Below are 57,671 nucleotides of genomic sequence, written 5' to 3'. Positions count from 1 at the left end.
CGGTACGCCGCACCACTTCGTTATAGCGGTGAATGTTCGGCAGGTAATCCTGATACCTGTAACCGCGAACCCAGGCCAGTCGATAGTTGCCCAGGGTGTCGAGAGTCGGCGCCGGATTGCTCGCCAGGCCCAAGGCATAGATGTGATCGGTGTCGAAGTTCCAGTGCGGATAGAGCAGTTCGCTGGTTTCATCCCGATAGGAGCCGACACAGGCATCCACTTCGCCCCGCTGGGCCAGGCCCACGGCGCGCGTGTAAGGTTCGGTGCGGATGTCCAGCTTGACGCCGGCCGGCTCGAAGATCGCCCGCAGCAGATCCCAGCCCAGGCCGTGACCGTCAGCGGCGGTGTAGTCTTCCCAGTCTTCGCTGGCCAGATGAATCACCGACGGCGCCGGCGCGGCATCCCCCGCCTGGGCGATAGAGCAAAACATCGCGAAAAACACCATCAACCAGCGTCGAGCCATCCCTAGTTCCCCGCTTCGCCATTCAGGCAAATAACCACACCAGGCCTTGCATCCCCAACCATGCAAAGACCCCGGCCAACACGTCATCGAGCATGATCCCGACGCCGCCATGCACGTTGCGGTCGATCCAGCGAATCGGCCACGGCTTGAGGATGTCGAAGAAGCGGAACATCAGGAACCCCGCCAGCAACCAGTACCAACCTTCCGGCACCAGCCACAGGGTGATCCACATCCCGACCATCTCGTCCCAGACGATGCCTTCGTGATCGTGTACCCGCAAATCGTCGGCCACCTTGCCGCACAGCCAGAAGCCGAACAGCATGGTGATGCCGAGCATCAGCCAGTAACCCCAGTCGGGCAACATCTGCCACAACGGGATAAAGGGTAGCGCAACTAACGACCCCCAGGTGCCCGGTGCCTTTGGCAAGGTGCCCGAGCCGAAGCCGAACGCCAGGAAATGCCACGGATTACGCCAGACCGAAGGCGGTACGAATTCCGCCGGGGTCTGCTTGGGATGATCTGTCACGGTGTCTCCCGAAAATGTTGGTAGCCCCGGGTTTGCGGGGTGATGTCTTGTCCATCGGCGTCCAGCAGCACAACGCCCTGCCCCGTCACGACCCGGCCAAGCACATGGATCGGCCAACCGTCGGCCAGCAGTCGGGGCAATTCGACGGGCGGCAAGGTGAAGGCCAGCACGTAATCATCGCCACCGCTCAGGGCCGCGTCTTCAGCGCCTGACTGACCGAGGAAGGCCACCAACGCCGTCGATACTGCCAGCTTACTCCGCTCAACCTGAATGCCGACCTTCGACGCGAGCGCAATATGCCCGCAGTCGGCGAGCAGGCCGTCGGAGATGTCCAGTGCGGAGGTGGCCTTGCCGCGCAACGCCTGACCGAGTGCCAGTTGTGGTTGCGGCGACCAGTAATGAGCCAGCAGCGGGGTGGCAATGGCCGCTTCTGCAGTTCGTTGACCCAGCACCAGCGGCAAGGCCCCGGCGGCATTGCCCAACTCACCGCCCACGCACAGCAAGTCGCCCGGCTGCGCGCCACTGCGGGTCAACGCCTGGCCGACCGGCACACGGCCAAACACGGTCATCGTCAGGCTCAACGGTCCACGAGTGGTGTCGCCACCCACCAGCGCCACGCCACAGCTCTGCGCCATAACGTTCAAACCACGGGCGTAGGTATCCAGCCAATCGGCGGTCACCGTCGGCAAGGTCAAGGCAAGGGTAAAGGCAATGGGGGTGGCGCCCATGGCGGCCAGGTCACTGACCGCTACAGCCAGCGAGCGCTGACCGAGCAAAAACGGGTCGCAAGGATCTGCGAAATGCACACCGGCAACGAGGGTGTCGGTGGAAATAGCCAACTGCTCCCCGCAAGGAACAGCCAGCAAGGCGCAGTCGTCGCCGATCCCAAGGGCAACGCCCTCGCCGCCCTGCGCGCAAGGCGCGGCGGCGAAGAAATTGCGGATCAGCTCAAACTCGCCCATTGGGTGTCCCGTCTCACCAATACTGTTCATTTTTTAGCGGCGTCTGGTGTCGCCATACTGCGTTGCCGCTCCTCGCCATAGCACGCTATGACTCGTCGCGGCGCCTTGTCTGGCAACACCATCCACTCGCTAAAAACGAACGTATCGGCGAGACAGGACACTTGCCTTTCAAGCGCCGATCAGCGCTTGAACGCCTTCACTTCAGCTTCACGCAGTCGCGGGGCCAGCTTGTCGAGTACGCCGTTGACAAACTTGTGGCCATCGGTGGAACCGAAGACTTTCGCCAGCTCGATACCTTCGTTGATCACGACGCGGTAAGGCACGTCGACACGCTTGATCAGCTCCCAGGTGGACAGACGCAGAACGGCCAGTTCAACCGGGTCCAGCTCTTCGATCGTGATGTCCAGGCACGGGGCCAGGGCTGTATCGATCTCGGTGCGGTGCGCCGGAACGCCGTGCAGGATGTCGTGGAAGTAAGCGGCATCGACATCGCTGAAGTCGTTATCGACCCGGAACTGCGCTTCGATCTCGTTCAGCGATTGCTTGGCCATGTGCCATTGGTACAGCGCTTGAGTCGCGAGCTGACGGGCTTCGCGACGCTTGACGCTTTTCGATGGCTTGCCGGCATCCGCAGGCTTTGGATCGCGCGGGTTGAAACGATCACTTTCGTCGCTAATCACTTGGCCTCCAACTGCGCCAGCAGGCTGACCATTTCCAGGGCGGACAGGGCAGCTTCAGCACCTTTGTTACCGGCCTTGGTGCCGGAACGTTCAATGGCTTGCTCGATGGAATCAACGGTCAGGACGCCGAAAGCGACCGGTACGCCGAACTCCATGGACACCTGGGCCAGGCCCTTGGTGCATTCGCCCGCCACGTATTCGAAGTGCGGAGTACCGCCACGAATGACCGCGCCCAGGGCGATGATTGCCGCGTATTCGCCCTTCTGAGCGACTTTCTGCGCAACCAGCGGGATTTCGAAGGCGCCAGGCGCACGGATGATGGTGATGTCGCTTTCGCTCACGCCATGGCGAACCAGGGCATCAACTGCACCGCTAACCAGGCTTTCAACGACGAAGCTGTTGAAGCGGCCCACTACCAAAGCGTAGCGGCCTTTAGGGGCGATGAAGGTACCTTCGATGGTCTTCAGGGTCATTCGTTAGATCTCTTAAAGAGCCGGGACGCGTTTTCTACGCGTCCCTCAGTGATGTGTTAACCGCGAATCAAGGACTGGAAACAACCGGTCATTATTCGGAGGGCACGTATTCTACAACTTCCAGATCGAAACCGGATATCGCATTAAATTTCATTGGCGCACTCATCAGGCGCATTTTGCGCACGCCCAGGTCCCGAAGGATCTGCGAACCGGCACCGACGATGCTGTAGGTGGTCGGTTTTTTCGCCGGGACGTGTTCCGCGGTTTCGCGGATGTGTGCCAGCAACACGTCGCCATCGAGCGGGTGACCGAGCAACAGCACCACGCCGCTGCCAGCCTCGGCGACCGCAGCCATGGCGGCGCGCAGGCTCCAGCGGCCCGGTTGCTTGACCATCAGCAGGTCGCGCAACGGGTCCATGTTGTGCACCCGAACCAGGGTCGGTTCTTCCGCACACACGGTGCCCAGGGTCAGGGCCATGTGCACATCGCCTTCCACGGAATCACGATAGGTCACCAGGTTGAATTGGCCCAACTCGCTGTCCAGGGGCTGCTCGGCAATCCGCTGAACGGTACGTTCGTGGATCATCCGGTAGTGAATCAGGTCGGCGATGGTGCCGATCTTGATGTTGTGTTCGGCGGCGAAGGTTTCCAGCTCGGCGCGACGGGACATGGTGCCGTCGTCGTTCATCACTTCGCAGATCACGCCGCTCGGCTCGAAACCGGCCATGCGCGCCAGGTCGCAGGCGGCTTCGGTATGGCCGGCGCGAGCGAGGGTGCCGCCCGGCTGAGCCATCAACGGGAAGATGTGGCCCGGGCTGACGATATCTTCAGCCTTGGCATCCTTGGCGGCAGCGGCCTGCACCGTGCGGGCGCGGTCGGCGGCGGAGATGCCGGTGGTCACGCCCGTCGTGGCTTCGATCGACACGGTGAACTTGGTGCCAAAACCGGAACCGTTGCGCGGGGCCATCAACGGCAGCTTCAGCAGTTCGCAGCGCTCGCGGCTCATCGGCATGCAGATCAGGCCACGGGCGTGCTTGGCCATGAAGTTGATGTGTTCAGGCTTGCAGCACTCGGCGGCCATGATCAGGTCGCCTTCGTTCTCGCGGTCTTCGTCATCCATGAGGATGACCATCTTGCCTTGGCGGATGTCTTCAACCAGTTCTTCGATGCTATTGAGCGCCACAAGGCACCCCCCTTCTTTCGAAATTTGAGCTTCAGGATTTGAGGTAGCCGTTTTGGGCCAGAAAGCTTTCGGTGATGTTACTGGAGCTTGGCTCTGCGGCCTTATCGCCCAACAACAGGCGCTCCAGATAACGTGCCAGCAAGTCCACTTCCAGATTCACCCGGCGACCTGGCTGGTAAGACGCCATGATGGTTTCGCTCAGGGTGTGGGGAATGATCGTCAGCAAGAACTCGGCGCCATCGACTGCGTTCACGGTCAGGCTGGTGCCGTCGACGGTGATCGAGCCTTTATGGGCGATGTACTTGGCGAGGTCTTTCGGCGCGCGGATACGGAATTCCACTGCGCGAGCATTTTCTGTACGGGCAACCACTTCGCCCACGCCATCGACGTGACCGCTGACCAGGTGCCCGCCCAGACGCGTGGTCGGGGTCAGGGCTTTTTCCAGGTTGACCGGGCTGCCGCTTTTCAAGTCATTCATGGCGGTGCAGTCGAGGGTTTCGCGGCTGACGTCTGCCGCAAAGCCGTTGCCTGGCAGTTCAACCGCGGTCAGGCATACGCCGTTGACCGCGATGCTATCGCCCAGTTTGACGTCGCTCAGGTCGAGCTTGCCGGTTTCTACGTAAACCCGCACATCTCCGCCTTTTGGGGTCAATGCACGAATACTGCCGATGGATTCGATGATGCCGGTAAACATGGAGTCCTCCTCGAGAACAAGGCTGTCGCGTGGCGCAAGCCGGGAATTATACGCTCGCTGCTGGCACAGGTATGGCGATGACTCGCCAGTCATCGCCAACCGCGCGAATTTCGATGATTTTGAGCTCGGGCGCATCCTTCATTTGCGCGAGCGGCCAGTCCAGCAACGGGCGCGCGGACGAGCCTAAAAACTTGCCGGCGATAAAGATCTGGAATTCATCCACCAGACCTTGCTGGGCAAACGCCCCGGCCAGACGCGGGCCGGCTTCTACCAGCACCTCGTTAACCCCACGATGGGCGAGCTCGACCAGCAGTTTGCGCAGGTCGACCAAGCCATCGTCGCCCGCCACGATCAGGCATTCCGGGCCGTTGGCGTATTGCTCTTCGATCGCCATGCAGGTCGCGACCAACGCCGGGCCAGCCTTGAAGAACGGCGCATCCAGCGGCACGCGCAAGCGGCCGTCGATCAACACGCGCAGCGGCGGACGGCTCATGGCCAATGCGGTTTGCTCGGCGTCCAGACCCAGTTCAGCGGCACGAACGGTCAAACGGGCGTTGTCTGCCAACACCGTGTCGGCGCCAGTCAGCACCACACTGGCCTGGGCACGCAGGCGTTGCACCGCCGAACGGGCCGCCGGGCCGGTGATCCATTGGCTTTCGCCGTTTTCCATCGCCGTGCGACCGTCCAGGCTCATGGCCAACTTGACCCGCACGAACGGCAAGCCGTGTTCCATGCGTTTGAGGAAGCCTTCGTTGAGCTTGCGCGCTTCGCCTTCCAGCACACCGCTTTCGCTAGCAATACCGGCCTGGGCCAGACGCGCCATGCCGCGACCGGCGACCGACGGGTTCGGGTCCTGCATCGCTGCGACCACACGGGCGACACCGGCATTCACCAATGCATCGGCGCAGGGCGGCGTGTGGCCATGGTGACTGCACGGTTCGAGGGTTACGTAAACGGTGGCGCCGCGAGCCAATTCACCAGCAGCGCGCAAGGCGTGAACTTCGGCGTGAGGTTCGCCGGTGCGCACATGCCAGCCTTCGCCGACAATCTGCCCGTCCCGCACGATTACGCAGCCCACCCGAGGGTTGGGGTGGGTCGTGAAGTGACCTTTGCGCGCCAGCTCCAGCGCGCGGGCCATGTAATGGGCGTCGAGGATCGCTTGTTCTGGGGAGGTGGTCATTCTTTCACCGGCTCACGGGCCAGGCGATCGATCTCTTCGCGGAACTCATTGAGGTCCTGGAAGCGCCGATACACGGAGGCGAAACGAATATAGGCGACTTCGTCGAGCTTTTGCAGCTCGGCCATCACCAGTTCACCGACCACGAGGGATTTGACCTCACGTTCGCCGGTGGCACGCAGCTTGTGTTTGATGTGCACCAGCGACGATTCAAGGCGTTCGACACTCACCGGACGCTTCTCCAGCGCCCGCTGCATGCCGGCGCGGAGTTTTTCTTCGTCGAACGGCTGACGGCTGCCGTCGGTTTTGATCAGGCGCGGCAACACCAGTTCGGCGGTCTCGAACGTCGTGAAACGTTCGCCGCAGGCCAGGCATTCACGCCGGCGGCGCACCTGTTCGCCCTCGGCGACCAGACGCGAGTCGATGACCTTGGTGTCGTTGGCACCGCAGAAGGGACAGTGCATGGTGGCAGGCAACAAAAAAGGGAGGGCCATGGTAGCGCATCCCGGTGGCAAGACAAGCCATAGGGTTTGCGGTATACAGACGAGCTAGTGTCCTGTTTCGCAAATAATGTTCCTTTTTGACGAGTGGCTGTTGTCGTCAGGCAAGGCGCCGTGACGAGTCATAGCCCGCTATGGCGAGGAGCGGCAACGCAGCATGACGGCAACAGACGCCGTCAAAAAGGAACAGTATTTGTGAAACAGGACACCTTTATGGATTTCATGTTGCTGGAGCCAAAAATGTCGCTACGACCGCTCGTCCTGCTCAGTGTTTTAAGCCTGCTGGTGGCCTGCGGCAGCGATGCGCCCAAGCCCCAGCCGCCGACGCCAGGCCCCGCACCGCAACAGGCGCAGAAAAAAGCCAAGGAGTCGGCTGACCTCGGCCCACTGCCCGCTTTTCAGCGAGAACTGAGCGGCACCCTGCAAGGCGTACCGGCCGGTGCCGAAGTTGAGCTGGCGCTGCTGGTGATCGACGACAAATCCCGTCCGCAACAGTTGCTGGCCAGCTCCAGCCTGATCGGCACCAACCAAGTGCTGCCGTTTCGCCTGCGCTTCAACCCTGAATCCTTCCCGGTAGGCGCTCGTGTTGAACTGCGTGGCCGTGCCACCCAGTCCGGTCAATTGATATTGCACCTGCCGTCACAAACCATTACCCAGCCGACGACCCAGGCCTTGGGTCAGCTGCAATTTGTCAAAGCACCATGATTGCACCGCTCGACCTGCAACAGGCATTGGGTGAATTGCTCGGTGACGCACAGCTGGTTGCTTGTGAATTGCCGGACACTGACTTGAAGCTTTGGCTGATCGACGGCGACAACATGGATCGCGCCTTCAGCCCGGAAGAAACCCGGCGGATTTTGCACGAACCGCCGTACTGGAGTTTCTGCTGGGCCAGCGGCTTGGCGGTGGCGCGTTACCTCGCTGAGTTTCCTCTGTGGGTCAAAGGCAAACGAGTCCTGGATTTCGGCGCCGGTTCCGGCGTGGCGGGGATTGCCGCCGTGAAGGCCGGGGCGCTGGAAGTGGTGGCCTGTGACCTGGACCCGCTGGCGATTGCCGCGTGTCGGGCGAATGCTGAACTCAATGATGTGGAGCTCAACTACTCGGCGGACTTCTTTGCCGAAGCGGACCGGTTTGATCTGATTCTCGTCGCCGACGTGCTGTATGACCGGGCGAATCTGCCGCTACTCGATGAGTTTTTGAGTCGTGGCCAAGAAGCGTTGGTCGCGGATTCGCGGGTGAGGGATTTTCGTCATCCGTTGTATCGGCGCATTGAGGTGCTGGAAGCGATGACCTTGCCGGATCTGGCCGAGCCCGAAGAGTTTCGGCAGGTGAGCCTTTACCATGCGCGGCGTGATTGAAGCCGCTAAAAGATCGCAGCCTTCGGCTGCTCCTACATCGACCGCGTTCTAACCTCATTGGAGGCGGTGCGTTTCGCATCCTCGCGCCGTCGGCGTGCGAACCCGGTCGTGTAGGAGCTGCCGAAGGCTGCGATCTTTTGCGCCAGCCCTTATAGTGAGCCTATTCACGCTTCCAAGAGGTCCCCCATGAGTCAGGAAACGCCGTACATCTTCGACGCCACGACTGCTGATTTCGACCAGTCGGTGATCGAAAACTCTTTTCACAAACCGGTGCTGGTGGATTTCTGGGCCGAATGGTGTGCGCCGTGCAAGGCGTTGATGCCGATGCTGCAAACCATCGCCGAGAGTTATCAGGGCGAGTTGCTGCTGGCCAAGGTCAATTGCGATGTCGAGCCGGACATCGTCTCGCGCTTCGGCATTCGCAGCCTGCCGACCGTGGTGCTGTTCAAGGACGGTCAACCGGTGGACGGTTTTGCCGGTGCACAACCGGAGTCCGCCGTCCGTGCGATGCTTGAACCGCACGTGCAGATGCCACCGCCAGCCGCTGCCGATCCGTTCGAGCAGGCTCAGGCGTTGTTCGACGAAGGTCGTTTCGCCGACGCCGAAGCCATCCTCAAGGCGCTGCTGGGCGAAGACAACACCAACGCGAAAGCGCTGATCCTTTATGCGCGTTGCCTCACCGAGCGCGGTGAGTTGGGTGAAGCGCAAACCGTGCTCGACGCGGTCAAGACCGATGAGCACAAAGCTGCCCTGGCCGGCGCCAAGGCGCAGATCCAGTTTCTGGGTCAGGCCAAGGATTTGCCGGATACCGCCGATTTGAAAGCGCGCCTGGCGAAAAACCCGCAGGACGATGAAGCCGTTTATCAACTGGCGATTCAGCAACTGGCGCGTCAGCAATACGAACCGGCGCTGGATTCGTTGTTGAAGCTGTTCATCCGCAACCGCAGCTATAGCGAAGGTTTGCCGCACAAGACCTTGCTGCAGGTGTTCGAATTGCTGGGTAATGATCACCCGCTGGTGACCACGTACCGTCGCAAGTTGTTTGCGGCGCTTTATTGAAGATCAAAAGATCGCAGCGTGCCGCAGCTCCTACAGGGGGCTGCGTTGTATTGACCGGATCGCGCCTTGTAAACCCGATTCCGTAGGAGCTGCGGCACGCTGCGATCTTTTGATCTTGTTTTTGCGGTACTGAAACACCGGAAGATCAAAAGATCGTCCGAACGCGGCCCGAGCCTTCGGCAGCGCCTACGCTGGCTCGCGCCAGCTGTAAAGCGGCGTATCCCCGCCGCTCAGCACTTTCACATCCGCACAGTGGCGCAAGCGCACCAGCAAGCGCTTGCCCGAGGCTGCGCTGCCGGTCAGTCCTTCCAGTTGCTCCAGCAAGTCCGGCCCGCTCAATTGCCCGGCCTTGCGCAGCAGGTCCTTGGCAATCTGCCACAGCGCCTCATCCTGGTTCAGCGGTTTGGCCGCCGCAGCGCTGACCTCATCGGTTTTGCTGACCTGCAACTGCGCGCCGAACCGTGCCCAGTCACTGTCGTCCATCTCCAGGGTCAAATCCACCGGCCAGTCGCCGATACTTCCGCGTATTCGCAACATAGGTCTGCTCCTGCACATTTCTGACCTGCATGCTCCCATGGGTCTTGTGCAACGCCAAGCGGACGGTCAAACTCTCCGCAGTTTCGTTATAAGATTACATAACAAACTCTTCACTTTACTTTCCGGAGACCCGCCATGCGTCGTCTGCTGCTCGCTCTGCCGTTTGCCCTGTTGCCGCTGGCCGTTGCCCATGCTGCCAATGAACCTGAACACGGCAGCCTCGGCGCCCATGAACATGGCGTCGGTCGCTTGAACGCGGCGCTGGACGGCCAGACCCTGGAGCTGGAACTGGAAAGCCCGGCGATGAACCTGGTGGGCTTCGAACACGCCGCCACCACTGACGCCGACAAAGCCAAAGTCGCTGCCGCCCGTGCACGCCTGGAAAACCCGCTGGTGCTGTTCAACCTGCCAAAAGCCGCAGGCTGCAAGGTCGCGACCCAGGAACTGGAAAGCCCGCTGTTCGGTGACAAGCCGGACGCCGACGATCATGACGACGATGACCATGCCGAAGCGGACAAGGACGGTCACGAGCATCACCACGACCACAGCGAAATCCACGCCCACTACCAATTCAGTTGCTCGGCACCTGGCGCGCTGAAGACCCTGGACCTGGCGACGATCTTCAATACCTTCCCGGCGACCCAGAAAATTCAGGTACAACTGATCGGCCCGAGCGGCCAGCAAGGTGTTGAAGTGACGGCGAAGGCTGCCGCCCTCAACTTCTGACCCCCCCGATCCCGTAGGAGCTGACGAGTGCAACGAGGCTGCGATCTTTTGACGTTAATGATCAAGCTCAAAAGATCGCAGCCTCGTTGCACTCGGCAGCTCCTACAGGTCATCGACACTCATGAAATCGGTTAAATGACCCAAGCACTCATCGAACTGTCCGACCTGGGCTTCAGCTGGCCCGGTCACCCGCCACTGCTGGATATCCCGGCCTTTCGCCTGGAAGCAGGGGAAACCCTGTTCCTCAAGGGCCCCAGCGGCAGTGGCAAGACCACCCTGCTCGGCCTGCTCGGCGGTGTACAGAAGCCCGATCGTGGCAGCATCCGTTTGCTCGGCCAGGAACTGACCGCGCTCGGTGCCGGCGCCCGTGACCGTTTCCGCGTCGATCACACCGGCTACATCTTCCAGCAGTTCAACTTGCTGCCGTTCCTCTCGGTGCGCGAGAACGTCGAGTTGCCCTGCCACTTCTCCAAGCTGCGCGCCGAACGGGCGAAACAGCGCCACGGCAGCGTCGATCAAGCGGCGGCCACCCTCCTCGCTCACTTGGGCTTGAAGGATGAAAGCATCCTCAGCCGCCGCGCCGACTCGCTGTCCATCGGCCAGCAACAACGGGTCGCCGCCGCACGCGCGCTGATCGGCCAGCCGGAACTGGTGATCGCCGACGAACCGACCTCGGCCCTGGATTACGACGCTCGCGAGAACTTCATTCGCCTGTTGTTCGCCGAATGCCGCGAAGCGGGGTCGAGCCTGTTGTTCGTCAGCCATGACCAGAGCCTCGCGCCACTGTTCGATCGCAACCTGTCGCTGGCCGAGCTCAATCGCGCCGCCACCCCGTTCGAGGTCTGAGATGTATTTGTTTCGTCTAGCCCTGGCCAGCCTGGCTAACCGCCGCTTCACCGCGATTCTCACCGCGTTCGCCATTGCCCTGTCGGTCTGCCTGCTGCTGGCCGTGGAACGTGTACGCACCGAAGCCAAGGCCAGTTTCGCCAGCACCATCAGCGGCACCGACCTGATCGTCGGCGCCCGCTCCGGCTCGGTCAACCTGCTGCTGTACTCGGTGTTTCGCATCGGCAACGCCACCAACAACATTCGTTGGGACAGTTTCGAACACTTCGCCAACAACCCGAAAGTGAAGTGGGCGATCCCGATGTCCCTCGGTGATTCCCATCGCGGTTATCGGGTGATGGGCACCACCGAGGCGTACTTCGAGCATTACCAGTATGGCCATCAACAACACCTGGAACTGGCCGACGGCCGCGCCTTCGCCACCGACCCGTTTGAAGTGGTGCTCGGCGCCGAAGTGGCGGATGCGTTGCACTACAAACTCGGCGACAAACTGGTGCTGGCCCACGGCGTGGCGGTGATCAGCCTGGTCAAGCACGACGACAAACCGTTTACCGTGGTCGGCATTCTCAAACGCACCGGCACCCCGGTGGACCGCACGTTGCACATCAGCCTCGGCGGGATGGAAGCCATCCACATCGATTGGCACAACGGCGTGCCCGCCCAAGGCAAAGGCCGGATCAGTGCCGACCAGGCGCGTAACATGGACCTGACGCCGCAAGCGATCACCGCGTTCATGCTCGGTCTCAACAGCAAGATTTCGACCTTCGCGGTCCAGCGTGAAATCAACGAATTCCTTGGCGAACCGATGCTGGCGATCCTGCCGGGCGTGGCGTTGCAGGAGCTGTGGAGTTTGATGAGCACCGCGGAAAAAGCCCTGTTCGTGGTCTCGTTGTTTGTGGTGCTGACCGGGTTGATCGGCATGCTCACGGCGATTCTCACCAGCCTCAATGAACGGCGGCGCGAGATGGCGATCCTGCGTTCGGTGGGTGCACGGCCATGGCACATCGCAACGCTGTTGGTACTGGAAGCGTTTGCCCTGGCGTTGTCGGGCGTGATTGCCGGCGTGGCGTTGCTGTATGTATGCATCGCCGCGGCGCAAGGTTATGTGCAGGCCAATTACGGCTTGTACTTGCCTCTGTCGTGGCCGAGTGAATATGAATGGACGCTGCTCGGTGGCATCCTGATCGCCGCGTTGCTGATGGGCAGCGTGCCGGCCTGGCGTGCGTATCGCCAATCGTTGGCCGATGGCCTGTCGATCCGTTTATGAGGACGTTAAAGATGCCCCGCGCTCTGCTCGCGCTGTTGATGCTGGTCGCCCTGCCCCTGTGGGCGGCCGAGCCCAAGGATTTGACCTGGCAGGAAATGATCCCGCCGGACGCCCCGGCCGAAGTGCCGAACATGACGCCGTTGCATGACTTGTCGCAGATGGGCAGCACGTTGGCTGCCGAGTCGGCCCCGGCGGCCAAGCAGGACCTGCCCAATGCGCCGGTGGTGAAAAGCCTCGACGGCAAGAACATTCGCCTGCCAGGTTACATCGTGCCGCTGGAAGTAAGTGAGGAAGGTCGTACCACGGAGTTCTTGCTGGTGCCGTATTTCGGCGCCTGCATCCACGTGCCGCCACCGCCGTCGAACCAGATTGTGCATGTGAAAAGCGAAGTGGGTGTGAAGCTTGATGAGCTGTATCAGCCGTACTGGATCGAGGGATCCTTGCAGGTTAAGGCGTCCAGCAGCGAATTGGCGGATGCCGGGTATCAGATGAATGCCGAGAAGATTTATGTGTATGAGCTGCCGGAGTGAATCCGGTAGTTCTATGTTGTTTGATCGATAGTTATCGCGAGCAGGCTCGCTCCCACAGGGATCACCCGAATCCTGTGGGAGCGAGCCTGCTCGCGATGAGGCCCTCAAAGGTTCCACAAAAAAACCGACCATCACTGTTTCATTGAGCTGAATCAAAAGACCGTATCAGATGGCTCTTTACCATTGGACATCGAATATTTTCAACGTCCTTTGGAGCCCCCATGAACAAGTCCTTGCTCAGCGCCTCGCTGTTTGCCCTCGCGCTAACAGCCCCGCTCGCCCACGCCTTCGACGCTGGCGACATCATCGTTCGCGCCGGTGCAATCACCGTCAACCCGAAAGCCAGCAGCTCCAGCGTCAAGGTCGATCAAGGCCCATTGGCCGGCACCAACCTGGGTGGCAAGGCCACCATGGACAGCGACACGCAGTTGGGCCTGAACTTCGCGTACATGGTCACCAACAACATCGGTATCGAGCTGCTCGCCGCCTCGCCGTTCGAGCATGACGTGAACCTCAAAGGCACTGGCCTCGGCGCGGCCAACGGCAAACTCGGCACCCTCAAGCACCTGCCGCCGACCCTGAGCGTGGTTTATTACCCGCTCGACAACAAGTCTGCCTTCCAGCCGTATGTGGGCGCGGGTATCAACTACACCTGGATCTACGACGAGAAGCTCAGCAACGAAGCGCAAGCCAACGGTTTCAGCAACTTCAAGGCAAAAAACTCCTGGGGCATGGCGTTCCAGGTCGGTGCTGACTACATGATCACCGACAACATCATGCTCAACGCCCAGATGCGTTACATCGACATCAACACCCGTGCGACCGTGGAAAACGACGCCGTGGCGCCGGGCACTCGAGCCAAGGTCAATGTGGATGTGGACCCGTTCGTGTACATGGTCGGGCTCGGCTACAAATTCTAAGCCCCCTTCGCGAGCAGGCTCGCTCCCACATTTGATCTGTGCATCAACACACATCCCCTGTGGGAGCGAGCCTGCTCGCGAAGACGTCCGACCGGACAACAAAAATCCAGAATAAAAAAAGGCGCCTCGACAGGCGCCTTTTTCATGACTGCGAAAAACTCAGCGACCCAGCAACCGCGCGAGGCCAACAGTCATCGGGGTTTGCTCTGGATAGGTAAACCGCTCCAGCAAACGCCGATTGTTCGCTCGCGAGTGACGGATGTCACCGGACCGCGCCGGGCCGTAACTCACTGGCGGCAACTCGCCCACCACTTGGCCCAAGGCTTCAAGCATCTGCTTGAGGGTCGTGGCCTGATTCCAGCCGACATTCACCGCGCCGACTTCGACCTGTGGTTTCTCGATCGCCTGCACCAGCAAATCGACCAGGTCTTCAACGTAGACAAAATCCCGCGTTTGCTCGCCATCACCGAACACGGTGATCGGCAGGCCTTTCTGCGCGCGCTCGCTGAAAATGCTGATCACCCCGGAATACGGCGAGGACGGGTCCTGGCGCGGGCCGAAGATGTTGAAGAAGCGGAACACCACCGGTTCCAGACCATGCTGGCGGCGGTAGAAATCGAAGTAGTACTCGCCAGCCAGTTTGTCCGAGGCGTATGGCGTCAGCGGCGCTTTGGCGGTGTCTTCGTCAATCGACTCGCCTTCGCCGTTGTTGCCGTAAACCGCCGCACTGGAGGCGAACAATACCCGAATGACGCCGGCCTGACGCATGGCCTCGCAGACATTCAGGGTGCCGATGAAATTGCTTTGGTGAGTCTTCACCGGATCGTCCACCGACGCCTGCACCGAGGCCACGGCGGCCAGGTGCGCGACAGCGCTGCAACCGATCATCGAGCGAGCGACCAGTGCCGCATCGGCAACGTCGCCAACAATCAGTTCGACCTTGGGATTGTCCAGCGGCAGGTTGCTGCGCTTGCCGGTGGACAGGTCATCGAGAATTCGCACCGAATGGCCTTGGGCGAGCAAGGCGTCGGTGAGGTGCGATCCAATGAAACCGGCGCCGCCGGTGATTAAAACAGGGCCGTCAGCCATGGCGATAAAACCTATCCAGTAAGCCCGGAGCGCCGCGCGCCAGGCGCGGGGCTTGATCCCGAAGGTGTGCAGAATTTTCTTGCAGGCCAGCACCGCGTGTTGCGGTTCTTCGCCAGCGTCAGGTCGCGCGGCATGCGCCTGGGCAGTCGGCGCTTCGATGGCCAGTTCATGCAGGTTGCGTGCTTCGGTGATGATCGCCTGCCCCAATGCCAGCGGCGTGGTCGCCTCATGTCCGGCGTAATGGTAGGTGCCCCACAGCGGCGCCGCGCAATCGAGTTGCTTGAGCACCGAAATGATCACCCGGGCCGCATCGTCCACCGGCGTCGGATTGCCCCGACGGTCATCGGCCATCAGCAGCTCTTGCGGCGTCTCGGCCCGAGCGAGGAAACGCCCGAGCGTGCCATCGGCGCTGTCATCGAGCAGCCAGCCGAAACGCAACAACACGTGTTGCGGGCATGTGGCGCGCACGCTTTGTTCGATCCGCCACAACGCTTGACCGCGCAGGCCCAAAGGCACCGGCTCGTCTTTTTCGCTGTAGGCGGTAGCACGCGAGCCGTCGAACACCCGATAGCTCGAAGGTTGCAGCAGCACGATGTTGTGGTGCTGGCACAGTTCGGCCAGACGCTCGACCGCACGCTCCTGCCCGGCCAGACGCTGTTCACTGACCGTCTCCGCCTGGAACCAGTCAAAGTAATAGGCGAGGTTGATCAACGCGTCCGGGCGGGTGTCGTCGAGCAGTTGCGTCAGGCTCGCGGCATCCCAGCCGTCTTGTGGTGGGCGGGGGCGAGGAAACCGATGTCTTCCTCCGCACCGAGGCGAATCAGCGCCTGCCCAAGGGCATTTCCGCCGCCCAGTAACATAAGGCGCATTCGCATAGAGTCAGCAGGCCCAGTCTGATTGGAACGATGGCTGTATCGACAGCGCCGGCAGGCGATGTCGTCGATAATTGCCCGAATCGTTGCATTTTGCGGGTTTAGTGCGCAACCGTCATCCGTAAAGTGTAGATCGCCCGATTTAGCGGTGCGATGGCCGGCCTCTTCGCGGGCAAGCCTCGCTCCTACAAAAGCGCCGCGCATACCTGTAGGAGCATGGCTTGCCCGCGATAGCGATTTCCCGATCACCAGTGATCACCAGCGGTACTTGCATCTTACCCATCCCGCCCGCATAAATTACTCCATGAACCTGCCCATCCCCGCAGACAGTGCCCTGACCGGCTTCCACCCCGCCGTCAGTGCCTGGTTCAGCAAGACCTTTGCGACGGTCACCGCCGCCCAGGCCCGTGCGTGGCCGTTGATTCGCCAACGCCGCTCGACATTGATCGCCGCGCCCACCGGTTCCGGCAAAACCCTGACCGCATTCCTCGCGGTACTTGATGATCTGGTTCACCTGGGACTGGAGAACAACGGCAAGCTGCCGGACGAAACCCTGGTGGTCTACGTCTCGCCGCTAAAAGCCTTGTCCAACGACATCCAGATCAACCTGCAAAACCCGCTGGCCGGTATCACCGAGCAATTGCGCGTGATGGGGCTGCCCGAATTACACATCAACACCGCCGTGCGCACCGGCGACACCCCGCAAAAAGACCGCTCGGCGATGCGCAAGACCGCGCCGCACATTCTGGTGACCACCCCGGAATCCCTTTACGTGCTGCTCGGTTCCGATTCGGGCCGAAAAATGCTCGGCACCACGCGCACGGTCATCGTCGACGAAATCCACGCCATCGCCGCCAGCAAACGCGGCAGCCATTTGGCGTTGAGCCTGGAACGTCTGCAGGCGCTATGTCCTGAGCCGTTGATGCGCATCGGCCTGTCCGCCACGCAAAAACCCATCGAAGCCGTCTCGCGCTTCCTGGTCGGCCGCGACCGGCCTTGCGAAATCATCGACATCGGCCACGCCCGCCCGCGGGACCTGGGTATCGAAGTGCCGCCCGTGCCGCTTTCGGCAGTGATGGCCAACGATATCTGGGAACTGGTCTACGACCGCCTGGCCGCCCTCGCCCGCGAACACCGCACCACGCTGATTTTCGTCAACACGAGGCGCCTGGCCGAACGCCTGAGCCGGCACCTGAGCGAACGGCTAGGCAAGGATGCCGTCGCCGCGCACCACGGCAGCCTGGCCAAGGAATTTCGCCTGGACGCCGAACAACGGCTCAAGCGCGGCGAGCTGCAAGTGTTGATTGCCACTGCCTCGTTGGAGCTGGGGATTGATATCGGCGATGTCGATCTGGTCTGTCAGATCGCCTCGCCGCGCTCGATTGCAGGCTTTCTGCAACGGGTCGGTCGTTCCGGGCACCAGGTCGGCGGCACGCCCAAGGGCCGGTTGTTCGCCACCACCCGCGATGACTTGATCGAGTGCGCCGCACTGCTCGACTGCGTGCGCCGGGGCGAACTCGACACGTTGCTGATCCCCGTGGCGCCGCTGGACGTGCTGGCCCAGCAAATCATCGCCGAGGTCAGTTGCCAGGAATGGCAGGAACAGGCGCTGCTGGAGCTGTTCCGCCAAGCCTCGCCCTACGCCAGCCTCGACGAAAAACACTATCAAGCGCTGCTGCAGATGCTTGCCGAGGGCTACAACGGTCGTCAGGGCATCCGTAGCGCTTATCTGCATCGCGACGCCGTGAGCCGCACCCTGCGCGGTCGCCGTGGCGCCAAGCTGACCGCCGTCACCAGTGGCGGGACGATTCCGGACAACGCCGACTACAGCGTGCTGCTGGAGCCCCAGGGACTGAACATCGGCAGCGTCAACGAAGACTTCGCGGTGGAGAGCATTGCCGGGGACGTCTTCCAACTCGGCAACACGTCCTATCGAATCCTGCGCGTGGAAACCGGCAAGGTCCGGGTCGAAGACGCCCAAGGCCAGCCGCCGACGATTCCGTTCTGGCTCGGGGAAGCGCCGGGGCGCAGCACGCAATTGTCGTTTGCCGTGGCGCGCCTGCAAGCGCAACTCGACGACCTGCTCGGCGCCACACCCGGCAATTTACAGCCAGCGCTCGACTGGCTGACCGAAACCCTCGGCCTGAACCTGGCCAGCGCCGATCAACTGGTGGATTACCTCGCTCGCGCACGCCTGACATTGGGCGCCCTGCCGTCTCAGGACACGCTGCTGATGGAGCGGTTTTTCGACGAGTCCGGCGGCACCCAACTGATCATCCACACCCCGTTTGGCAGCCGCATCAACCGCGCCTGGGGCCTGGCCCTGCGCAAGCGTTTCTGCCGCACCTTCAACTTTGAATTGCAGGCTGCCGCCAGCGAAGACGCCATCGTCCTGTCGCTGTCCACCAGCCACAGCTTTGAACTGGATGACGTCTGGCGCTACCTGCACAGCAACAGCGCCGAGCACCTGCTGATTCAAGCGGTGCTCGAAGCGCCGTTGATCGGCGTGCGCTGGCGCTGGAATGCCGGGGTCGCACTGGCGTTGCCGCGTTATAGCGGCGGACGCAAAGTCGCGCCGCAGATCCAGCGGATGAAGAGTGAAGACCTGATCGCCAGCATCTTCCCCGATCAGATCGCCTGCGTGGAAAACCTCGCGGGCGAGCGGGAGGTTCCCGAGCATCCACTGGTGGAACAAACCCTCGACGACTGCCTGCACGAAGCCATGGACACCGAAGGCTGGCTGACGCTGTTGCGGCGTATGGAACGGGGCGAGATCCGCCTGATCAGCCGCGATTTGCCGGCGCCCTCGCCGCTGGCGGCAGAAATCCTCAGCGCCCGGCCCTACACCTTTCTCGACGATGCGCCGCTGGAGGAACGCCGCACCCAAGCGGTGCTCAACCGGCGCTGGAGCGACCCGCAATCCACCGATGACCTCGGCGCACTGGATGCCGAAGCGATTCAAGCCGTGCGCGACGAAGCCTGGCCTGCGCCCACCGGCATCGATGAAATGCATGAGGCGTTGATGAGTCTGGCGTGCATCAGCGATGCCGAAGCTCAAGCCAACGCTCATTGGCTCGATTGGCTAAATGCCCTGGCCGACAGCGGCCGCGCCAGCCGTTTGCAGATCAATGCCGGGCAATCGCTGTGGTTGGCGCTGGAACGGCTGACCTGCCTGCGGGCGATTTATCCACAGGCGATTTTGCTGCCGCCGCTGGACGCGTTGCCCGGTTTCGATGAAGTCTGGGAAACCGATGCAGCGGTGCTGGAAGTGATTCGTGCGCGGCTCAGTGCGTTTGGACCGTTGCCGCTGGACGCGATTGCCGAACCGTTGGGCTTACCGGCGACGCAGGTCACTCAAGCCCTGGCGCAACTGGAGCGCGAAGGCTACGTGCTGCGCGGGCAATTCAGCCCCGGCGTCGACATTGAGCAATGGTGCGAACGGCATCTGCTGGCGCGGATTCATCGCTACACGGTCAAGCGTCTGCGCCGGGAAATCGAGCCGGTGGCGTTGCAGGATTTCATGCGGTTTCTGTTCGACTGGCAGCATCTGTCCAGCGCTACACAAGGTCAAGGCAGTGCAGTGTTGCCGGCGATCATCAGTCAATTCGAAGGCTACCCCGCCGCCGCTTCAGCCTGGGACAGCGACATTCTGCCAGCGCGGCTCAAGGACTATTCGGCGAGTTGGCTGGATGACCTGTGCCGCAGCGGCAAACTGGTGTGGACACGCCTGACCGCCCGCAACAAGAGCGCCAGCACGGCGCTGCGCAGTACGCCGATTCTGCTGCTGCCGCGCACTCAGGTCGGGTTGTGGAGCGGCTTGACCGAACAGACGCCGGTCAGCGAACTGTCGCCCAAGACACAAAAAGTCTTCGAGGCCCTGAGCCAACACGGCGCGTTGTTTTTCGATGAACTGGTCCACGAAGCGCATCTGCTGCGCACCGAACTGGAAATCGCCTTGCAGGAACTGGTGGGCGCGGGGCTGGTGAACGCCGACAGTTTCGCCGGGCTGCGGGCGCTGATTACACCCGCGAGCAAACGCCAGCAACGCAGCAGCCGACGTGGGCGCGGGGCGTTTGTCGGCGGCATGGATGATGCCGGGCGCTGGGCGTTGCTGCGACGCGGGCCACTCGCGCCGGTTGTGGATAACAAGCGCCCGGCGCCGACACCGAGCGACACACTGGAACACATCGCCATGACCTTGCTCCGGCGCTACGGCGTGGTGTTCTGGCGCTTGCTGGAACGGGAGGCGGATTGGTTGCCGAGTTGGCGCGAGTTGTTGCGCACGTTTCATCGGCTGGAAGCTCGCGGGGAGATTCGTGGTGGGCGGTTTGTCAGTGGTTTGGCGGGTGAGCAGTTTGCCCTGCCTGAGGCGATACCGTTGCTGCGGGAGGTGCGGCGGCGCCCCCACGACGGGAGTCTGGTGGCGGTGTGCGGGGTGGATCCGCTGAATCTTGCCGGGACGTTGCTGCCGGGGGTGAAGGTGCCGGCGTTGGCGAGTAATCGGTTGGTGTTTAGGGATGGGTTGCCGGCGGCGGCGGAGATTGCCGGCAAGCAGGTGTTTTGGATGGAGCTGGAGCTGCAGGCGTCTATCGAACTGCACAGCAAACTGATCAGGCATTGATGTCGGCTGGGCGGGCCTCATCGCGAGCAAGCCCGCTCCCACAGGGGATGTGTGTCGGTTACAAAGCTTCGGTCCGACATCGATCCACTGTGGGAGCGGGCTTGCTCGCGAAGGGGCCATCAGCACCAACCCACATCATTGGGTACGCGGCTGATCCGGCAACAACACCGGCGAATTGTCCGGCGCCGGCCCCTCTTCTTCCACTTCATCCATCCCACGCTTCGGAATAAAAACCTGCTGTGGATAAGTCTGCGCGAAATGCACCCACGGGCTGTTATCCACAAGTTTTTTCAGCCGCTGGTTAAACGCCCGGCTCACCGCATATTGCCCGCCTGAAACGGTGCGGAACTGCGCTGTCAGCACCACACCGTTAAGGTCCATCTTGTCGACGCCAAAGACATCGAGCGGCCCTTGCAGGTTGTACTTGAGAAACGCGTCGTCACGGATCGAATCCCCGGCCTCGCGGATCAGCTCAATGGCCTTGTCCACGTCAGTGTCATAGGTGAACTGCACCGAGAAAAACGCATAGGCAAACTGCCGCGATTGATTGGTCACAGCCTTGATCTGCCCGAACGGCACCGAATGCACAAAGCCCTTGCCGTCGCGCAGGCGCAAGGTGCGAATGGTCAGGCCTTCGACGGTGCCGGCGTGGCCGGAGTCGAGCACCACCCAGTCACCAATCGACAGCGTGTCTTCGATGATGATGAACAGCCCGGTGATTACATCCTGGACCAGTTGCTGCGAGCCAAAACCGATGGCCAACCCGACCACCCCGGCACCGGCCAGCAGTGGTGCGACGTTGATCCCCAGATTGGCCATGGTGGTGATTGCGCAGATCACCACCAGGATGATTTTGATCGCGTTGCGCAGCAGCGGCAGGATGGTTTTCACCCGCGTACTCGGTTGGCGCGCCGCGCGTTTGCTGACCGGTGGTTTCAACGCTTCCTGAATCGCCGTGTCGAGCGCTACCCACAGCAGCCAGGTCACCAGGAAGATCAAACCGATGCTGCTTAACGAGTTGCTGATCGCCCGCCCAATCGAGTTTTGCTCGGCGAATTCAAACAACGACACGCCCCAGATTCGCCCGAGGACTTCAATGAACGCCACGGCCATGACGATCCGCAGCAAGGCGTGCAGCAAGCTGAGGAAGCGTTCTTTGTAGGCGCTGCTGCGTTGCAACGCCTCGGCTTTTCGGGACTTGAACAGGTGCTGGAAAATCGTGCTCAGGAACACCGTGGCAATCAGCAATATTGTGGTGAACAACGCGCAACGCAGGGCTTTTTGGTTGTCCTCGCCGACGCCGATCAAATTGATCGCCGAGACCATCACCATCAACAGGATCGGCCAGTACCAGAGTCCGGAAAAGATCCGCAGGGACTCCTGCAGCGACGGTTGTTTCAGGCGCTGGGCCAACGCTCGGTTGCGAATCAGGTGCGCCACCGGACGTCTTAGCCGGATGACCAGATAACCGAAGATGATCGAGGCAAACAGCCCGGTAAACACCGCCACGCTGCTGGTGATATTGCCGCCCAGTTGCCGGGCAATTTGCGGACTGGTCAAGGCATCGCTGAGCGCCGCGAGGAAGCCGATCAAGAACAGTGGTTTGGGGCAGTAGTCGCGAATGATCTGCACCGCCGGGCGCTTGTGGCCGGTGTTGAACATGACGATCACGCAGAGCAGCATCGAGGTCGAGAAAATACCGCTGCTGGTGGCGTAGGCAAAACACAGCGCCAACGCCCGGCCAGCCGAGGCGGGCAGGAAGTGGCTGACGTAAAGGGTCAGTGGCAGGCTGGCAACCGCCGGCAGCGTGTATGGCATCAAATAGCCGAGCAAGTCCTGGCTGCGCTGGCGGGTACGTAGCCAGCGGCCCTGGACCAGGCGCTTGGCCGCAAGGCCGCCGAGGACCGTGAGCAAAGCAAAGGTGCCGAGCCAGACGCCAGACAGCATCAGGAAATCGCCGGCCACACTCCAGCCGGAACGCGCCGAGGGCTGGTTGACCAGCTTGTCGACTTCATCGGCCGCCCGATCGGCCCGCAGGCGCCAGGCGTCCACCAGGTTTTCGTTGAGGTCGAGTTTGTCCTGCACGTCGTCGATGCTGGAACTGATGGCGCCGAGCAAGCCGCCCTGGACCAGCGGCTCAGGCTTGGCCGGCGCCTCAGTGGTAGCGGCTGGAATGCCCGGCAGCATGGCGGCTTCGAGCTCGCAGCTGCCCAGAGTCAGCAGCGCCCCCAGCAGTATCGTGGTCTTGAGCTTGAACAAAACGCGGAGCTCCTTGAAAAGGGTCTGTAAGGAACTGATCGGGAAATGGCGGGCAAGTTCGGTTTTGACCGCGAGATAACAGTCACCGCAGTTCCCATGTGGGAGCGGGCTTGCTCGCGAAAGCGGTCATTCATTCAACATTGATGCTGACTGACCCAACGCTTTCGCGAGCAAGCCCGCTCCCACATGGGTCTGTGTTGCCTGGTCGATATTTGACCTGAGCGCAAATATCAAATGCCCACCCCTATATTTTTCCGCACAACCCAAACCCCGACACTGCGCTGCATCAATCACCTACCGGAGTTGCAGCGATGCCCATTGCCTTGCTCGCGCTGACCCTCAGCGCCTTTGCCATCGGGACGACCGAGTTCGTCATCGTTGGCCTGTTACCCACTATCGGCGCCGACCTCGGTGTCAGCCTGCCGTCCGCCGGCCTGTTGGTCAGCCTCTACGCCCTGGGTGTCGCCATCGGCGCCCCGGTGCTGACTGCCCTCACCGGCAAAGTCCCGCGTAAATTGCTGCTGTTGTCGCTGATGGTGCTGTTCACCCTCGGCAACCTGCTGGCCTGGAAAGCGCCGAGCTACGAATCGCTGATCATTGCGCGGATCGTCACCGGCCTGGCCCATGGGGTGTTTTTCTCGATTGGCTCGACCATCGCCACCAGCCTGGTGCCGAAGGAAAAAGCCGCCAGTGCGATCGCCATCATGTTCACCGGCCTGACGGTGGCACTGGTCACCGGCGTGCCGCTGGGGACGTTTATCGGTCAGCATTTGGGCTGGCGTGAAACCTTCCTCGCCGTGTCGGCGCTGGGTGTGATCGCGTTTATCGGCAGCCTGATCTACGTACCGAAAAACATCGCCCACAGCAAACCCGCTTCGCTGTTGCAGCAATTGCAGGTGCTCAAACAGCCACGCCTGTTGTTGGTGTACGCCATGACAGCGGTCGGTTACGGCGGCTCGTTCATTGCCTTCACCTTCCTGGCACCGATTCTTCAGGACATCTCCGGCTTCAGCGCCAGCACCGTCAGCCTGGTGTTGCTGGTGTACGGCATCTCGGTAGCGGTCGGTAACATCTGGGGCGGCAAACTGGCCGATAAACGTGGCCCGATCAGCGCCCTGAAAATCATCTTCGCCCTGCTCGCGGCCGTGTTGTTTGTGTTGACCTTCACCGCCGGCAATCCATGGCTGGCCCTGGCTACCGTGCTGGTCTGGGGCGCGGTCGCGTTCGGCAATGTGCCTGGTTTGCAGGTGTATGTGGTGCGTCAGGCTGAGCATCACACCCCGCATGCGGTGGACGTGGCTTCAGGTTTGAACATTGCGGCGTTCAACCTCGGGATTGCCGGGGGTGCGTGGGGCGGTGGTTTGATCGTTGCGAATATGGGGCTGATTCACACCGCGTGGATTGGTGGGTTGGTGGTGTTGGTTGCGCTGGCGTTGACGATGTGGAGTGGGCGGCTTGATCGCCTGGGTCCGGTGTATGCCAAGAGCTCGACCCGAGTCGTCGCCGGTCACTAAACCCCTGTAGGAGCTGCCGAAGGCTGCGATCTTTTGATCTTGAAAATCAAAGTCAAAGGATCGCAGCCTTCGGCAGCTCCTACAGTTGTAATGCGTTGTGTGTATGTATGTGTACCGTCCGTAGTCCCGTCGAAACTTTCTTGTTTGCCCGACAGTCATCAAAAGACAACGGCAGTAAGAGGGTCATTCGACGGGAGGGCACATGGCGGCGATTCATATCGGAATTTCAGGCTGGCGCTACACACCGTGGCGCGGGGGCTTCTACCCGAAGGGGCTGACCCAAAAGCGCGAATTGCAATTCGCCTCACGGGCCGTCAACAGCATCGAAATCAATGGATCGTTCTACGCCCTGCAGCGGCCGGAACGTTATGCCCAGTGGTACAGCGAAACCCCGCCGGGCTTCGTCTTCAGCGTCAAGGCCCCACGTTTTATCACTCACATCAAACGCTTGCGGGACATCCATAAACCCTTGGCGAATTTCTTCGCCTCCGGGGTACTGGAACTCAAGGAAAAACTCGGCCCGATCCTCTGGCAATTCCCGCCCAGTTTCAAATTCGACGCCGAGTTGTTTGAACATTTCCTCGAACAACTGCCCCACAACACCGAACAGGCCGCCACCCTCGCCCGTCAGCATGACTCGCACTTGCACGGCCACGCCAGCCTGAAGGCCCACGGAAAAAATTGCTGCGCCACGCTGTGGAAATTCGCAACGACAGCTTCGTCGACCCGACCTTCATTCGCCTGCTCAAGCGCTACAACACCGCCCTGGTGATCGCCGACACCGCCGGTAAATGGCCGTACCGCGAAGACCTCACCAGCGATTTCGTCTACCTGCGGCTGCACGGCGCCGAAGAGCTCTACGCAAGCGGCTACACGCCTCAGGCGCTGAAACACTGGGGCGATCGGATCGACGCCTGGAATCACGGCCAGCAACCGAGCGACCCACACTTGATCGCGCCAAGACAAAAGCCCAAGGCGCGAAAATCCCGGGAAGTGTTCTGCTACTTCGATAACGACATCAAAGTCCGTGCGCCCTTCGACGCCCGCCGCCTGCTGGAGCGCTTCCATCTCGACAAAGACCTCGCCACCCGCCCCGGCGAACCTGCTGCCGAAGGAGTGCTGCCATGAGCATTTCCGAACCGGTCGGCGTCACCGACGAGCAGCAATCCATCATCACTGCCGTGCGCCGGTTTACCGTGCTGACGGTCAACACTCACAAGGGCTTCACCGCGCTCAACCGGCGCTTCATCCTGCCCGAGCTACGCGAAGCAGTGCGCAGTGTCTCTGCCGACGTGGTGTTTTTGCAGGAAGTCCACGGCACCCACGAACAGCATCCGCAGCGCTATAGCAACTGGCCAACGATGCCGCAGTACGAATTCCTCGCCGACACGCTGTGGCCGCAGTTCGCCTACGGCCGCAACGCGGTGTACCCGGCGGGCGATCACGGCAATGCGTTGCTGTCGAAATTCCAGATCATCCGCCACGACAACCTCGACGTGTCCATCAGTGGTCACGAAAACCGTGGCCTGCTGCATTGCGTGCTGCGCCTGCCCGGTGACGGCCAGGAAGTACACGCCATTTGTGTCCACCTCGGGCTGTATGAAGTACACCGCACGGAACAACTGAAGCTACTGGCCCGTCGTCTCGACGATCTGCCAAGCGATGCGCCGGTGATCGTCGCGGGCGACTTCAATGACTGGCGCCAACGGGCCGACGCCTTGCTCAATCCCTGTGGCTTGCGCGAAGTCTTCGCCGAACACCACGGCAAACCGGCCCGCAGTTTTCCGGCGCGCTGGCCGGTATTGCGCCTGGATCGCATCTACGTACGCAACCTCCAGGCCAGCCGTGCGCAAGTGCTGGCGGCGCGGCCCTGGTCACACCTTTCCGACCATGCGCCGCTGTCGGTGGAGATCGAGCTATGAACAATCCCTCGATGGAAAAAGCCGCTGCGCAACAGATTTCCGCGCCACCGCTGAGCGAGCCGTCAGCGGTCGATGTCGACTATGGCTGGCACGGCAATAACCGGGTCGAACTACTGGAAAATGGCGAGGCGTACTTTCCCCGGTGTTTGAAGCACTGCGTCAGGCCCAGACGGAAATCCTGCTGGAGACCTTCATCCTGTTCGAGGACAAGGTCGGCAATGAGTTGCAGCAGATCCTGATCGAAGCGGCACTGCGCGGGGTGCGTACCACCGTCAGCCTCGACGGCTTTGGCTGCGGCGAGTTGAGCAGCGGTTTCCTCGACGACTTGAGCAAGGCCGGCGTGCACATCCAGATGTTCGACCCGGCGCCCAAGCATCTGGGCTTTCGCACCAATTGGTTTCGCCGCCTGCACCGCAAGATTGTGGTGGTCGACGGCACGATTGCGTTCCTTGGCGGGATCAACTTTTGCGCCGACCATTTGGCCGACTTCGGCCCCACGGCCAAGCAGGATTATGCCGTTGAAGTACAAGGCCCGGCGGTGGCGGACATTCATCACTTCGCGCTGCTGCAAAGTGGTCGCCCGGCCCGGGCCAAGTATTGGTGGCAACGGCGCAAGCAACGGCGTGCGGAACTGGCGTTCAGCGACCATGACGGTCAGGTGCGGCTGGTCTACCGCGACAATGGCGACCATCGCACCGACATCGAGGAGGTTTACCGACAAGTGTTGCGCAGCGCTCAGCGCCGCGTCGTGATCGCCAACGCCTACTTCTTTCCCGGTTTTCGCCTGCTGCGCGAGATCCGCAATGCCGCTCGCCGTGGCGTCGATGTGCAGCTGATTCTGCAAGGCCAGCCAGACATGCTGGTGGCGAAAATCGCCGCGCGCATGACCTACGACTATTTGCTCAAGGCCGGCGTGCAGATTCACGAATATTGCGACCGACCGTTGCACGGCAAAGTCGCACTGGTGGACGAGGACTGGAGCACAGTCGGTTCGAGCAACCTCGATCCGTTGAGCCTGTCGATGAACCTGGAAGCCAACGTGTTGATCCGCGATCGCGCCTTTAACCGTGAGCTGTTCCGGCGTCTGGAAGACTTGAGCAACAACCACTGTAAAGCCATATCCCCGGACAGCACCCCGCGCGGGCGGGTCTGGCACATGACTGTGGGCTTTCTGGTGTTTCACTTCCTGCGGCATTTTCCAGCGTGGGCCGGGTGGCTGCCGGCGCACAAGCCACGCTTGAAACCCTTCATCCATCGGGCCGGGAATGACCGCCATGAGCCGCTCTGAAGCGCACGCCGCCGCCCACGCCAACCGCCAAAACACCTCCCGTTGGAGCCGCTGGAAAATGCCGCTGACGGTGCTGTTTTTCCTCGCGCTGATCGTGCTGTTCACGATGCTCGCCCGGCGTATCGAATGGAACGAAGTGTTCGACACCCTGGCCGATTTCAAGGTGCGCACGCTGATCATCGCCTCAGGGCTGACGCTGTTGAGCTTTCTGGTTTATGCCTGTTTCGACCTGATCGGCCGCACCTACATCCGCCAGGACCTGACCTGGAAACAGATCTTGCCGGTGGGGATCATCAGCTACGCGTTTAACCTCAACCTGAGTGCCTGGGTCGGCGGCATCGCCATGCGTTATCGGCTGTACTCGCGGCTCGGGGTGAGCAAAGGCAACATCGCGAAAATCCTCGGATTGAGCCTGGCCACCAACTGGTTTGGCTACATGGTGATTGCCGGAGCGGTGTTCAGCAGTGGCTTGGTGCAGATGCCGCCAGGCTGGAAGTTGAACAGCGATGCGTTGCAAGGCGTCGGGGTGTTGTTGCTGGTGGTGAGCGCCGGGTATCTGGCCGCGTGCCGGTTTTCCAAACGGCGGGAATGGGCGATTCGCGGGGTGGAAATTAATCTGCCGTCGCTGCGCATGGCGGTGCTGCAACTGGCGCTTGGGGCGTTGAACTGGTCGTTGATGGCGGCGGTGATTTTCACTTTGCTGCCGAGCAAGCTTGAGTATCCGCTGGTGCTGGGGGTGTTGTTGATCAGCGCGATTGCCGGGGTCATCACCCACATTCCGGCGGGGCTTGGGGTATTGGAAGCGGTGTTTGTGGCGCTGCTGCAACATGAGGCATCGCGCGGGAGCCTGGTGGCGGGGTTGCTGGCGTATCGGGCGATTTATTTCATCTTGCCGTTGTTGATTACGCTGGTGATGTATTTGGTGGTGGAGGCCAAGGCGAAGGCGTTGCGGATTGAGAAGAAACCCAGGGATTAACCTTCGGCAGCGCCTACAGGTGACTACGTTTCAATGTAGGAGCTGCCGAAGGCTGCGATCTCTTGATCTTCCTGCCATCACGATGATTGAATAATGCTCAACCGCTCACCCACCACCATTTCCGTAATCCAGTCCACCAGGATCGAGGTGTAGGCCTGTTGCGAAATGGGGTCGCTGAGGGCGTGATCGGCGCCGTCGATGATGCGGTGAGTCAGCGAATGAGTCTGTTGGCACGCCGCCCGGTAACTCATGATCGTCGCGTGGGGAATGTGGTCGTCGGTCTCCGACTCCACCAACAACACATCCCCGGTAAACGCCGCGCAGGCATGCAGCGCCCGATTGTTGTCGGCGTGCACCAGCGTGCTGCGGTAATCGAGTAAATCCACCTTGTCCAGATCGCGCTTGGGCGTGTGCCATTGCTCGTCGCGATACAGCGCCGGCACCCGTAGCGCCAACCAGCGCACCGGGCGCAACGAGGTGAGAATGGCCGCCAGATAACCACCGTAACTGGTGCCCACCACCGCAATCGCCGAGGTATCGAGGGCCGGGTGCGCGAGCAAGCGGTCGTAAGCCGCCAGCAGGTCCCGCAGGTTGTCTTCGCGCGTCACTTGGGACAACGCAATGCCCGTTCCGCCGGTATGCCCGCGCAAGTCGAAGGTCAGACAGACACAGCCCAACCCGGCGATGCCTTTGGCCCGCTCCAGGTCCCGCTCCTGACTGCCGCCCCAGCCGTGCACAAACAACACGCCCGGAACTTTCGATTTTGGGCTGAGGAAATGCCCGGTCATCTGTTCGCCGTCGATGTCGATCTCAATGGTTTCGCTTCTAGCCGTCATAGGATTTAACCGTTACGTACTTGAGAAGAAAGTCGCCGTTTTCCGCCGGGCCGCGATACACCTCGATGGCGTCCGCCGGCAGCGGCTGGCCGATGTAGGTCTCCACCGAAGACACGCGAATCGCGCGCATCCCCGGGTCATTGACGAAGCTCTGCAACGCCGCAACTTCGGCGCTGCTGGCCCCCCATGCGCCAGGATTGTTCGAGCACACCGCTGCGCTGTTTGCCATTGCTGTCCAGGCCCTGGGCGATGTCGTAGTTGCGCCGCGATGCATAAAAGCCGGGATAGGCTTCGTCGGCGGCGCTGTCGAACACCTGGGCTTGCTGGATCGCCAACCGCACATCCTCGGGCAATTCCAGTTTCAGCAGTTCATCGTAGTAGCCCTGCACGACCAGCAGGTTGGAACCACCATAGACCTGCTCGCCCTGACCGTCTTCGGTCAAGTATTGATCACCGCAGTAACTGAGCACCTTGTCGCCGATAAACGCCTGGCCGACGCTGTGGGTGACGACTTTTTCCAGATCCTGCTCCAACACTACGCCTTCGGTGAAGCGTTGCTCGGCGTCGGGTCGGGCGAGGATGGTGTCGAACTGGTCGAGGCTTTTGATCACTTCCTGACCACGTCCGGCGCAGGCATGAATCGGTTTGAGGCGGATCGGCCCGCTGGAGAGCAAGTGCTCCGCCGCTGGCCGGGCGTCCTCAAGGGAAAATACGCTGAGGCCATCGAGCACGACGCTGCGCACCCGCTCGGAAAACAGCGGCGACCAGCCTTGCGGTGCATGAGCCAACCGATTGAGCAAACCGTGGCTGATGGCTTTGGTGCAGATGAAGTCGTGGTCGACGTAGCCGCCCCACAAATCTTCCGGCCCTTTGACGCCCAATTGCCGAGCGGCCGCCGCGCCCACCAGCGTCTGGGTGGGTATCAGGTAAAGATCACGGCCACTGTGGCGGTCGGGGTCGTAGCTGCCGCCGTACTTGAGCCCAAGGATCTGCGCCAGCCAACGGGCCAGCGCGCGATTGGTTTCGACTTCGTGCAGCGGGGCTTCGGGTCGCACGGAGTAGGCGACGACCAGTTTTTTGCGATGTGTTGGGGTCATGCGTCCCCCTCAATCTGCGCTTGATGAATGTAGCTGGATTGGGTGCAGAGATCAGGCCAACGGTGGCTTAGGTCAAACGGCTTTCAAATCAGTCGTTTGCTTCAACGGTGATGGCGTTGAGCCTGTTTGATTCTGCACGACGGCCGTCAAGAACCCGGCATTTTGCACGATCCAGTGTCTTACACCGGCCCCTGTGGGAGCGAGCCTGCTCGCGATTGCGCTCAGCCAGTCGACATGGATGCTGAATGATAGACCGCTATCGCGAGCAGGCTCGCTCCCACAGGGGTTCAGCGTTGAGGCGAGTTACCGAACCACAGCGACAGGCGGCGTCACCCCAAACCGCGCCCGATAATCACTCGGCGCCAGCCCGGTGATTTTCTTGAACGTGGCGCGAAACGCGCTCGGGTCCTGATAGCCCACCGTCCAGGCGATGTGGTCGATGGTGCCGTTGGTGAATTCGAGCATTTCCCGAGCCTTGCCGACCCGCAGGTGCTGGCAGTACTCGGTGGGCTTCACCCCGGTCGCCGCGCGGAATCGGCGCAGGAAGGTGCGCTCTTCCAGGCCTGCCCGCTCGGCCATCGCCGTCAGCGACACATCGGTCGCGCCGGTGCTTTGCAGCCAATGCTGAACCTTGAGAATCGACGTATCGCCATGGCTGAGAATCGGCGCAAAGTTGCTGCCGCACTGACTTGCACTGTCGCTGTGCTCCACCACCAGAAACCGCGCGGTGCTGGCGGCGATGCTCGGCCCCAGCAGGCGATCGACCATACGCAGACCCAACTCCGACCAGGCCATCAGCCCGGCGGTAGTAATCAGGTCGCCGTCATCGACGATCGGCGTGTCGGCCTTGAGTTTGATCGCCGGGTAACGCTCGGCGAAGGTTTTGGCCGAGGTCCAATGGGTCGTGGCGCTGCGCCCGTCGAGCAGGCCGCTTTCGGCCAGCAGTATCGAGCCCACGCAAACGCCGCCCAGCGTCGCGCCTTGGGTATGTTGCTGACGAATCCAGCGGATCAGCCCTTGGGGGCCTGACTCTCGGAAAACCCGCCAATCGACGGCGGAATCATCACCGCCACCAGCGCCTTGTCCGGGCCGGGATGACTGTCATGCACCCGCTCGGGCGCCTGATCGCCCTCGACCCGCCAATGACTGACTCGCAGCACCGGCAATTGCGCCGCCTGATGCTCGGCAGCAATCCGATTGGCGACCCCGAACAGGTCCGTCAACCCATGCACCGCCGCCATCTGCGCGCCGGGATAGATCAACACACCCAACTCGGCAACCGCCCTTTCTACGCCCATTGTCAGTTTTCCCCCTTCTATTGTCGGTGCGGCCAATCCTCGGATAGTCGGCGAGCGCCAATACTTCATTCCACGCCCACACACACTTCGAGGAAACACCCATGGCCAAGCAAGCGCTCATCGTAGTCGATATCCAGAACGACTACTTCCCCCAAGGCAAGTGGCCTCTGGTCGGTGCCGACGCGGCGGCGGACAACGCCGCTCGGATCATTCAGGCCTTGCGCGACGCCGGTGATCCGGTGGTGCACATCCGACACGAGTTCACCTCCGACGACGCGCCATTCTTCACCCCCGGCTCTGAAGGCGCGAAGCTGCACCCCAAAGTCCTCAACCGCGCCAACGAGCCGGTGGTGCTCAAGCACTTCGTCAACGCGTTCCGCGAAACCGAACTGCAAGCCATCCTCGATGAGCAAGGCATCGAAAACCTGGTGATCGTCGGCAGCATGAGCCACATGTGCGTCGATGGCGTTACTCGTGCTGCCGCCGACCTTGGCTACACCGTGACGGTGATCCATGACGCCTGCGCCACCCGCGACCTGGAGTTCAATGGCGTTACGGTTCCAGCGGCTCATGTTCACGCCGCTTTTATGTCGTCTCTGGGTTTCGCCTATGCCAGCGTGGTGTCGGCCGACGAATTCCTCGCCGCCAGTCACTAACGCGCCCCTCTGAAACAACTCGAAAAACAAAAGGCCCGCAGCGTTCTCGCGCTGCGGGCCTTTGCGTTTTGGTTGATCAAAAAACTCACGCGTGAGCTATTGAGAGGCGCAAAAAATCACTGTAGTGTTTCTCACGCGTGAGATTTTCACAACGGAGTCACCAGTATGAAAAGCCGCTCTCCATCAGGTCCGCCTGCCGAGCCTGTTACCAATACAGCGAGCCGCAAGGGAGAGCGCTCGAAACCGTCCGCGAAAAAACCGTCGAGCTTTTATATGAAGCAGATGCGTGCGGGCCTGGGTGCCGCCGGTTACGTGAAACACGAGACTTGGGTGCTTCCCGAAAACCGAAGCCTGCTCAAGCAGATGGAGAAACAGCTACGCCAACCGATTCTGGCTGGCTCATTCATGTCGGAGAATTACATGAGCGCAGGTACCAACTGGAACATCGACCGCCTCTTCAACGCCCTCCAGGCCCTTGATGAAGTGGTTTCCAACGACATCACTCTGTCCCTCGTCCAGGGCTCCGAGCCGAGCATCAAGCTGGAAATGAACGACTTCGGTGGCTTGCCGATTTACATCGCAGTCGTGGGCGAGCAGATCATCGTCGACACCGTGCTGGTGGACGTCGAGACGATCAAGGACGTACCAGCCTTCAACGATGCCGTGCTGCGTAGCCGTGAGCTGTTCCCGCTGTCCTCGATCGGTATCGAGTCGATGCCCAATGGCCAGGTCGTCTACAACATGTTCGGCGCGCTCAGCTCCGATTCGAGCCTGACCAACGTCGTAACCGAGGTCAAAACCCTCGTCGACAATGTGCAGCGCGCCAGCGAAGCCTTTGAACGTTTCTTCCATTAATTTTTCAGGAACAGGGAATATCCCATGACACAGTCCATCTGGAGCAAATTGTTCACCGCGCTGCGCGGCGGCGCCAGCGAAGTCGGCGAATCCATCGTCGATCAACAGGCCCTGCGCATCCTCGACCAGGAAATTCGCGATGCTGACAGCGCCCTGGCCAACGCCAAGCGCGAACTCGTCACCATCATGGCCAAGCACAAACTGTCGGCTGACCGCGTGGCCGAGTACAACGCCAAGATCAAGGACCTGGAAACCAAGGCCATGGCCGCGATCCAGGCCAACCGTGAAGACCTGGCAATGGAAGTGGCTGAAGCCATTTCGACCCTGACCAATGAACTCGATGTCGAGCAAAAGCAGGCCACCGAATTCGGCGGTTACGCAGACAACATGCGCAAAGACATCACCAAGGCCGAAAGCCGCATCAAAAGCCTGCGCCAGCAAGTGGACATGGCCAAGGCCCGCGAAAGCGTACAGAAAGCCCAGGTCAGCGCTTCGATCGCCAGTGGCGGCGCCAACGGCAAGCTCGAAACCGCCGTCGGTACACTGAACCGCCTGCAAGCCAAGCAGCAGCAACGCGCTGCTGAACTCGAAGCCCAGGACGAACTCGCCGACGCGTCGACTGGCACTGATCTGGAACGCAAACTGCGCGAAGCCGGCATTACTCCGGATTCGGGCAGCGCCAACGCGATTCTTGATCGCCTGAAGAAAAAATCGGCCGAGTAACCGTTCCAGGCATTCATTGCCTTATGCCTGGTGCCTAACCTGTGGGAGCGAGCCTGCTCGCGAATAGGGACTGTCAGTCGACATCAATGTTGTCTGACACACCGCCTTCGCGAGCAGGCTCGCTCCCACATGGATTGCGCTTAAGTGACGGGAATTGATTGCCTTCTATTTGTCAGAGTCGAGGTCAAGGATGGATGCCGTGAAGGGTTTCAAGACAATTGCCGGCGTGGCGATCTTCATGGTCGCGTTGCAAGTACTCAACGCCGTGACCGGCTATAGCCTTGTTGCATTTGGCCTGGTCCCGAGAACACTGCACGGGCTGGTCGGCATCATCACCTCACCTTTTATCCACGCCTCCTTCGCGCACTTGAGCGCCAACCTGATTCCCTTTTTGATCCTCGGCACCCTGGTCATCGTCGAAGGCTTCAACCGATTCCTGGCCGTCAGCGCGATCATCATCGGGCTGGGCGGTTTGCTGGTCTGGCTATTCGGGTTTTCCGGATCACACATCGGCGCCAGCGGTTGGGTATTCGGGCTGTGGGCGTACATTCTGTCGCGCGCCTGGTTCCAGCACAGTTGGGGCAATTTGATCACGGCCGCAGTCGTCGCCCTGCTGTATGGCGGCCTGGTCTTTGGCTTTCTGCCGCGCCAGGGGATTTCCTTCGAAGGCCATATCGCCGGGGCATTTGCAGGATTTATTGCAGCCAAAGTACTTCTCTCGGCGCCCGGCAACAGGTTTAATGCCGCCCGGTAAAGGCTATTGAACGTTCAGGGTTCGGGCCTGTGCATTGCCAGGAACGAGTCATCCCACGGAGTCAGGGACGTCATGTCGATTTTTCTTTTATTACGCATGTATGCCTCGTCCTTCTTCCACCGTTTCGGCTGGGCAGGACTGGCGATCGCCTTGGGCATACACCTGAGCACGGCCTGGCTCGGCCTGGTGCGCCCCCACCTCGACGACCTGACCCTGGCCACGATGCTGGCGGTCAATCAGCTGAAACCTGTCGGTCATGTGGTCGTCCACTTCAATGAAAGCGAAATCGCCGCGCTGGCCAGTTCTTACGCGCCCAGCCTGGAATGCAACTCAAGCATGGCCAGCGAGATGCTGGTGCGCGCATCGCAAGACCCGGGCTCATCCGTGGTCATCAACGAATTACTGTGCGTCGGCCAAGGCGCCACTCAGTACCTGATGAAACTGCCGCAGAACTATGTGGCGACCTTCGGCGATCTGTACACGCAAATGAAAGAACGCCACAACGCAACCCTCATCGACTATCGCGCCAGGGGTGCGCAACAACCTTCGATCAACCCGCCCGGTGCCACGCGCATTGAGGGCGGCGAACTCTTCTACATCGCCTCCACTCGCCTCAAGGAAATCTCCAATGGGATGGTTTAAACAGTTAATGGGGCTTGAGGCCCCGGCCCCGACGAACTCGCCGTGGACCGCCAATGACAGTCCGCAGGTTCTCGGCCCTCTGGGCCTGGCACAGGGTAAAGGTGTGATGTTCGACACCACCTTGAGATTACTGCTCGACGAAAAAACCGCCGTGACCATCCCGGTAGCTTCCCAGCAGATCTGGAGCGTCGGCAACGTTGATCTCGGGCAGTCGACCTGGCTGTCGCGCTATTACATGAACGACGAAGATTACTGGCTGCAAGTGCACACCACCGGCGACATCGCCGGGCAGGTCGAGTCGGTGATTCTGTTCAATTACCTCAGCTACGTGACCATCAACAGCGAGGCGGAGTTGCGCCGACTGGCCGGCCCTGAAAGCCTGATCGGGCTGCCGACCTACACCCATAACGGCGTCGAATACACCCGCGAGTGGGGCACCGAGAACGGCCAGACGGAATTGGTCCCGCTCAGCGAGCGCGTCGTCAACCCGGACGAGTCCTACACCATTGAGCACCGCTCGATGCTGTATGCCCGCGAAACCGGCCTGACCGATCGGCGCGAGTTGTTGCTGTTTTCCGTGGAGGAAGACGCCGAAGGCACCATCAGCCTGAGCACTTCGCTGGGTATTTCACTGTACACAACCGATCTGAACATTCTTTAAAAAGGAAGATCCCCATGCTTGAAGCACTCTCCATCTCCCTGAACAAGGCCGCCGTGCTTGGCTTTGTTTTGTATATCCTCGGCGCCGCCGTGCTGTTCGCGCTGTTCCAATTCGTCTACACCCGCATCACCCCGCACAAAGAATTCGAATTGATCCGTTCGGGCAACGTTGCGGCCGCAATTGCTCTGGGTGGCGCGATCATCGGCTTCGCCATTCCGGCCAGCAACGTGATTGCCTACTCGATCAGCATCCTCGACTTCGTGGTCTGGGCCGTGATTGCTGCGTTCGTACAACTGCTGGCGTTCCTGATGACCAGCCTGGTACTCAAAGGCACTTCCGAGCGCATCCGCAAAGGTGAAATCGCCGCCGGCATCTACGTCGCTGCGGTGGCCATCAGCGTCGGCATGCTCAACGCCGCGTGCATGACCCCTTCCCAGAACTGATCGCGCCACGGAGATTGTGATGAAACGAAGCAAGTACGTTCAGCTCTCCCTGGCCGCGTCGGTCGCGATGGCGATCTCCGGTTGCGGGCCGTCGGAAAAAACCTACGAGGTGCACAAGAAGTACAACTTCCAGTCTGTTCAGCAGTGCGCGGATGAAAAACTCCCGGTCGACATCTGTTCTGACGCCTACATGAAGGCCATGGCCCAGCATCGAAGCATTGCGCCGGTTTACGACAACCAGGCCGATTGCGACGCCGACTTTGTCGCCGACTGGTGCCAGCAGGACTCCGCCGGCAAGTTCATCCCCAAGCTCGGCGGTTTTGAGCTCAGTGCCGATGGCGAGGTGACGCAATCCCAAGTGGACGCCGCCAAGGCTCAAGTACCCGCTTCGCAAGCGACTGCCGCAGGTTCGGGATTCTCCGGCAGCAGCCTGCTGACCGGACTGCTGATCGGTAACATGCTCAGCAGCAACCGCAACAGCTACTCCTCCGAGCCGGTCTACCGCTATCGCGATGATCGCGGCAGCTACTCGAACTCAACGCTCAGCCAGCGGGTCTCTTCGGGTTCGACCTTCAACCGGTCCAACCAGGCGCGGTACGGCAGCAGTAGCAGTTACACCGACAGCATCACTCGCAGCAAGCCGGTGTCCGTTGCATCGTCCACTTCCCGCGGCGGCTTCGGCAGCCAGGCCAGCGCACGCAGTGGCTGGGGTGGATCGGGCAAGAGCTCCGGCGGTTCGAGCAGCTAAGGGAACATTGCCATGAAGAAAATCCTCTGCGCCGAGCGTCATGACTGGAAACAGACGGCCGAAAGTCTCGGCTTTATGTTCCATACCATCGACGACGAACCCTATTGGGACGAGAGCGCGTACTACCAGTTCACGCTCAAGCAAATCGAGAACGATCTGGAAGACCCGACCACCGAGCTTCATGACATGTGCATGGACCTGGTGGCCCGCGTGGTGCAGAGCGAGGAATTGCTGGAGCGCCTGAGCATTCCCGCGTCGTTCTTCGACCTGGTGCGCACGTCATGGCTCGAAGGCCATCCGCACCTGTATGGACGGATGGACTTCTCCTACAACGGCACCGGGCCGGCCAAGTTGCTGGAACTCAACTACGACACGCCGACCAGCCTGTATGAGGCGGCGGCGTTTCAGTGGGGCTGGCTGGAGCAATGCATCGAACGCGGTCTGCTGCCCAAACATGCCGACCAGTTCAACAGCATCGACACCAAACTGCATCAGGCCTTTGCTCAACTGCAGCTCAAGGAGCCTTTCTATTTTGCCTCGATGAAAGACTCGGTCGAAGACAAAGGCACCACCGACTACCTGCGCTTGATCGCAGAAAAGGTCGGCATCGAATCGCGCCACATCGATCTGGAAGACATCGGCCTTACCAGTGACGGACGTTTCGTCGATCTGGAAGATCGCTGGATTCCTCACCTGTTCAAGCTGCACGCCTGGGAGTTCATTTTCCACGAACCCTTCGGCGCGGCGATTGCCCAAAGCGATACGCAGTTCTTCGAGCCGGCCTGGAAATCGATCATCTCCAACAAAGGCATCCTGCCGCTGCTGTGGGAATTCAACAAAGGTCACCCGAACCTGCTCGCGGCGCACCTTGATACCGATCCGGGCAAAGCCGTACCCAAGGGTTGGGTGCGCAAACCATACTTCTCCCGAGAAGGCGCCAACATCGAGTTGCAAACCGCCGACGGCCTGATCGTAAAAGAGGACGGCCCCTACACCGACGCGCCGTTTATCCTTCAGGAATTTGCCCCTTTGCCGAAGTTTGGCGACAGCTTCACGTTGGTCGGCTCGTGGGTGATTGGCGACCAGGCGGCCGGGATCGGCGTGCGGGAAGACAACAGTCTGATCACCAAGGACTCCAGCCGGTTTCTGCCGCACCTGATCCTCGACTGACAACGCCCACAAAAAAGGCCCGCTGCCGTGCATCGGGCTTTAGGGTGAAACAGGTGTAAACCAGGCTCAGGACCAGACAACAACAAGACTTACGACTGAAAAGCCGGATAATGGCAGCCAATTCGTCTAGCCCGTTATTCTGGTAATCCCCTATGGAAATCAAGGTCAACTTTCTCGACAACCTTCGGCTTGAAGCAAAGTTCGATGACTTCACGGTAGTGGCCGATCAACCTATCCGCTACAAGGGCGATGGCTCGGCACCGGGTCCGTTCGATTACTTTCTGGCTTCATCGGCTTTGTGTGCGGCTTATTTCGTGAAGCTGTACTGCGACACTCGCAGTATTCCCACCGAAAACATCCGCCTGTCGCAGAACAACATTGTTGATCCGGAAAACCGTTACAACCAGATTTTCAAGATTCAGGTCGAGTTGCCTGCGGACATTTCCGATAAAGACCGCCAGGGCATTCTGCGTTCCATCGACCGTTGCACCGTGAAAAAAGTGGTGCAAGCCGGGCCTGAGTTTGTGATCGAAGAAGTGGAAAACCTCGACGCCGATGCCCAGGCGTTGTTGATGCCTGCTTCTAATTCAGCGGAGGGCACCTATATCGCGGGCAAAGACCTGCCGCTGGAGCAGACCATCGCCAATATGTCAGCCATTCTGGCCGACCTGGGCATGAAGATTGAAATCGCTTCGTGGCGCAACATCGTGCCCAATGTATGGTCGCTGCACATCCGCGATGCGCACTCGCCGATGTGTTTTACCAATGGCAAGGGCGCGACCAAAGAAGGCGCGTTGGCGTCGGCGCTGGGCGAGTTTATCGAGCGCCTCAACTGCAATTTCTTCTACAACGACCAGTTCTGGGGCGAAGACATCGCCAATGCGGCGTTTGTGCACTACCCGGACGAACGCTGGTTCAAGCCTGGCCGTAAAGATGCACTGCCGACCGAGATTCTCGACGAGTACTGCCTCAAGATTTACAACCGCGACGGCGAGCTGCGTGGCTCCCACCTGATCGACACCAACTCGGGCAATGAGGAACGCGGCATCTGCTCGCTCCCATACGTGCGCCAGTCGGACGGCGCGGTGGTGTATTTCCCGTCCAACCTGATCGAAAACCTGTTCCTGAGCAACGGCATGAGTGCCGGTAACACACTGGCCGAAGCCCAGGTGCAGTGCCTGTCGGAGATCTTCGAGCGCGCGGTAAAACGCGAAATCATCGAAGGTGAATTCGCACTGCCCGATGTGCCGGCCGATGTGCTGGCAAAGTATCCCGGGATACTGGCCGGTATTCAGGCGCTGGAAAAGCAAGGGTTCCCCGTGCTGGTGAAGGATGCGTCCCTGGGCGGTGAATTCCCGGTGATGTGCGTCACGTTGATGAACCCGCGTACCGGCGGTGTGTTCGCCTCGTTCGGCGCGCACCCGAGCCTGGAAGTGGCGCTGGAACGCAGCCTGACCGAATTGTTGCAGGGCCGTAGCTTCGAAGGCCTCAACGACCTGCCTCAGCCGACGTTTGAAGGTCATGCGGTGACCGAGCCGAATAACTTCGTCGAGCACTTTATCGACTCCAGCGGCGTGGTGTCGTGGCGCTTCTTCAGTGCCCAGTCGGATTACGAATTCGTGGAGTGGGACTTCTCCGGCCAGGGTGAAAACTCGAATGCCGAGGAAGCCGCGACCTTGTTCGGCATTCTCGAAGGCATGGGCAAGGAAGTGTACATGGCCGTCTACGAGCATATCGGCGCCAAGGCGTGCCGCATCCTGGTGCCGGACTATTCGGAAATCTATCCCGCTGATGATCTGATCTGGGATAACACCAACAAGGCGCTGTTCTTCCGCGCCGATATCCTGAACCTGCATCGCCTGGACGAAGACGAACTGAAAGCGCTGGTTGAGCGTCTGGTGGAAAGTGAGCTGGACGACTACACCGACATCACCAGCTTGATCGGCATCGAATTTGACGACAATACGGCTTGGGGACAGGCGACAATCCTGGAGTTGAAGCTGCTGATCTATCTCGCCTTGCAGCAGTTTGAAGAGGCTAAAGAGGCGGTAGAAATGTTCCTGCAGTACAACGACAACACGGTTGAGCGTGGCTTGTTCTACCAGGCCGTCAATGTGGTGCTGGAGATGAAGCTGGACGAAGACCTGGAACTGCAAGACTACGAGGCCAATTTCCGCCGGATGTTTGGCACCGAGCGCACGGATGCAGCGATCGGGTCGGTGGACGGCAGCGTGCGCTTCCATGGCTTGACGCCGACCAGCATGAAACTGGAGGGACTCGACAGACACCTGCGGTTGATCGATAGCTACAAGAAACTGCACTCGGCACGGGCCAGTGTGACCACGTTGTCCAATTAACAGCGCCCACAAAAAAGCGAAGCCGGATCAATGGCTTCGCTTTTTTGTTTACGGTTCTGAAAAAGCTGCGGATCAAAAGGGGAAAGGACAGCTGAGACCACCAATGTAAAATTTCCCCCATCACCCAGGGCTTTTATGAGCTGATAATTATCATAATCGCGTGAAAAATGTAAAGAAATTACCAGTTAATCCACAAAAAATTACCTACTTTTCTCTTTCTCATCATCTCTGACGCTAGCAATTCAAGAATACCGGAGTCACCCCGCATTGATACAACTCTGAAGCGGCCTTAGCTCATCTAGTGAGCTAGGGGTAGCTCATCCGTGAACGCTACCGTTCACGGATGAGCGATAGCGTTAATTAAACATATGGCGCAGAAGGCTTTTTGCGGAAGTGCGTATTCCGAAACTCCCAAAAACTCACTTAAGCTGCGTCTTGACCTCTTGTAGCAGAGCGTCCTGAGCCTCTACACCGCCCTCCCTAGTATATGCAGCAACCAGCAACGTCACAGGATGCACGCCAATTACGGCGGCAAGATCCTCTAGCTTTTCCAAGGTAGGGCACTTGAGCCCACGCTCCAACGTACTGAGATACGTCCGACTGCTAACCAAGGAAAAATCTTCCTGGGTGAGCCCCTTCTCAATTCGTATGCGCTTCAAGGTGAGACCGAAGGCTCGCTTCAATTCCATGGTTTTGTCCCACAAAACAGAAGATGAAGCGCTAGCGAGTCCTATAGAGCTACAATCTATAGGGCTCATTCATGGAACTTAAGCATGTTTCGTACGCATACCTCCACCTTGCTGGGATCGCCCGCCGTCGAGAGCGACTGTTTTCTTTGGGGCTGTATTGAGCACAGTCTCATCTTGCCATGGTTCTATGTCACTCTTGTAGGCGATGAAACCCAGACGACAACAATGCTTCAGGTGATGGACCCTAAGATTTTCATTGAATTACTGGAGCAACACCAAAAATCGCTACAGATAAAAGAAGTGCAACTTGTCACTCCACCGCACATAAATGGCGGCTCACTCTGGCAAATGGAAAAGCTTTTAGAGTTCTCTTATTGCCATGATTTAAAACTAGGCAGCTTTGAGCTTTATGAAGTCGAAGGCGGTTGCTTTTATACAATTCTAGAGCGAGATCAAACGTGCGACACTGCCGGCTTAGAGAAAACTATAGTATACCGAAGATCCATGCTGCAACATTGAGCACCAACACATTGAGTGGGCTACTACAGGATACCTCCGCAAAAAAAATATTAACAGCCAAAACCAATAATACAAATTCCACCCACCTGACGCATCAGCAATTTTTCGACGGGATGACGCGGAGCTCTCGAAGTCGTGCCCGCATCCACTTTCCGTCATTTTGCATCTCCGACCTTAAGGAAACTAGTTCTTCAGACGTGAGACTCGAAATTTGACCATAGATCGCATGGTTAACCCTAGCTATCGTAGCAATATCAACAGAATGAAAACAATTTGAAACCATAGATAAAGAGAAGCCCGTTCGGCAGACTATCTGGGCCTGCGATAACTTTCGCGCAGCAAGCAGAAGAATATATGCATTGCATAATCCACGTATTGAATAATCATTTATTCCTGAATCCGGGGATAATTCAGAAAGCTGGGCAAGACTTAGAACTATGATATTCTTCATACATCCCCCTCAAAATACATGTTATTACAGATTCAAATTTCTTGACCGCACACCGCACCGCCTATCGTTTCAAGAATAGCATCATCCGAGGGGGATCAATGCTGCAGCATTGGACCTATTAGCTAGCGCGCTCAACGGCCATCGATACCCTACCTTTATAGGTTGGAACCCATCAAGGAATAGCAGCAGGCCCCTAGCGATTTTCGCCGGGGGGACTCACGTACTCGTTATGGGAGATAGCCGAAAAGGCACTGCATTCGATTGGCGGCTTGTTCGAAGTTGAACACCTAGCAAGATACATGAACGACAGGGATCGCTGGTCGGATCTCTACGCGGCGGAAAAGGGGCCTTGGTGGTAATGGGCTTGATCCAGTCGGCACGCATGAGCAAGCACGATTCGCATGCCTATCCCAATGATATGCCGACACAAATAGCAAGTGAGATCAGGTACTCCAGAAATACCCGTAAATACCTACCTGACTTACGTAAGATTATTTAACCATACACTTGCGAAGCTGCGAACTCACGACGATCAAAAGCAAGGTCGCCTCACCAACAATTACCCATCTAAGTCATTATCAATACTTAGAAAATAACGAAGAAATTCAATTTTGGTCGCCACCAGTACGCTAGCCTTTGAGGAGTGCCCCCAAACAACCCCAGTTACACGAGAGTCCTCGGGGCGCCATTCTTTTCCTTGGCTTGTCACTTCGACATATCGAGTGTTCCAAACCAACGAACCACTCATTCCTGGGGGCTTAGGAAGCAATGGGTTTTTACCATCAAGTAGAACTGCATGTTCTGGGTTATAGGGTATTAAAAAATGATACTTGTCTATCGGTTTAGGTTCCTCATCAATCAACACGGTAGAGAAATCTCTCTCATGAGAAAATACTGCTAAGCCGCGGTGATGATGCTGGCCAAACCCGACTGCCGCGTCGTCCCCAGGAAACCCATAAATATAAAGATACTCGCCATCAACTGGCTCATGCCTTCTTGCGATCATTCCTATATCAACACACTTAGCCATATGCGGCACACGGTCCCAGTTTTTATCTGGAATATGGTTAACAGCGATGTCAATCGGATATTTGTCTGAACTAAAAGCGCCGGGAATAGATATTGCGTGGCCAGCTCCAAATTGTGTCATACCAAGCATTGTGCCTTGTTCAACGCTAGCCACATGCTCGCATGTGAGTATTAGCCTGACTTCATCCAAGTAAAGAAAGGAGCCGGTCCCATGGTGATCTCCGGGGGGGTCTCGATCATCACCAGGCTCGATTAGTGAAATAGCGCTGATAAAAGGATCTACAAAGGGCGGCAGCAACTGCTCAAGACGCTCGGGGAACGACATTAGCTAACTCCTGTATGACATCTGAAGGATCTTCTAAACATTAATCTACCGTTAAACAAGATGCTGCTTGTGCGCAAAAAACACTGATGCCAAGTAGACGCAGCCTTCAGCATTGGGAGTGGGTCATTTCCTCGTAATCGACGCGTCGACAAATGGGTTACTACCCTTCCCCCCCCGAAAGCCCACCAGTCACGAAATTGACGATGCGCACTGGGTTATCACTATTTACTCAAGCGAATAGGTGGATAGCTCACCACCATCGATGACACGAAATCCAGCAGCCTCAGCCTCCAAAGCCGCGCCAGGGGTCAACCGACTTGTCGTGATTATCATCCCACGGCTATTTTGATCCGAGTTGCGGTCCGCCTGGATAATTGAACCTATAAGCTCCCTCACCACATCAGGTCCTACAGGACGATTGGGCGCCCAGCATTTGCACTGCACAACCCAGGATGCACCGTCTTGGTCGACTGCAAAAAGGTCGACACCTCCATCGCCGTCACGATTGGCAGATTGGTGAATAACTGACTTCCCTTCACGCTCAAGAAGTCGAGCACAAGCTTTCTCAAAATCAAACCATGCGGGCCTAGAACCCTCTGGAGCACTGCTAATTGCCTCATAAATCATGCGAGAAGCTGACCTGCTTCTGTAGATATTCACACGCTCAGAAAGACCACTCGCCCCCCTTTCATGCGGGCGGACGAACGTGAATCCTTGAGGGATAGATAGCCCGTACCGCTGAGCCAAAAAATGCTGTGTTGCTGATGCGCTTGCCGAGCGACGCACGTGGAACGCCACTTTATGTTTTGCCCTGTGCTGCTTGGCAGCATCACTGACCGGAGGCTGATCATGCCGCATTTGGCTATAACGCACTCTAGGTAAGTAGATGATGGTCTGGATCTTTCGCTTTCCCACTCGAGCACGATAAGGTTTGGTGTTGAAGACCTTTTCGCGCTGCTCTACCACAAGAAAATCTCGAACAATTGCTGAAGCAATTAGCTGCAAGCTTACCTCGGCATCTTCATTCCACTCGACCTCATCGTTTGCCGACTTTCGGACAAGATCGACATTGCTGATCGTCGGGTTTCCCTGGCCCAAACCGATGGCGACGTGAAAATACCTTTCCTGCTCATCAAGAAAGTGGCAGGAAAACTCTCCGTCTTTTTCAAAGATCCTCATTGCGACAAATGGACCAAATTGGATTTGTACCCTTGCCCCCCACGGAACTGACCACTGCCGTGACTCCTGCGCTTCGTACAGCAACTGTTGAGCGCAACAGAATGCGTCCTCAATCGAACCTTCGATGCGGACCGACTCTAGCGCCTCATTCACAACGCTTAGTGGAGCGGGCAAATCTGTCGGCCCGAACCATTCGCCCGCATCGAGCAGATCTCCGAACTGTAAGCCACTACGCCAGAGAGTATCCAAATCATCCCGTGGGCAACCTGAATCCAAGTTGATCGTGCAGAGCTCAAGTTCAGAATTTCCTATATTTTTTAACCAAGGCCTCTTGCGACCTAGATCAGTAATACGAGAATCGATAAGTGCAGCTTCCAGGCTTTGCTGCAAAGCTTCTGCCAACAAAAAATCGTTGAGGGTACGCATTAGCCCCATGAAATTAGCAACGAACGCAAATATACCTTTCGGATCATTCAGCAGCTGAAATGCGGCCTCATGGGCTAGAGATGCGTCCGGCGTAGGGCCAACAACTGCCAACAGCCATTTCCTAATGGATTGGTGTTGTTGCAGGAATGTTTCGACATTTTCCTCCTCAGAGCCGGGCAGTACCCATCGGCCCTCGGCATTCATCAACCAAGGGGATTCCCCATAAAGACTCCGCTCTTTGATTGCAAGCAGCAGACCCGCTGCGCGTGCTCGTTTATGATGGAAGTAACTCGCCCAGTCAGCGATTTTCTCATCAGCCTCCTCCAGATCACCCCGCCACGGCCCTCCTGTTCCTTGCAGCGTAAACCAACCATCAGATAAAGAATGCGGCCAAAGTGGGATCTCGTTATCCATATCCCTGTCGCCCCGCTCACCGGGATCAAAACGTTGACCGACAGCAGAGTGTGGGATGCCTGACGGCGGAAATGTCCACTGCCTCAATAACGGGGCGTTGGACGGAATCTGATGGCCTGATGGACCACGCATGCTAAACACGGCTTCGAACCAGCCGCTGTGGCTGCCTGTCGGGTGCGCCATGCAAACTCGAACTCGACCGACGTCGCGAATTGCCTGCACCACCGGATCCTCTGACGATCCCATCCATCGCACATGGGGTCTCGATTCCCTGAGCCCCATCGCTGTCAGGCTGAAGAAGCAAGATGGCGAAGTATTCCATCGCCACCCAAGAAGGCCAAACCTGCCAGATTCACGATAAATTGCTGGACGTTTGATGTCTCGCGTTATCAGCACAACCCATGGCACTCCATCCTCGGACAGCCCGGCAGGCCCAAAGTAAAGCTGTCCAATTGACGCGTACAGGAAAGGGGTCAACAGCTTGGCAAGAATATCCTTCGATATAGGCTGATATTTGGTGGGGGTACCAAACGCCATTGGAGCCTCTTCATTAAGAGCCTCAGCGCTTTCCTTGCTTACCGTCGACATCCCTCATCTCCTAACAATTAGATGCTTGAGCTATTGAGTCTGCCATAGGGCGATGTGCATAAGAATTTACCGCGTGAAATTAACGACTATGCCGAAGCCCCCTCGCGGTTGCCATCCGCTGTCAGTTGCTCAATCTCCTCTCGGTGTCGAAACCCGAACACCACGAAATCACTGTTGATTCATCCAGTATTTCTGGATACCTTTGAAAGAGACCGTTTGCACTCCAACCGAGCGACTGCCCGTCATAAATCACAAAGATCCCGACTTAAAACGCCGACGGCGGGATGACAAGAGGTGGTCCAAAGGGTTGATACCGGGTAGCTCGGATCATCCACTGAAGCGAAGGTGGTTCGGTAACCCCATCAGCTACATTCTTAAAAAATCAGGGGAATGGATGAAGTACACAGACATTGATCTCGGAAATCTGCTAGCTGACCCAAGACTGGTAACCACAGACAACTTCGAGCCCAAGCTCGGCGAATTGCCTTGGAGGCAGATGCACTGGGAAGACTTTCAAAAGCTGTGCGCTCGATTGATCCAGCGTCAGCATCTCGGAAGCGGCACTCAGGTGTTCCAGTATGGAAAAACTGGCCAGGAGCAAGACGGAATCGACATCATTTGGAAAACGACAGGAGAGAGTAAATACAGCGTCGCGGAAGTAAAGCATTGGGAAACCGTTAAGCCATCAAACATTCAAAAATGGCTAAAAGCATTTCTGAAGGGCGAGCGGGCAACAGACTCTCGCATTTGGATACTCTGCCTATCAGTTGATGTTGAACATAACAATAAGCTACTGATGGCTTGGGACGCCGCGAAAACTGAGCTTGAGTCACATGACATTCAAGCACTGGTTTGGGACCGAGGAGTTATTGAAGAGCTTTTGCGGGGCAGCCCTGAGCTTGTGGAGCGGTTTTTTTCTAAGGAAATTCGCGACCGCTTTTGCCACACCCTCAGTATGCCGACCGAAGAGCCACGGCTCTTTCGTCGTACCTACATAGGCCAATATGATTCGCGTTTCACTGCAGAAAACGAAAGCGTCAGAATGGAAGTTATTCTGCCCAATCGTAGTTCTCCCCGCGCGTCTGCCATTCTGTCGTTTGCTCGGTCCAATTTAGAAGGCGTGTCACTTGCTATCGACGGAAAGGACCTTGTGCGGTGGCTGCAATGGGCGGGACATCCTCACGACCCCCTGAAAGGCCCCTTCACGCTCCCGTTGAGCGACCCAGATCGGTTTCTTCTGACAACGCCAAAATTTCAGCTGAGCTTGGATAGCTCTGAGTTCGAACATCTGGACTGGTGTCTGCAACATGCATGGACTCATTACCTTTCCGCAATCCAGGCACTGGAAAACGATTGGAGATGTCTTCGGTTCAAGAGGCTAAGTGAATCATCCCAACCAGTGCATGCGCTTGTCAGCCTGCCACGGACTCTTTGGCGCGTGATGATGGATTATGTCAGCGAGCACGATTACGCCAAAGGTGAGTCTGGTGAGCACATTTTCGATGCATCCAATAGCGTCCTGAAGGTATTTTCACCGAATACCACCACTGCGCTGGATGCTGGATATCATCTGATTTCATATGCATATGATGAAGGTGGCCCAACCGGCCGTTATGAGCCCAACATTAGTATCTGTTGGAACCCCAATAATCTGCGCGAGCTTTCCAGCCACTGGGGTCCAAGAGGGCAATGGGATGCTGAATTTACCCATGATTGGCTGAGATCGACACTCCTACCTAACGTTAGGGACTGGTATCGACGCAAAACCCAGCAGAATCTATCCTGGTTGAGCAACCCAGTTGAGAAGCTAACGGGCAACGTCCCTGCTTTAGTCACTGAGGATCATGTCTTTTCACTAGCTCGGCTCAGCGTGCGGCATATCGCTGAAGCAATGACTGTAGAAGAGTTAAACAGCTGCCTACATGCAATGCAGTTGCATTTCAGCTGCCTTGGTACTGCGGCTGATCTTGAGCAAGACCTGCTGAAGAGTGTGTTGCGCTGCGTTCAACATTTGGCGTACCGCCTGCCTGAGCAGCACCACAACTACATCCGAGGCAACCTTCAATTGGATCAAGGCCCACTGGTAGAAAGTCTCTTCAAGCTGATAGCGGGCAGCAATACGCGTTCGACCAATTGCACAATGTTGGAAATGGCGCTTCGGTCGTTGATCTGCTGCTGGGAAACCATAGATGGGATCGACAATGACTTGAAGTGGACTAAACAGATGCTTGAGCCGGTCTGGGCGAGGATGCGCGAAGACCTATTGTGCGAAATGTTTTCCTGAAGTCTCAACTAAGTTTGGAACAATGGCTTCTGGTCGAAACGGCCAGGAGCCACCGATCAATGCTGGTCACGGATTTTTCTTGATAAAAACAGTTGCCTAGATTTACTGCTCTCTCAGAAAAAATCGCCTTGTGCCAGTTCAAGCTCCCGACACATGCTAGTGAAGTCACCACCTAAAGAAGTCACCCTACCGATGTCAATATTCTCAGCAACGCCAACCATGTGGCAGCGTTTTCGATGCCGCCGTTTAGGGCAGCACACCTGGCACCACTCTCACGACGTGGGCGGCGATATGAACCCCCGCGCGATCTGGGTTTGCATAGTTTGCGCTCTAGAAGAAAAGCGGAAAATCTATGACGGGTATCCGCCATCACGATAGTGAAGACGGCGGCGGCAATGAAAGCAAGGCCAAAAAAAGGGCGAGCCTCCAAAGAGTTCGACCGCCATCACAACTGGAGAAAATATAGATAACCATCACAAAACTTGGCGCAAAGATGATAAATAATTCGAATTGCGCCAACGATTTAATGCTATGCCCGCCATGAAAACGCTAGACATAAATTAGCAGTAGCAATAGATCCGAAGGCATTGATTAACGTGCGCCGCTCTAATTTACCATTCACTACTCCTACACACCGCTGGGTGTCAGTTAGTGCCGGCGACCTTAGATCCATGAAAACAAGCGCACTGCCACTAACTACATACGTATGCGTCCGGGAATCCCGTCTTGCGTAACTAAACCGGTTGCCACTTATGCGGCAGCAACTCGTCAATTTCACTCGCCGAATTGATCCAGTTGTCGAGATATCACTGACCCGATCTGACTCCTCGCGAACCACTATCTTTGGTGGATTTGTGCCGATTTGAAGGTGGATTAGTCTTGCGTCAGCACGTGGGTCAATACAGCATTGGCGTCAACAACGCAGCAAAAGTCCCAAGTGGACGACGCGCTAGCAACCTGCGCCCAGGAGATTGCTGCTCAATTTGGCCCATCTCGACGGTTTCAACCGAAACCACTTGGGGATCACTGAAAACGATCCCCCGTGAAATGATCACTCCCGTTCAGGCTTTCTGGCGTCGGAGCTGACCGCGTCCATGATCGCGCTCAGCTCCTCGAGGAGTTCGCCATGGCAGCGGTTTAAGTAGCCCGATATGGTTTCATTGCGCAGTAGTCGGGCGAGATAGCCCTTCGCGACTACCAGGATCAGCATCGTTTCTCCCAGCGTCTCCTCCACGACTTTATAATCGTGGTACAGCTTTTCCATCTCGCGTTCCATCCTTGCGATTTCTTCGACGCTGATCTCGGCGGCGAGTTTGGATTTTTTCTCAATCAACATGTCCGGGCGTGTAGCCGCGAGTACCATAGCGGCATAGGTCTGGGTGAAGCAGTTAGCGGACACCATCAGTTCTACCGCTTCAATTTGGCGCATGGGTTTCATTTTTCTTAGCGTCCGAAACACATCCTGGCTGACCAATTTTACTTTGAGCATTTCCGCCACTTCGGGGGCGATGCCATCGAGCAAGTGCTGGCGCTCATGGATGCGCTCCACGTTAATGCCCAGTACCTTGGCAATAAGGGCTGGGGAAATACCCTTATGAATGGCGGTGAGAATCATCTTGTGTTCTTGCACAGGCGTTAGGCGGTTGATCTGCCGGTTGTAGGTGAAGCCTTCGTCATCGGTCGACAGCAGGCACAGTGCCTCACTGGCGCCCAGTGCTTTTAACGCGTACAAGCGAAGATGGCCGTCAAGCAATACGTAAGCTGAAGTACCCTCCACGTTGGTCTGTTGTCGATGCACCGCGAGCGGCTCAATGACCCCCAACTCCCGAATGGACGTCAGGATGGTTAAGTATTTTTTGCTCTGCTCGATATCCTTATTCAGAGATCGGGTCGGCAGAATTCGGTCGAGAGGGACCGGGATGATCTGCCGCTCAAAGCCTTGTTTCACCTGGCTCATAATCACCCCTCACCTTGAATACGGTCAGCCAACGACTTAGGCATGTCCGGAATTTTTTCGCTGCGCAGCAGCGTACAGAAGTAGTCGTCGGCCAGCAGTCGCCGCATGGCGGTGACCATGATCAGTAGGCGTTGCTCATTGATGTCGGATTTTTTAATCATGACTCGCTGGCGCCTGACCTCGGTTTGGTAGGTACTCAGGAGCTTTTGCGGCGTCGTCGGCTGGTCGGCGGTTAATTGCCGTTGACCATAGTTTTTTCCCAAGGCCCGGCGTCTGTCGATCAAACGTCTGACCTGAATCAGCTGGTCGCCTTTCAATACACCGGTCTCGTAGGCTTTGACCATGGCCACTTGCACTTCGATATCACTGGATCTGGCGAATTCGGTCGCGACGCTGATCGGTAACCAGCCTTTCTCCACAGCGGCGATGAGTCGTTCCTCTCCTTGACGCAACAGCACGAGGATGGAGTTGATGTAGGAGGGATCCAAACTGGTTTTGATGCTGATCTGTTTGGTGGTGTAGCCGCGCTCAGACAGGATTTGGATGGAATACAGCAAGTCCTTGTTCGTGTGTTTACGGCGGGCCAGGTTTTCTACCAGGCTGATGAGAAACCGGTCGACCTCACTGGCACTGATGACGACACAGGGAATTTCTCGCTCGCCGAGCGCACAAAAGGCTTCGTATCGACCTTGTCCGCAGACCAATTCGAATAAACCTGTAGGGTCTCGGTCACTGCTGGGGGTGACCGTAATCGGGCGCTTTAGGCCCAAGCTCGAAATGTTTTCGACCAGCTTGGCAAACACCTGTTTATTGCGCGCACGAGGATTGAGGACGCGAATACGATCCAGGCTGATCATTTGGATGGTTGTCGCTTCCCCGACATGATGCGGGCTTCGAGGGTGTTGTGGCATGTTCATGCGGTTCTCCCCACGACAGTGCGACGCGACAACTGCGCAAGTGCTTCGAGGCTGTCGTAGCGATAGATTTCCAGGTTGGAGGCGTTGGACTCACTCAGACGGATGTTGGGCTGTTGAATATCGATTGTCGGCAGGATGTAGTAATCGCGGGCGAACTCTTCCCCCGGTTCCATACGGACGGCAACGGAGATATCCGGAGAGAGACCAAGATCGAAGCGAATTTTCCAACGACGTGCTCCCGAGCCACTGCGCTGACAGCGGCACAGTACAAGAGAAATCAGCAGTTCTTCGTTGACTTGGAGTAGGTCGCTTATGGGGTCGATGGCTACTCGTCCTCCGACTTGCTGTATGTGCTCCACCGTTCGAGCCAGCATCAGGGGATGCATCAGTCGAAGTTGATGGTTGGCGGCAACGTAGTCGTAGTCTCTACAAGGGGTGTAACCAATGAGCGAGTATGTACGCAGAAGGCTGCCAAATCGATATTGATAAGCAGTGCTGGAGGGGCAATCGTCAGACTCATTGATGATCAGGCCAGACAGATAGCCCGCTTTCTCATAGAGCTTTTTGAGTCTCTCCAGCATCTCGGCATCGGGCATGCGATAGCTGCGTGATTGGATGATCTCCCTGGCTGCCGCGAACAGTACCGGGTCGACTAAGACCGGAAATGCACCGTCTGCCCGAATCCATTGGTCCGGAGGGTTACGCACGTGTTCATCTTTGAGCTTGAAAGATGAGCGGTTCCAGACATTATTTCCTATGTATTTTTCATTGGTCAGCACCTGGTGGACTGCACCCTTGGTCCATGGCCTGGCCAAGTCGCTTTGGAGCCCGCGATTATTTAACTTTTCGGCAATCTCGTTTTCGGTGTAGCCCGCCTCAACAAATTGCTCATAGATCCATTGGACCGTCGCGACCTCCTCTGATGGCCCAGGGATCAGCTTGATACGGTCGGTCTGGATACTCTTGTGTTGACCTAAGACCAGTTCAGCTTTTGGAGCGCCAGATGCATCTACGAGTTGCCGTCTAAGCCCGTAGCCTGCCATCCCTCCTTGTCTGAAGCCCATTTGGATCAGACGTGCCTGCCCTGCAAAGACTTTCACTGATAATTCGCGGCTGTATTCACCTGCCATCATTCGTTTCAGATTCTTGACGACGTTCGAAAGTGGAGAGCCATCATTCGCAAATTGCTCTGCGCAATATTGAACCGAAACACCTGCCTGCCGGCACCGGACCTCGAAGCTGGCGGCCAAATCGGGATCTTGAAATCGTCCCCAGCGGCTGACGTCGTAGACGAGAATCGTGGAAAAACGGACTTGGCCGCCCTCAACGTCGGTGAACAGTTGGATCAAAGCATCACGCCCTTCCAGGCGAAGACCACTTTTACCGGCGTCCGTATAAATTTTGACGATTTCGAGGGCGTGCGCCGCCGCGTAGAGCTTGATTGTGTCGAGCTGATTTTCAGTCGAGTACTGCTGATGCTCTGTCGACATCCGGACGTAGGCAGCTGCCAAACATGGGTCTTGGCGAGTGTCTGCTGATTGAGCACTTCTACGACTGCGCATACGCAATAGCCCCTGCGTGCATCCACACTGGATGTGCGCCATTGGGGCGTACCCATTCTGCTGGCTACTCAAGCGAGCGGTGTGTCCTACCAACCATAGTGGATCAAAGGGGGAAAAATGTTTCCTAAAAAGGGCAATACTTTTCCGAACAGACTGGAGTACGCATCGGGGTTGGCGGTGGCGTTACGAGGTGAATTGGGCTCGACGCACCAAGCCGTGAAGACGTTGATGAGATGGACAAATGCAAACGAACGGACTGCCAAGAACTGGCTAAAAGGGACCTGTGGCCCTCGTGGAGAACATTTAGCTCGTCTTATTCAACACTCCGACGCCGTCTTGGCAAGCTTCCTCGAGATGGCCGAGCGCAACACCGTTGTAATGCGCACGACGCTTCCATCATTGAGGATGGATTTGATGCGAGCGGTGGATGCAATTGACTGTTGCTTATCCATGGCGAGCGGAGTGGATGAATCGCCCCGGGTTTCGTAGACACCTCTTTGCCTTAAACTGAGGCCAATTAGGAGGTGCCATGAGCAACCCGCGTTACCCCGAAGAATTCAAAATCCAAGCGGTCAATCAAGTGACCGAAAAGAAGCTCCCCGTCGCTGAAGTGGCGGCCCGTCTTGGCGTGTCGACGCATAGCTTATATGCCTGGATAAAGCGCTACAGCAAACCTCAAGAAGAACGACAGCAGGACGATGATCAGCACGCTGAACTGCGTCGTCTGCGAGCGGAACTCAAATGCGTCACTGAAGAGCGAGACATATTAAAAAAGGCCGCCGCGTACTTTGCCAAGGAGTGCGGCTGAAGTACGGCGCGGGCGACTATTCGATTCGACGGCTTTGTCTGACGCTTAAAGTCCATCCCAGCGGTTATTACGCCTGGCTGTCCGAGCCGCAATCTGTACGCGCCAAAGACGACCAGCGACTGCTGGGTTTGATCAAGCATTCCTGGCTGGAGAGCGGCGGCGTTTATGGCTATCGCAAAATCCATGACGATCTGCGCGAAGTAGGTGAGGATTGTGGTCGTCATCGTGTGGCGAGGCTGATGCGTCTTGAAGGTCTGCGTTCTCAGACAGGTTATCGACGCCGCCCTGGAAAGTACGGCGGTAAGCCAACGGTCGCCTCACCCAATTTGCTGAAGCGCCAGTTCGATGTCGTGGAACCCAACAAGGTTTGGGTCACCGACATCACCTACATTCGTACGTATGAAGGCTGGTTGTATTTGGCGGTGGTGCTGGATCTGTTTTCGCGTCAGGTCGTTGGCTGGTCAATGAAGTCGCAGATGACCAGTGATTTGGCTATTGATGCGTTGTTGATGGCGGTTTGGAGGCGTAAACCGAAGCAAGAGGTGATGGTTCATTCCGACCAAGGCAGCCAGTACAGCAGCTCCGATTGGCGCAGCTTTTTGAAGGCAAACAATTTGGTTGCCAGCATGAGTCGCCGAGGCAACTGTCATGACAACGCCGTGGCCGAGAGCTTTTTCCAGCTTCTGAAACGGGAACGGATCAAGCGAAAATTCTACACCACGCGGGAAGATGCTCGTAGTGATGTGTTCGATTACATCGAGATGTTCTACAACGTAAAACGCCGCCATGGTTTCAACAATCAGCTGTCACCGGTAGAGTTTGAAAAGCGTTACACAATGAGCTTGCAAGGTGTCTAGAGAATCCGGGGCGATTCAACTCAGTCACTATAGGAGCACAGTGCCATTAGCGCTATAAATTGCCGAGCTTGCGCTTTTGACGCAAGACGAGGGGAGCAAGGCTAGCGGTTCTAGACGGGGTAGCCCCTAGTACTCCCTGACCAAAGATGAACTCTGCAAGCCCGCAGAAAGCACTCGGATCTAGCAAAGACCTCGCGCTGGCGAATGTCTAGAAGCGAACCGATTTCGGCGATCATTGCTGAAGCTGACCAAAAACGATTCACTCTATCTGATATGGAAATGCGAATGACTGCGCTAAACGACAGCCACCTGAGGGCTGAAAGGTTGGAATCCTTGACCCAGGCGGTGGGTTTCGCCTTGTGGCAATTACAGATCCTCGAATATTCAACTGCTCAGTATTACGTGCTGGTAGAGCTGGCGGAGCCGATGATGGGAGAGGAGAAAGGGAACCTCCTCGTTGAAAAAGCTCAACGCAATACCTTTGGCGCGAGTATTAGCCAGTTGGGGAGGGCTAATAAGTTACCGGACGCCTTACTGGCAAGATTTAAGTCGATCCTGAAAGAGAGGAACTGGCTTGTACATAGCTCCCGAAGCGGTAGTCAAATAGCGCTTGCCGACGAGGCCGCCTTTATGGCATTGCACTCCCGGCTGGAGGCGATCACTGAAGAGGCAGGGAGCCTGCTAAAGCAAATAGCGGTGCAATCTGAAAACTTCGTAGTCAATAAAGGAATATCTATTGAAATTATCGCAATGAAAACTGCTGAAATCCTAGCGCAGTGGCAAGGCTCAGTCGAAGGAGCCCAGAGCCTTTAGCTTTAAAGTGACTAGCGCTGAAGTGGGGTCCGCGTGCATATCTCCACCAACAGACTACGCTTATTCGCCTGTTACCGCCAACCAGCTACCAATCTTTATAGAGTTTTAATATATCGCCATGCTTAATTATTTCACTCTCCTGCCAAGCTAGAGACCAATTCCAATCAGATGGGCGAGGTTTGCAGTCAGTGCAATTATCACAGTGGGTTTTCTTGAATCCGTGTCCAGGAATATCCACGTCCGGCTCGTACAGAAGGCTGAGCAAATTGCCTGTACCGTGAGCATATTTGTGCTTTAGGCAAACCAACAAGTGCATTCCACCAGCGGAATGCATTTGCAAACTATTCGCCACAATCCCGCCAGGCCTGTAGTGAACAAATAGACTTTCGCAATTCTTCACTATGTCTGTGGGGTCGTAATTCATCAATGCTCGGGCTACAATCTGCCCCATTATATTATCGGGATCTTCGGGGTCCATACCCATGTTTCGCGCCGTGTTTCTGAAGTATGACTTTTGATCTTCAGTGCTAACATCAAGAAAATTAGTGCCCACGATGGGTTCATGATTATTTTCAACGTTTATGATTATTTCGAGTCCATCAGGGCTCATGGTGCCAATAAACGATCGAAGAGCGGATATTTCGTCAGCGCTGAGGAGGCTGGAATGGAGGGCCAGTGAGTAAAGCCTCTCCGCACGATCAAAATCTTTGCTCAGTAACGAGTACGAAAGGCAAAACTGAAATATAGCAACCATCCAGGTTTGAAAGAATTGAACTGATTCCTCACTTCCCTTTTCCTGCTGGATTATACGGAAAGATATAAGGGAGGTAACGCACTCTAGGTAAGTTTCATAAAGAATATGGTACTGGCCTTTATGTGCAACTTGGCTAAGAAGGTCAATCACTTTTTTTATACTAGTACAGACCGTTTTATACTGCTCATGTAGTTGAAGGCGGAAAAGATACCCTTCGGGACTACTATTGAGAGCTTTGGCAGCATTGGCATTGGCTGCCAAGCTATCGATTTCGTACTTGAGTTTAGCTGCTCGTGCCAAGCCAAAAGCGTAATGCCTGAGGTTGACGGATTTTTCTTTTCTAGCTAAAGAAATCAAGATCATGCTGATTTGTGCAACATCATTGACCTGCTCAACTATAGCTTGATGCAGCGGCGCAGCTCTCAACGCTATGCGGTAGAAAAGTCCTGCGACAAACCGGTCCGCCGCAGGCACGATGGCTGACATCAGTAAGTCGGCAGAGACTTTGTAAATTGTTGAAAAGTCACGTTGCCCGAGCAGATTTTCTAAATGTTGATGATGAGCTTTGTATAAGGCGTTACCCATCTCTGAAATTCTGCTTTCTAGCCTTTGGGGGTCCAAACTTGAAAACCGTTGAATTGAACCCTTGACACCTTTTAAGGCTAAAAAATCCCAGGCGGAGATTACTGCGTCCAACACATTCTGTGCGAGCTGTTCGTCACGTCGTTTGATTACATTGTGTGTGGGGATATGGATTTGGGTGGAGCTGGTCTCTATTGTTTTCGCCTTAGAGATCAGATCATCGTTATCGGTAATCGAGACCCAGTAAATGATTTCACTCGACACATCTACGACAACTAAAATTACAGGAATATTAAATGATAAATAGTATTTCAACTTATTGGTCGGAAGATTGAAAGACACTACCTGCTGGCTTTTGAGCAAGGTGCAATTGGCTTCACCCTTGATTTGCACTTTAAAAACGAATTCGCTGCCTTGAGCAACCCCATTCTTATCGGTGACCTCAATCTCAGCATCTATGCCGTGATCGTTTTGATCCTCTTGGGATCTAAACAACCAGTTAGACGGAAGGTTGTAAGTGAAGATCCTCCCAGCTTCAATGCCGATTTCACCAGGTGTCATGTTCGGAATCCCGATCAAGATAAATTTTCCATATTGGAATATGCCACTTGGTGCTAAGGCTTGCAACTCGAGAGGTTTTAGCGCGACAGCCCAATGTTAGTGGTTGACATTTTTGGGGAGCAGGTGAACCGGCTTCGCCGAATGAGACCAAGGGGTCGGCCCGTCCCTCAATAGCCACGCTGAAGATCAGCCGTTGCATAACTGAAGAAGTAGTGCTGGAGCTAATTCACTTCCGCTGGGTAGCGATCCAGTCGCGCGACCTAGGAGTTATGCG

47 protein-coding genes and 6 pseudogenes (1 of these 53 running past the window's edge) are annotated in these 57,671 nt (G+C 57.6%); 30 read left to right on the top strand and 23 right to left on the bottom strand.

Annotated features, from left to right (window positions below; translation table 11 throughout):
• From JFV26_RS09820 to nrdR, 9 genes are all read right to left on the bottom strand, one after another.
• On the bottom strand, positions 1-463 hold the 5' portion of the coding sequence (locus JFV26_RS09820) for a substrate-binding periplasmic protein (RefSeq protein ID WP_201191854.1). 272 nt of this gene lie to the left of the window's left edge; only the first 463 of its 735 coding nucleotides appear in the window; the start codon lies at positions 461-463; its stop codon lies beyond the left edge, outside the window.
• Positions 464-485: 22 nt separating this feature from the next.
• Positions 486-989 (bottom strand): phosphatidylglycerophosphatase A, encoded by a 504-nt coding sequence (locus JFV26_RS09815; protein ID WP_201191852.1) that lies wholly within the window; start codon positions 987-989, stop codon positions 486-488.
• Positions 986-1,951, bottom strand: a complete 966-nt coding sequence (thiL, locus tag JFV26_RS09810) for a thiamine-phosphate kinase (RefSeq protein WP_201191850.1) — start codon at positions 1,949-1,951, stop codon at positions 986-988. The genes JFV26_RS09815 and thiL overlap by 4 nt, the downstream gene beginning before the upstream one ends.
• 179 nt (positions 1,952-2,130) lie before the next feature.
• Positions 2,131-2,631, bottom strand: a complete 501-nt coding sequence (gene nusB / locus JFV26_RS09805) for a transcription antitermination factor NusB (RefSeq protein ID WP_007944234.1) — start codon at positions 2,629-2,631, stop codon at positions 2,131-2,133.
• Positions 2,628-3,104 (bottom strand): 6,7-dimethyl-8-ribityllumazine synthase, encoded by a 477-nt coding sequence (ribH, locus tag JFV26_RS09800; RefSeq protein WP_003185938.1) that lies wholly within the window; start codon positions 3,102-3,104, stop codon positions 2,628-2,630. The genes nusB and ribH overlap by 4 nt, the downstream gene beginning before the upstream one ends.
• Positions 3,105-3,195: 91 nt before the next feature.
• A complete protein-coding gene (gene ribBA, locus JFV26_RS09795) occupies positions 3,196-4,287 on the bottom strand; it encodes a bifunctional 3,4-dihydroxy-2-butanone-4-phosphate synthase/GTP cyclohydrolase II (RefSeq protein WP_123509922.1) in 1,092 nt (363 codons plus the stop codon).
• Positions 4,288-4,318: 31 nt separating this feature from the next.
• Positions 4,319-4,981 (bottom strand): riboflavin synthase, encoded by a 663-nt coding sequence (locus JFV26_RS09790; protein ID WP_201191848.1) that lies wholly within the window; start codon positions 4,979-4,981, stop codon positions 4,319-4,321.
• Positions 4,982-5,027: 46 nt separating this feature from the next.
• Positions 5,028-6,161: a bifunctional diaminohydroxyphosphoribosylaminopyrimidine deaminase/5-amino-6-(5-phosphoribosylamino)uracil reductase RibD gene (gene ribD, locus JFV26_RS09785; RefSeq protein ID WP_201191847.1), complete on the bottom strand. Its 1,134-nt coding sequence runs from the start codon at positions 6,159-6,161 to the stop codon at positions 5,028-5,030.
• Positions 6,158-6,622, bottom strand: coding sequence for a transcriptional regulator NrdR (nrdR, locus tag JFV26_RS09780; RefSeq protein ID WP_003228656.1), 465 nt, complete (start codon positions 6,620-6,622; stop codon positions 6,158-6,160). The genes ribD and nrdR overlap by 4 nt, the downstream gene beginning before the upstream one ends.
• Positions 6,623-6,898: 276 nt before the next feature.
• Between nrdR and JFV26_RS09775 the strand changes: the two genes are divergently transcribed.
• The 3 genes from JFV26_RS09775 (at position 6,899) to trxA (ending at position 9,075) form a co-directional block, all read left to right on the top strand.
• On the top strand, positions 6,899-7,363 hold the full coding sequence (locus JFV26_RS09775) for a hypothetical protein (protein ID WP_201191845.1): 465 nt from the start codon (positions 6,899-6,901) through the stop codon (positions 7,361-7,363).
• Positions 7,360-8,016: a class I SAM-dependent methyltransferase gene (locus JFV26_RS09770; RefSeq protein ID WP_201191843.1), complete on the top strand. Its 657-nt coding sequence runs from the start codon at positions 7,360-7,362 to the stop codon at positions 8,014-8,016. The genes JFV26_RS09775 and JFV26_RS09770 overlap by 4 nt, the downstream gene beginning before the upstream one ends.
• Before the next feature lie 186 nt (positions 8,017-8,202).
• Entirely contained in the window at positions 8,203-9,075 is an 873-nt protein-coding gene (gene trxA / locus JFV26_RS09765; RefSeq protein ID WP_201191841.1) for a thioredoxin, read from the top strand.
• Between the two features lie 186 nt (positions 9,076-9,261).
• Here trxA and JFV26_RS09760 read toward each other — a convergent pair whose 3' ends face one another.
• Positions 9,262-9,612 (bottom strand): hypothetical protein, encoded by a 351-nt coding sequence (locus JFV26_RS09760; protein WP_201191839.1) that lies wholly within the window; start codon positions 9,610-9,612, stop codon positions 9,262-9,264.
• 135 nt (positions 9,613-9,747) lie between these two features.
• Here JFV26_RS09760 and JFV26_RS09755 point away from each other — a divergent pair, with 135 nt between their 5' ends.
• The 5 genes from JFV26_RS09755 (at position 9,748) to JFV26_RS09735 (ending at position 13,901) form a co-directional block, all read left to right on the top strand.
• Positions 9,748-10,338: a DUF2796 domain-containing protein gene (locus JFV26_RS09755; protein WP_201191837.1), complete on the top strand. Its 591-nt coding sequence runs from the start codon at positions 9,748-9,750 to the stop codon at positions 10,336-10,338.
• Positions 10,339-10,473: 135 nt separating this feature from the next.
• Entirely contained in the window at positions 10,474-11,184 is a 711-nt protein-coding gene (locus JFV26_RS09750) for an ABC transporter ATP-binding protein (RefSeq protein WP_201191835.1), read from the top strand.
• A gap of 1 nt (position 11,185) precedes the next feature.
• Positions 11,186-12,451 carry an ABC transporter permease gene (locus tag JFV26_RS09745; protein WP_201191833.1) on the top strand — a complete coding sequence of 422 codons (1,266 nt, stop codon included), beginning with the start codon at positions 11,186-11,188 and terminating at the stop codon, positions 12,449-12,451.
• 11 nt (positions 12,452-12,462) lie between these two features.
• Positions 12,463-12,981, top strand: coding sequence for a DUF3299 domain-containing protein (locus tag JFV26_RS09740; protein WP_201191831.1), 519 nt, complete (start codon positions 12,463-12,465; stop codon positions 12,979-12,981).
• Between the two features lie 221 nt (positions 12,982-13,202).
• Positions 13,203-13,901, top strand: a complete 699-nt coding sequence (locus JFV26_RS09735) for an OmpW/AlkL family protein (protein ID WP_201191829.1) — start codon at positions 13,203-13,205, stop codon at positions 13,899-13,901.
• Positions 13,902-14,060: 159 nt separating this feature from the next.
• On the opposite strand, the gene JFV26_RS09730 is transcribed toward JFV26_RS09735, so the two are convergent.
• Together JFV26_RS09730 and JFV26_RS09725 are read right to left on the bottom strand one after the other, a co-directional pair.
• Entirely contained in the window at positions 14,061-14,990 is a 930-nt protein-coding gene (locus tag JFV26_RS09730; protein ID WP_201191826.1) for an NAD-dependent epimerase/dehydratase family protein, read from the bottom strand.
• Positions 14,983-15,865: pseudogene (locus JFV26_RS09725) on the bottom strand (sugar nucleotide-binding protein). Before JFV26_RS09725 ends, JFV26_RS09730 begins: the two are co-directional and overlap by 8 nt.
• Before the next feature lie 301 nt (positions 15,866-16,166).
• Between JFV26_RS09725 and JFV26_RS09720 the strand changes: the two are divergent.
• Entirely contained in the window at positions 16,167-20,483 is a 4,317-nt protein-coding gene (locus JFV26_RS09720) for a DEAD/DEAH box helicase (RefSeq protein WP_201191824.1), read from the top strand.
• 135 nt (positions 20,484-20,618) lie between these two features.
• Here the strand turns inward: JFV26_RS09720 and JFV26_RS09715 are convergent, their stop codons facing one another.
• Entirely contained in the window at positions 20,619-22,742 is a 2,124-nt protein-coding gene (locus tag JFV26_RS09715) for a mechanosensitive ion channel family protein (protein ID WP_201191822.1), read from the bottom strand.
• Between the two features lie 311 nt (positions 22,743-23,053).
• On the opposite strand from JFV26_RS09715, the gene JFV26_RS09710 reads away from it, so the two are divergent.
• From JFV26_RS09710 to JFV26_RS09690, 5 genes and pseudogenes are all read left to right on the top strand, one after another.
• Complete coding sequence (locus tag JFV26_RS09710; protein WP_201191819.1) at positions 23,054-24,256, top strand: MFS transporter; 1,203 nt, start codon at positions 23,054-23,056, stop codon at positions 24,254-24,256.
• Between the two features lie 202 nt (positions 24,257-24,458).
• Positions 24,459-25,384: pseudogene (locus JFV26_RS09705) on the top strand (DUF72 domain-containing protein).
• Complete coding sequence (locus JFV26_RS09700) at positions 25,381-26,178, top strand: endonuclease/exonuclease/phosphatase family protein (RefSeq protein WP_201191816.1); 798 nt, start codon at positions 25,381-25,383, stop codon at positions 26,176-26,178. The pseudogene JFV26_RS09705 and the gene JFV26_RS09700 overlap by 4 nt, the downstream one beginning before the upstream one ends.
• A pseudogene (clsB, locus tag JFV26_RS09695) lies at positions 26,175-27,466 on the top strand (cardiolipin synthase ClsB). Before JFV26_RS09700 ends, clsB begins: the two are co-directional and overlap by 4 nt.
• Entirely contained in the window at positions 27,453-28,442 is a 990-nt protein-coding gene (locus tag JFV26_RS09690; protein ID WP_201191814.1) for a lysylphosphatidylglycerol synthase domain-containing protein, read from the top strand. Before clsB ends, JFV26_RS09690 begins: the two are co-directional and overlap by 14 nt.
• Positions 28,443-28,519: 77 nt before the next feature.
• Here JFV26_RS09690 and JFV26_RS09685 read toward each other — a convergent pair whose 3' ends face one another.
• The 3 genes and pseudogenes from JFV26_RS09685 to JFV26_RS09675 all read right to left on the bottom strand — a co-directional run bounded on the left by JFV26_RS09685 (position 28,520) and on the right by JFV26_RS09675 (position 31,673).
• A complete protein-coding gene (locus JFV26_RS09685; protein ID WP_201191812.1) occupies positions 28,520-29,278 on the bottom strand; it encodes an alpha/beta hydrolase family protein in 759 nt (252 codons plus the stop codon).
• Positions 29,268-30,375, bottom strand: a pseudogene (locus JFV26_RS09680) (DUF3182 family protein). The gene JFV26_RS09685 and the pseudogene JFV26_RS09680 overlap by 11 nt, the downstream one beginning before the upstream one ends.
• 303 nt (positions 30,376-30,678) lie before the next feature.
• Positions 30,679-31,673, bottom strand: a pseudogene (locus JFV26_RS09675) (GlxA family transcriptional regulator).
• A gap of 101 nt (positions 31,674-31,774) precedes the next feature.
• Between JFV26_RS09675 and JFV26_RS09670 the strand changes: the two are divergent.
• The 10 genes from JFV26_RS09670 (at position 31,775) to JFV26_RS09625 (ending at position 40,682) form a co-directional block, all read left to right on the top strand.
• Positions 31,775-32,329 carry a cysteine hydrolase family protein gene (locus tag JFV26_RS09670; RefSeq protein WP_201191810.1) on the top strand — a complete coding sequence of 185 codons (555 nt, stop codon included), beginning with the start codon at positions 31,775-31,777 and terminating at the stop codon, positions 32,327-32,329.
• A gap of 165 nt (positions 32,330-32,494) precedes the next feature.
• Complete coding sequence (locus tag JFV26_RS09665; RefSeq protein WP_201191808.1) at positions 32,495-33,184, top strand: YjfI family protein; 690 nt, start codon at positions 32,495-32,497, stop codon at positions 33,182-33,184.
• A 24-nt stretch (positions 33,185-33,208) separates the two neighbouring features.
• Positions 33,209-33,907, top strand: a complete 699-nt coding sequence (locus tag JFV26_RS09660) for a PspA/IM30 family protein (protein WP_201191806.1) — start codon at positions 33,209-33,211, stop codon at positions 33,905-33,907.
• A 190-nt stretch (positions 33,908-34,097) separates the two neighbouring features.
• Positions 34,098-34,661 (top strand): rhomboid family intramembrane serine protease, encoded by a 564-nt coding sequence (locus JFV26_RS09655; protein ID WP_201191804.1) that lies wholly within the window; start codon positions 34,098-34,100, stop codon positions 34,659-34,661.
• Between the two features lie 72 nt (positions 34,662-34,733).
• Positions 34,734-35,303, top strand: a complete 570-nt coding sequence (locus tag JFV26_RS09650) for a hypothetical protein (protein WP_201191802.1) — start codon at positions 34,734-34,736, stop codon at positions 35,301-35,303.
• Positions 35,290-35,964: a DUF2491 family protein gene (locus JFV26_RS09645; protein WP_201191800.1), complete on the top strand. Its 675-nt coding sequence runs from the start codon at positions 35,290-35,292 to the stop codon at positions 35,962-35,964. The genes JFV26_RS09650 and JFV26_RS09645 overlap by 14 nt, the downstream gene beginning before the upstream one ends.
• 14 nt (positions 35,965-35,978) lie before the next feature.
• Complete coding sequence (locus tag JFV26_RS09640; RefSeq protein ID WP_201191798.1) at positions 35,979-36,407, top strand: DUF350 domain-containing protein; 429 nt, start codon at positions 35,979-35,981, stop codon at positions 36,405-36,407.
• 19 nt (positions 36,408-36,426) lie between these two features.
• The gene (locus tag JFV26_RS09635; protein ID WP_201191796.1) at positions 36,427-37,155 is read left to right on the top strand and encodes a DUF1190 domain-containing protein; all 729 of its coding nucleotides are present in this window, start codon (positions 36,427-36,429) and stop codon (positions 37,153-37,155) included.
• A gap of 12 nt (positions 37,156-37,167) precedes the next feature.
• A complete protein-coding gene (locus tag JFV26_RS09630) occupies positions 37,168-38,325 on the top strand; it encodes a glutathionylspermidine synthase family protein (RefSeq protein WP_201191794.1) in 1,158 nt (385 codons plus the stop codon).
• A 152-nt stretch (positions 38,326-38,477) separates the two neighbouring features.
• Positions 38,478-40,682 (top strand): OsmC domain/YcaO domain-containing protein, encoded by a 2,205-nt coding sequence (locus tag JFV26_RS09625; RefSeq protein ID WP_201191792.1) that lies wholly within the window; start codon positions 38,478-38,480, stop codon positions 40,680-40,682.
• A gap of 419 nt (positions 40,683-41,101) precedes the next feature.
• Here the strand turns inward: JFV26_RS09625 and JFV26_RS09620 are convergent, their stop codons facing one another.
• A complete protein-coding gene (locus tag JFV26_RS09620) occupies positions 41,102-41,371 on the bottom strand; it encodes a helix-turn-helix domain-containing protein (protein WP_201191790.1) in 270 nt (89 codons plus the stop codon).
• Between the two features lie 84 nt (positions 41,372-41,455).
• On the opposite strand from JFV26_RS09620, the gene JFV26_RS09615 reads away from it, so the two are divergent.
• Both JFV26_RS09615 and JFV26_RS34765 read left to right on the top strand, forming a co-directional pair.
• Positions 41,456-41,890 carry a hypothetical protein gene (locus tag JFV26_RS09615; protein ID WP_201191788.1) on the top strand — a complete coding sequence of 145 codons (435 nt, stop codon included), beginning with the start codon at positions 41,456-41,458 and terminating at the stop codon, positions 41,888-41,890.
• A 684-nt stretch (positions 41,891-42,574) separates the two neighbouring features.
• Positions 42,575-42,840: pseudogene (locus JFV26_RS34765) on the top strand (hypothetical protein); the annotation flags it as partial.
• Between the two features lie 60 nt (positions 42,841-42,900).
• Here the strand turns inward: JFV26_RS34765 and JFV26_RS09610 are convergent.
• Both JFV26_RS09610 and JFV26_RS09605 read right to left on the bottom strand, forming a co-directional pair.
• On the bottom strand, positions 42,901-43,695 hold the full coding sequence (locus tag JFV26_RS09610; RefSeq protein WP_201191786.1) for a hypothetical protein: 795 nt from the start codon (positions 43,693-43,695) through the stop codon (positions 42,901-42,903).
• A 225-nt stretch (positions 43,696-43,920) separates the two neighbouring features.
• Positions 43,921-46,302: a restriction endonuclease gene (locus JFV26_RS09605; RefSeq protein ID WP_201191784.1), complete on the bottom strand. Its 2,382-nt coding sequence runs from the start codon at positions 46,300-46,302 to the stop codon at positions 43,921-43,923.
• Between the two features lie 394 nt (positions 46,303-46,696).
• On the opposite strand from JFV26_RS09605, the gene JFV26_RS09600 reads away from it, so the two are divergent.
• Entirely contained in the window at positions 46,697-48,586 is a 1,890-nt protein-coding gene (locus JFV26_RS09600; protein WP_242487786.1) for a restriction endonuclease, read from the top strand.
• Between the two features lie 1,051 nt (positions 48,587-49,637).
• Here JFV26_RS09600 and JFV26_RS09595 read toward each other — a convergent pair.
• The 3 genes from JFV26_RS09595 to JFV26_RS09585 are packed head-to-tail and all read right to left on the bottom strand — an operon-like array spanning position 49,638 to position 53,022.
• The gene (locus JFV26_RS09595) at positions 49,638-50,543 is read right to left on the bottom strand and encodes a plasmid partitioning protein RepB C-terminal domain-containing protein (RefSeq protein ID WP_201191782.1); all 906 of its coding nucleotides are present in this window, start codon (positions 50,541-50,543) and stop codon (positions 49,638-49,640) included.
• A 2-nt stretch (positions 50,544-50,545) separates the two neighbouring features.
• Entirely contained in the window at positions 50,546-51,460 is a 915-nt protein-coding gene (locus JFV26_RS09590) for a ParB/RepB/Spo0J family partition protein (RefSeq protein ID WP_201191780.1), read from the bottom strand.
• Complete coding sequence (locus JFV26_RS09585; RefSeq protein WP_201191778.1) at positions 51,457-53,022, bottom strand: recombinase family protein; 1,566 nt, start codon at positions 53,020-53,022, stop codon at positions 51,457-51,459. The genes JFV26_RS09590 and JFV26_RS09585 overlap by 4 nt, the downstream gene beginning before the upstream one ends.
• A 117-nt stretch (positions 53,023-53,139) precedes the next feature.
• Here JFV26_RS09585 and JFV26_RS34760 point away from each other — a divergent pair, with 117 nt between their 5' ends.
• From JFV26_RS34760 to JFV26_RS09575, 3 genes are all read left to right on the top strand, one after another.
• Positions 53,140-53,511, top strand: a complete 372-nt coding sequence (locus JFV26_RS34760) for a hypothetical protein (RefSeq protein WP_242487785.1) — start codon at positions 53,140-53,142, stop codon at positions 53,509-53,511.
• Between the two features lie 40 nt (positions 53,512-53,551).
• A protein-coding gene (locus JFV26_RS09580) for an IS3 family transposase (protein WP_201191776.1) occupies positions 53,552-54,687 on the top strand; the annotation gives its coding sequence in 2 pieces (ribosomal slippage) (positions 53,552-53,795 and positions 53,795-54,687; 1,137 coding nt in all).
• Positions 54,688-54,891: 204 nt separating this feature from the next.
• Entirely contained in the window at positions 54,892-55,500 is a 609-nt protein-coding gene (locus JFV26_RS09575) for a hypothetical protein (RefSeq protein ID WP_201191774.1), read from the top strand.
• Positions 55,501-55,585: 85 nt separating this feature from the next.
• On the opposite strand, the gene JFV26_RS09570 is transcribed toward JFV26_RS09575, so the two are convergent.
• A complete protein-coding gene (locus tag JFV26_RS09570) occupies positions 55,586-57,397 on the bottom strand; it encodes a DUF4365 domain-containing protein (protein ID WP_201191772.1) in 1,812 nt (603 codons plus the stop codon).
• Positions 57,398-57,671 lie beyond the last annotated feature (274 nt).

It is taken from the genome of Pseudomonas sp. TH31, from assembly GCF_016650815.1.
GTDB lineage: Bacteria > Pseudomonadota > Gammaproteobacteria > Pseudomonadales > Pseudomonadaceae > Aquipseudomonas.
Note: the sequence above shows the minus strand (reverse complement) of the source record. Positions and strands in the feature narration are given on the sequence as shown.

Excerpts from the sequence above, each read along its gene's own strand:
- JFV26_RS09740 (WP_201191831.1), top strand. The coding sequence starts at position 12,463 with ATGCCCCGCGCTCTGCTCGCGCTGTTGATGCTGGTCGCCCTGCCCCTG.
- JFV26_RS09655 (WP_201191804.1), top strand. The coding sequence starts at position 34,098 with ATGGATGCCGTGAAGGGTTTCAAGACAATTGCCGGCGTGGCGATCTTC.
- JFV26_RS09640 (WP_201191798.1), top strand. The coding sequence starts at position 35,979 with ATGCTTGAAGCACTCTCCATCTCCCTGAACAAGGCCGCCGTGCTTGGC.
- JFV26_RS09605 (WP_201191784.1), bottom strand. The coding sequence starts at position 46,302 with ATGTCGACGGTAAGCAAGGAAAGCGCTGAGGCTCTTAATGAAGAGGCT.
- JFV26_RS09690 (WP_201191814.1), top strand. The coding sequence starts at position 27,453 with ATGAGCCGCTCTGAAGCGCACGCCGCCGCCCACGCCAACCGCCAAAAC.
- JFV26_RS09760 (WP_201191839.1), bottom strand. The coding sequence starts at position 9,612 with ATGTTGCGAATACGCGGAAGTATCGGCGACTGGCCGGTGGATTTGACC.
- JFV26_RS09650 (WP_201191802.1), top strand. The coding sequence starts at position 34,734 with ATGTCGATTTTTCTTTTATTACGCATGTATGCCTCGTCCTTCTTCCAC.
- JFV26_RS09665 (WP_201191808.1), top strand. The coding sequence starts at position 32,495 with ATGAAAAGCCGCTCTCCATCAGGTCCGCCTGCCGAGCCTGTTACCAAT.
- JFV26_RS09615 (WP_201191788.1), top strand. The coding sequence starts at position 41,456 with ATGTTTCGTACGCATACCTCCACCTTGCTGGGATCGCCCGCCGTCGAG.
- JFV26_RS09770 (WP_201191843.1), top strand. The coding sequence starts at position 7,360 with ATGATTGCACCGCTCGACCTGCAACAGGCATTGGGTGAATTGCTCGGT.
- JFV26_RS09755 (WP_201191837.1), top strand. The coding sequence starts at position 9,748 with ATGCGTCGTCTGCTGCTCGCTCTGCCGTTTGCCCTGTTGCCGCTGGCC.
- JFV26_RS09630 (WP_201191794.1), top strand. The coding sequence starts at position 37,168 with ATGAAGAAAATCCTCTGCGCCGAGCGTCATGACTGGAAACAGACGGCC.
- JFV26_RS09775 (WP_201191845.1), top strand. The coding sequence starts at position 6,899 with ATGTCGCTACGACCGCTCGTCCTGCTCAGTGTTTTAAGCCTGCTGGTG.
- JFV26_RS09685 (WP_201191812.1), bottom strand. The coding sequence starts at position 29,278 with ATGACGGCTAGAAGCGAAACCATTGAGATCGACATCGACGGCGAACAG.
- JFV26_RS09600 (WP_242487786.1), top strand. The coding sequence starts at position 46,697 with ATGAAGTACACAGACATTGATCTCGGAAATCTGCTAGCTGACCCAAGA.
- JFV26_RS09730 (WP_201191826.1), bottom strand. The coding sequence starts at position 14,990 with ATGGCTGACGGCCCTGTTTTAATCACCGGCGGCGCCGGTTTCATTGGA.
- JFV26_RS09625 (WP_201191792.1), top strand. The coding sequence starts at position 38,478 with ATGGAAATCAAGGTCAACTTTCTCGACAACCTTCGGCTTGAAGCAAAG.
- JFV26_RS09745 (WP_201191833.1), top strand. The coding sequence starts at position 11,186 with ATGTATTTGTTTCGTCTAGCCCTGGCCAGCCTGGCTAACCGCCGCTTC.
- JFV26_RS09710 (WP_201191819.1), top strand. The coding sequence starts at position 23,054 with ATGCCCATTGCCTTGCTCGCGCTGACCCTCAGCGCCTTTGCCATCGGG.
- JFV26_RS09575 (WP_201191774.1), top strand. The coding sequence starts at position 54,892 with ATGTCTAGAAGCGAACCGATTTCGGCGATCATTGCTGAAGCTGACCAA.
- JFV26_RS09720 (WP_201191824.1), top strand. The coding sequence starts at position 16,167 with ATGAACCTGCCCATCCCCGCAGACAGTGCCCTGACCGGCTTCCACCCC.
- JFV26_RS09590 (WP_201191780.1), bottom strand. The coding sequence starts at position 51,460 with ATGAACATGCCACAACACCCTCGAAGCCCGCATCATGTCGGGGAAGCG.
- JFV26_RS09670 (WP_201191810.1), top strand. The coding sequence starts at position 31,775 with ATGGCCAAGCAAGCGCTCATCGTAGTCGATATCCAGAACGACTACTTC.
- thiL (WP_201191850.1), bottom strand. The coding sequence starts at position 1,951 with ATGGGCGAGTTTGAGCTGATCCGCAATTTCTTCGCCGCCGCGCCTTGC.
- ribD (WP_201191847.1), bottom strand. The coding sequence starts at position 6,161 with ATGACCACCTCCCCAGAACAAGCGATCCTCGACGCCCATTACATGGCC.
- JFV26_RS09735 (WP_201191829.1), top strand. The coding sequence starts at position 13,203 with ATGAACAAGTCCTTGCTCAGCGCCTCGCTGTTTGCCCTCGCGCTAACA.
- JFV26_RS09660 (WP_201191806.1), top strand. The coding sequence starts at position 33,209 with ATGACACAGTCCATCTGGAGCAAATTGTTCACCGCGCTGCGCGGCGGC.
- nrdR (WP_003228656.1), bottom strand. The coding sequence starts at position 6,622 with ATGCACTGTCCCTTCTGCGGTGCCAACGACACCAAGGTCATCGACTCG.
- JFV26_RS34760 (WP_242487785.1), top strand. The coding sequence starts at position 53,140 with ATGTTTCCTAAAAAGGGCAATACTTTTCCGAACAGACTGGAGTACGCA.
- ribH (WP_003185938.1), bottom strand. The coding sequence starts at position 3,104 with ATGACCCTGAAGACCATCGAAGGTACCTTCATCGCCCCTAAAGGCCGC.
- JFV26_RS09570 (WP_201191772.1), bottom strand. The coding sequence starts at position 57,397 with ATGACACCTGGTGAAATCGGCATTGAAGCTGGGAGGATCTTCACTTAC.
- JFV26_RS09595 (WP_201191782.1), bottom strand. The coding sequence starts at position 50,543 with ATGAGCCAGGTGAAACAAGGCTTTGAGCGGCAGATCATCCCGGTCCCT.
- JFV26_RS09635 (WP_201191796.1), top strand. The coding sequence starts at position 36,427 with ATGAAACGAAGCAAGTACGTTCAGCTCTCCCTGGCCGCGTCGGTCGCG.
- JFV26_RS09585 (WP_201191778.1), bottom strand. The coding sequence starts at position 53,022 with ATGCGCAGTCGTAGAAGTGCTCAATCAGCAGACACTCGCCAAGACCCA.
- JFV26_RS09700 (WP_201191816.1), top strand. The coding sequence starts at position 25,381 with ATGAGCATTTCCGAACCGGTCGGCGTCACCGACGAGCAGCAATCCATC.
- JFV26_RS09645 (WP_201191800.1), top strand. The coding sequence starts at position 35,290 with ATGGGATGGTTTAAACAGTTAATGGGGCTTGAGGCCCCGGCCCCGACG.
- JFV26_RS09620 (WP_201191790.1), bottom strand. The coding sequence starts at position 41,371 with ATGGAATTGAAGCGAGCCTTCGGTCTCACCTTGAAGCGCATACGAATT.
- JFV26_RS09750 (WP_201191835.1), top strand. The coding sequence starts at position 10,474 with ATGACCCAAGCACTCATCGAACTGTCCGACCTGGGCTTCAGCTGGCCC.
- JFV26_RS09610 (WP_201191786.1), bottom strand. The coding sequence starts at position 43,695 with ATGTCGTTCCCCGAGCGTCTTGAGCAGTTGCTGCCGCCCTTTGTAGAT.
- JFV26_RS09790 (WP_201191848.1), bottom strand. The coding sequence starts at position 4,981 with ATGTTTACCGGCATCATCGAATCCATCGGCAGTATTCGTGCATTGACC.
- trxA (WP_201191841.1), top strand. The coding sequence starts at position 8,203 with ATGAGTCAGGAAACGCCGTACATCTTCGACGCCACGACTGCTGATTTC.